The 52,125-nt window shown below is 73.2% G+C and carries 50 protein-coding genes; 35 read left to right on the top strand and 15 right to left on the bottom strand.

The genetic code is table 11. From position 1 onward, the window contains the following. Window positions 1–170 precede the first annotated feature (170 nt). The 8 genes from AB0D67_RS31325 (at window position 171) to AB0D67_RS31360 (ending at window position 7,640) form a co-directional block, all read left to right on the top strand. Window positions 171–1,340 carry a branched-chain amino acid ABC transporter substrate-binding protein gene (locus AB0D67_RS31325; protein WP_362944050.1) on the top strand — a complete coding sequence of 390 codons (1,170 nt, stop codon included), beginning with the start codon at window positions 171–173 and terminating at the stop codon, window positions 1,338–1,340. Continuing rightward, a complete protein-coding gene (locus AB0D67_RS31330; protein WP_362944052.1) occupies window positions 1,337–2,230 on the top strand; it encodes a branched-chain amino acid ABC transporter permease in 894 nt (297 codons plus the stop codon). The genes AB0D67_RS31325 and AB0D67_RS31330 overlap by 4 nt, the downstream gene beginning before the upstream one ends. Next, window positions 2,227–3,222 carry a branched-chain amino acid ABC transporter permease gene (locus AB0D67_RS31335; RefSeq protein WP_362944054.1) on the top strand — a complete coding sequence of 332 codons (996 nt, stop codon included), beginning with the start codon at window positions 2,227–2,229 and terminating at the stop codon, window positions 3,220–3,222. Before AB0D67_RS31330 ends, AB0D67_RS31335 begins: the two co-directional genes overlap by 4 nt. Further along, complete coding sequence (locus AB0D67_RS31340; protein ID WP_362944056.1) at window positions 3,219–3,989, top strand: ABC transporter ATP-binding protein; 771 nt, start codon at window positions 3,219–3,221, stop codon at window positions 3,987–3,989. Before AB0D67_RS31335 ends, AB0D67_RS31340 begins: the two co-directional genes overlap by 4 nt. Then, window positions 3,982–4,689: an ABC transporter ATP-binding protein gene (locus tag AB0D67_RS31345; RefSeq protein ID WP_362944058.1), complete on the top strand. Its 708-nt coding sequence runs from the start codon at window positions 3,982–3,984 to the stop codon at window positions 4,687–4,689. The genes AB0D67_RS31340 and AB0D67_RS31345 overlap by 8 nt, the downstream gene beginning before the upstream one ends. 151 nt (window positions 4,690–4,840) lie before the next feature. Beyond that, window positions 4,841–5,857: a proline racemase family protein gene (locus AB0D67_RS31350; RefSeq protein ID WP_362944060.1), complete on the top strand. Its 1,017-nt coding sequence runs from the start codon at window positions 4,841–4,843 to the stop codon at window positions 5,855–5,857. Further along, window positions 5,854–6,891, top strand: a complete 1,038-nt coding sequence (locus AB0D67_RS31355) for an ornithine cyclodeaminase family protein (RefSeq protein WP_362944062.1) — start codon at window positions 5,854–5,856, stop codon at window positions 6,889–6,891. Before AB0D67_RS31350 ends, AB0D67_RS31355 begins: the two co-directional genes overlap by 4 nt. Before the next feature lie 11 nt (window positions 6,892–6,902). Beyond that, window positions 6,903–7,640 (top strand): GntR family transcriptional regulator, encoded by a 738-nt coding sequence (locus tag AB0D67_RS31360; RefSeq protein WP_362944064.1) that lies wholly within the window; start codon window positions 6,903–6,905, stop codon window positions 7,638–7,640. Between the two features lie 81 nt (window positions 7,641–7,721). Here AB0D67_RS31360 and AB0D67_RS31365 read toward each other — a convergent pair whose 3' ends face one another. The 3 genes from AB0D67_RS31365 to AB0D67_RS31375 all read right to left on the bottom strand — a co-directional run bounded on the left by AB0D67_RS31365 (window position 7,722) and on the right by AB0D67_RS31375 (window position 10,710). Beyond that, window positions 7,722–8,636, bottom strand: coding sequence for an EamA family transporter (locus AB0D67_RS31365; RefSeq protein WP_362944066.1), 915 nt, complete (start codon window positions 8,634–8,636; stop codon window positions 7,722–7,724). A 264-nt stretch (window positions 8,637–8,900) separates the two neighbouring features. Next, a complete protein-coding gene (locus AB0D67_RS31370; RefSeq protein ID WP_362944140.1) occupies window positions 8,901–9,617 on the bottom strand; it encodes an ABC transporter permease in 717 nt (238 codons plus the stop codon). A gap of 184 nt (window positions 9,618–9,801) precedes the next feature. Continuing rightward, window positions 9,802–10,710 (bottom strand): ABC transporter ATP-binding protein, encoded by a 909-nt coding sequence (locus AB0D67_RS31375; RefSeq protein WP_362944068.1) that lies wholly within the window; start codon window positions 10,708–10,710, stop codon window positions 9,802–9,804. A 196-nt stretch (window positions 10,711–10,906) separates the two neighbouring features. Between AB0D67_RS31375 and AB0D67_RS31380 the strand changes: the two genes are divergently transcribed. The 17 genes from AB0D67_RS31380 (at window position 10,907) to AB0D67_RS31460 (ending at window position 26,884) form a co-directional block, all read left to right on the top strand. After that, window positions 10,907–11,719 carry a VOC family protein gene (locus AB0D67_RS31380; RefSeq protein WP_362944070.1) on the top strand — a complete coding sequence of 271 codons (813 nt, stop codon included), beginning with the start codon at window positions 10,907–10,909 and terminating at the stop codon, window positions 11,717–11,719. Between the two features lie 185 nt (window positions 11,720–11,904). Further along, the gene (locus AB0D67_RS31385) at window positions 11,905–13,251 is read left to right on the top strand and encodes a multidrug effflux MFS transporter (RefSeq protein WP_362944072.1); all 1,347 of its coding nucleotides are present in this window, start codon (window positions 11,905–11,907) and stop codon (window positions 13,249–13,251) included. A gap of 105 nt (window positions 13,252–13,356) precedes the next feature. Further along, the gene (locus tag AB0D67_RS31390) at window positions 13,357–14,133 is read left to right on the top strand and encodes a MarR family transcriptional regulator (RefSeq protein WP_362944142.1); all 777 of its coding nucleotides are present in this window, start codon (window positions 13,357–13,359) and stop codon (window positions 14,131–14,133) included. After that, window positions 14,130–15,542: a Fe-S cluster assembly protein SufB gene (gene sufB / locus AB0D67_RS31395; RefSeq protein ID WP_362944074.1), complete on the top strand. Its 1,413-nt coding sequence runs from the start codon at window positions 14,130–14,132 to the stop codon at window positions 15,540–15,542. The genes AB0D67_RS31390 and sufB overlap by 4 nt, the downstream gene beginning before the upstream one ends. Continuing rightward, entirely contained in the window at window positions 15,542–16,663 is a 1,122-nt protein-coding gene (gene sufD, locus AB0D67_RS31400) for a Fe-S cluster assembly protein SufD (protein WP_362944076.1), read from the top strand. Before sufB ends, sufD begins: the two co-directional genes overlap by 1 nt. Continuing rightward, entirely contained in the window at window positions 16,660–16,977 is a 318-nt protein-coding gene (locus AB0D67_RS31405) for a non-heme iron oxygenase ferredoxin subunit (protein WP_362944078.1), read from the top strand. Before sufD ends, AB0D67_RS31405 begins: the two co-directional genes overlap by 4 nt. 43 nt (window positions 16,978–17,020) lie before the next feature. After that, window positions 17,021–17,752 (top strand): Fe-S cluster assembly ATPase SufC, encoded by a 732-nt coding sequence (gene sufC, locus AB0D67_RS31410; protein WP_362944144.1) that lies wholly within the window; start codon window positions 17,021–17,023, stop codon window positions 17,750–17,752. After that, window positions 17,752–19,011: a cysteine desulfurase gene (locus AB0D67_RS31415; RefSeq protein ID WP_362944080.1), complete on the top strand. Its 1,260-nt coding sequence runs from the start codon at window positions 17,752–17,754 to the stop codon at window positions 19,009–19,011. Before sufC ends, AB0D67_RS31415 begins: the two co-directional genes overlap by 1 nt. A 19-nt stretch (window positions 19,012–19,030) precedes the next feature. Next, window positions 19,031–19,468 carry a Fe-S cluster assembly sulfur transfer protein SufU gene (gene sufU / locus AB0D67_RS31420; RefSeq protein ID WP_362944082.1) on the top strand — a complete coding sequence of 146 codons (438 nt, stop codon included), beginning with the start codon at window positions 19,031–19,033 and terminating at the stop codon, window positions 19,466–19,468. Then, entirely contained in the window at window positions 19,465–19,833 is a 369-nt protein-coding gene (locus AB0D67_RS31425) for a metal-sulfur cluster assembly factor (RefSeq protein ID WP_362944084.1), read from the top strand. The genes sufU and AB0D67_RS31425 overlap by 4 nt, the downstream gene beginning before the upstream one ends. A gap of 364 nt (window positions 19,834–20,197) precedes the next feature. Further along, the gene (locus tag AB0D67_RS31430) at window positions 20,198–21,769 is read left to right on the top strand and encodes a DEAD/DEAH box helicase (RefSeq protein ID WP_362944086.1); all 1,572 of its coding nucleotides are present in this window, start codon (window positions 20,198–20,200) and stop codon (window positions 21,767–21,769) included. 322 nt (window positions 21,770–22,091) lie between these two features. Next, a complete protein-coding gene (locus AB0D67_RS31435; RefSeq protein ID WP_012892448.1) occupies window positions 22,092–22,355 on the top strand; it encodes a phosphoribosyl-ATP diphosphatase in 264 nt (87 codons plus the stop codon). Between the two features lie 63 nt (window positions 22,356–22,418). Further along, window positions 22,419–23,264, top strand: a complete 846-nt coding sequence (gene hisG / locus AB0D67_RS31440) for an ATP phosphoribosyltransferase (protein ID WP_362944088.1) — start codon at window positions 22,419–22,421, stop codon at window positions 23,262–23,264. Between the two features lie 164 nt (window positions 23,265–23,428). Further along, the gene (locus tag AB0D67_RS31445; protein ID WP_362944090.1) at window positions 23,429–24,316 is read left to right on the top strand and encodes an ABC transporter ATP-binding protein; all 888 of its coding nucleotides are present in this window, start codon (window positions 23,429–23,431) and stop codon (window positions 24,314–24,316) included. Further along, on the top strand, window positions 24,313–25,047 hold the full coding sequence (locus AB0D67_RS31450) for an ABC transporter permease (RefSeq protein ID WP_362944092.1): 735 nt from the start codon (window positions 24,313–24,315) through the stop codon (window positions 25,045–25,047). Before AB0D67_RS31445 ends, AB0D67_RS31450 begins: the two co-directional genes overlap by 4 nt. 98 nt (window positions 25,048–25,145) lie before the next feature. Next, on the top strand, window positions 25,146–26,282 hold the full coding sequence (locus tag AB0D67_RS31455) for a sensor histidine kinase (RefSeq protein ID WP_362944094.1): 1,137 nt from the start codon (window positions 25,146–25,148) through the stop codon (window positions 26,280–26,282). Continuing rightward, entirely contained in the window at window positions 26,279–26,884 is a 606-nt protein-coding gene (locus AB0D67_RS31460) for a response regulator transcription factor (RefSeq protein WP_362944096.1), read from the top strand. The genes AB0D67_RS31455 and AB0D67_RS31460 overlap by 4 nt, the downstream gene beginning before the upstream one ends. An 83-nt stretch (window positions 26,885–26,967) precedes the next feature. Here the strand turns inward: AB0D67_RS31460 and AB0D67_RS31465 are convergent, their stop codons facing one another. Continuing rightward, entirely contained in the window at window positions 26,968–27,810 is an 843-nt protein-coding gene (locus AB0D67_RS31465; protein ID WP_362944098.1) for a siderophore-interacting protein, read from the bottom strand. Window positions 27,811–28,089: 279 nt separating this feature from the next. Beyond that, window positions 28,090–29,187 carry an EAL domain-containing protein gene (locus AB0D67_RS31470; RefSeq protein ID WP_362944100.1) on the bottom strand — a complete coding sequence of 366 codons (1,098 nt, stop codon included), beginning with the start codon at window positions 29,185–29,187 and terminating at the stop codon, window positions 28,090–28,092. A 211-nt stretch (window positions 29,188–29,398) separates the two neighbouring features. On the opposite strand from AB0D67_RS31470, the gene AB0D67_RS31475 reads away from it, so the two are divergent. The 5 genes from AB0D67_RS31475 to AB0D67_RS31495 all read left to right on the top strand — a co-directional run bounded on the left by AB0D67_RS31475 (window position 29,399) and on the right by AB0D67_RS31495 (window position 35,120). Beyond that, window positions 29,399–30,055: an acVLRF1 family peptidyl-tRNA hydrolase gene (locus AB0D67_RS31475; protein WP_362944102.1), complete on the top strand. Its 657-nt coding sequence runs from the start codon at window positions 29,399–29,401 to the stop codon at window positions 30,053–30,055. Between the two features lie 274 nt (window positions 30,056–30,329). After that, entirely contained in the window at window positions 30,330–31,925 is a 1,596-nt protein-coding gene (gene abc-f / locus AB0D67_RS31480; protein ID WP_362944104.1) for a ribosomal protection-like ABC-F family protein, read from the top strand. Window positions 31,926–32,039: 114 nt separating this feature from the next. Beyond that, complete coding sequence (locus AB0D67_RS31485) at window positions 32,040–32,255, top strand: helix-turn-helix domain-containing protein (RefSeq protein ID WP_030904785.1); 216 nt, start codon at window positions 32,040–32,042, stop codon at window positions 32,253–32,255. A gap of 132 nt (window positions 32,256–32,387) precedes the next feature. After that, on the top strand, window positions 32,388–33,197 hold the full coding sequence (locus tag AB0D67_RS31490) for an enoyl-CoA hydratase/isomerase family protein (protein WP_362944106.1): 810 nt from the start codon (window positions 32,388–32,390) through the stop codon (window positions 33,195–33,197). 51 nt (window positions 33,198–33,248) lie between these two features. Then, window positions 33,249–35,120 (top strand): ABC transporter ATP-binding protein, encoded by a 1,872-nt coding sequence (locus AB0D67_RS31495; protein ID WP_362944108.1) that lies wholly within the window; start codon window positions 33,249–33,251, stop codon window positions 35,118–35,120. A 100-nt stretch (window positions 35,121–35,220) separates the two neighbouring features. Here the strand turns inward: AB0D67_RS31495 and AB0D67_RS31500 are convergent, their stop codons facing one another. Then, window positions 35,221–36,102 (bottom strand): sulfotransferase, encoded by an 882-nt coding sequence (locus tag AB0D67_RS31500; protein WP_362944110.1) that lies wholly within the window; start codon window positions 36,100–36,102, stop codon window positions 35,221–35,223. A 30-nt stretch (window positions 36,103–36,132) separates the two neighbouring features. Here AB0D67_RS31500 and AB0D67_RS31505 point away from each other — a divergent pair, with 30 nt between their 5' ends. Both AB0D67_RS31505 and AB0D67_RS31510 read left to right on the top strand, forming a co-directional pair. Beyond that, a complete protein-coding gene (locus AB0D67_RS31505; RefSeq protein ID WP_362944112.1) occupies window positions 36,133–37,107 on the top strand; it encodes an LD-carboxypeptidase in 975 nt (324 codons plus the stop codon). Window positions 37,108–37,203: 96 nt separating this feature from the next. Next, window positions 37,204–38,115 (top strand): hypothetical protein, encoded by a 912-nt coding sequence (locus AB0D67_RS31510; protein ID WP_362944114.1) that lies wholly within the window; start codon window positions 37,204–37,206, stop codon window positions 38,113–38,115. A gap of 10 nt (window positions 38,116–38,125) precedes the next feature. On the opposite strand, the gene AB0D67_RS31515 is transcribed toward AB0D67_RS31510, so the two are convergent. The 4 genes from AB0D67_RS31515 to AB0D67_RS31530 all read right to left on the bottom strand — a co-directional run bounded on the left by AB0D67_RS31515 (window position 38,126) and on the right by AB0D67_RS31530 (window position 42,359). Then, a complete protein-coding gene (locus AB0D67_RS31515) occupies window positions 38,126–39,895 on the bottom strand; it encodes a glycoside hydrolase family 15 protein (protein ID WP_362944116.1) in 1,770 nt (589 codons plus the stop codon). A 19-nt stretch (window positions 39,896–39,914) separates the two neighbouring features. Then, window positions 39,915–40,619 (bottom strand): hypothetical protein, encoded by a 705-nt coding sequence (locus AB0D67_RS31520; RefSeq protein ID WP_362944117.1) that lies wholly within the window; start codon window positions 40,617–40,619, stop codon window positions 39,915–39,917. Between the two features lie 470 nt (window positions 40,620–41,089). Beyond that, a complete protein-coding gene (locus AB0D67_RS31525) occupies window positions 41,090–41,668 on the bottom strand; it encodes an IS607 family transposase (RefSeq protein WP_362944119.1) in 579 nt (192 codons plus the stop codon). Window positions 41,669–41,753: 85 nt separating this feature from the next. Then, window positions 41,754–42,359, bottom strand: a complete 606-nt coding sequence (locus AB0D67_RS31530) for a hypothetical protein (protein WP_362944121.1) — start codon at window positions 42,357–42,359, stop codon at window positions 41,754–41,756. A 77-nt stretch (window positions 42,360–42,436) separates the two neighbouring features. On the opposite strand from AB0D67_RS31530, the gene AB0D67_RS31535 reads away from it, so the two are divergent. Beyond that, entirely contained in the window at window positions 42,437–43,870 is a 1,434-nt protein-coding gene (locus tag AB0D67_RS31535) for a PLP-dependent aminotransferase family protein (RefSeq protein ID WP_362944124.1), read from the top strand. 28 nt (window positions 43,871–43,898) lie between these two features. On the opposite strand, the gene AB0D67_RS31540 is transcribed toward AB0D67_RS31535, so the two are convergent. Together AB0D67_RS31540 and AB0D67_RS31545 are read right to left on the bottom strand one after the other, a co-directional pair. Further along, window positions 43,899–44,519, bottom strand: coding sequence for a trimeric intracellular cation channel family protein (locus tag AB0D67_RS31540; RefSeq protein ID WP_362944126.1), 621 nt, complete (start codon window positions 44,517–44,519; stop codon window positions 43,899–43,901). A 40-nt stretch (window positions 44,520–44,559) separates the two neighbouring features. Beyond that, complete coding sequence (locus AB0D67_RS31545; RefSeq protein WP_362944128.1) at window positions 44,560–46,068, bottom strand: oligopeptide:H+ symporter; 1,509 nt, start codon at window positions 46,066–46,068, stop codon at window positions 44,560–44,562. Between the two features lie 271 nt (window positions 46,069–46,339). Between AB0D67_RS31545 and AB0D67_RS31550 the strand changes: the two genes are divergently transcribed. Continuing rightward, complete coding sequence (locus AB0D67_RS31550; RefSeq protein ID WP_362944130.1) at window positions 46,340–48,175, top strand: AMP-dependent synthetase/ligase; 1,836 nt, start codon at window positions 46,340–46,342, stop codon at window positions 48,173–48,175. A gap of 154 nt (window positions 48,176–48,329) precedes the next feature. Next, the gene (locus tag AB0D67_RS31555; protein WP_362944132.1) at window positions 48,330–49,145 is read left to right on the top strand and encodes a hypothetical protein; all 816 of its coding nucleotides are present in this window, start codon (window positions 48,330–48,332) and stop codon (window positions 49,143–49,145) included. Between the two features lie 128 nt (window positions 49,146–49,273). On the opposite strand, the gene AB0D67_RS31560 is transcribed toward AB0D67_RS31555, so the two are convergent. Genes AB0D67_RS31560 through AB0D67_RS31570 form a run of 3 tightly spaced genes read right to left on the bottom strand, consistent with a single transcriptional unit; the run spans window position 49,274 to window position 51,987 of the window. Beyond that, window positions 49,274–50,287 (bottom strand): NAD(P)/FAD-dependent oxidoreductase, encoded by a 1,014-nt coding sequence (locus AB0D67_RS31560; protein WP_362944134.1) that lies wholly within the window; start codon window positions 50,285–50,287, stop codon window positions 49,274–49,276. After that, on the bottom strand, window positions 50,284–50,841 hold the full coding sequence (locus AB0D67_RS31565) for an isoprenylcysteine carboxyl methyltransferase family protein (RefSeq protein ID WP_362944136.1): 558 nt from the start codon (window positions 50,839–50,841) through the stop codon (window positions 50,284–50,286). The genes AB0D67_RS31560 and AB0D67_RS31565 overlap by 4 nt, the downstream gene beginning before the upstream one ends. Window positions 50,842–50,847: 6 nt before the next feature. Continuing rightward, window positions 50,848–51,987, bottom strand: coding sequence for a 3-oxoacyl-[acyl-carrier-protein] synthase III C-terminal domain-containing protein (locus AB0D67_RS31570; RefSeq protein WP_362944138.1), 1,140 nt, complete (start codon window positions 51,985–51,987; stop codon window positions 50,848–50,850). Window positions 51,988–52,125 lie beyond the last annotated feature (138 nt).

Here is a 52,125-nt window from a genome sequence, read left to right on the forward strand (position 1 = left end):
CTCCCTGGCGATCCCCGAGGCCGGAGCGAACAAGACGCTCGCCTACGCCTTCCGGCACGCCGGTAGATGAAGGTTCGGGACGAGAAGGCTAACGGTCTTGTTTCGGTCCTTGACGGCTCAGGGCTCACCTATGTGCAATGTCACACATCACTAGCCGTGAGGAGCCGCACATGCGTGCCATCCCCCTTGCCCCCATCGCCTCGCTGGCCGCCGTGGCCCTGCTCGCCACCGGATGTGGCCAGGGGCTGCTCGGCGGCGGCGACGGAGGCGACACCGCCAAGACGAACGAGCCGATCGTCCTCGGAATGCTGATCCCCCAGTCGGGCAGCGAGGCCGCGATCGGCCCCTATATGAGCAACGCGGCCCAGCTCGCCGTGGACGAGATCAACGCCAAGGGCGGGGTCCTCGGCCGAAAGCTGGAGCTCAAGACCGCCGACGACGCCTGTGACGCCCAGTCCGCGGCGGCCGGAGCCAACAAGCTGGTCACCGAGGGGGTGGACGTCTCGGTCGGAGGATACTGCTCCGGCGCGACGCTGCCCACCCTTCCCATCTTCGGGAAGTCGAACATACCGATGATCATCCCGGCGGCCAACTCCCAGGAGCTGGTCGACCAGAAGCTCAAGCACGTCTTCCTCATCAACGGCACCGGCACCCAGCAGGCCGGCGCCGCCGAGAAGTGGATGACCAAGCAGGGCGCCAAGAGTGTCGCGCTGATGCACGACAACACCAGCTACTCCAAGGACATCGCGCTGCGCACCAAGACCCTGCTGGACGCCCCCGGCGGTCCCGACACCGCGCTCGTCGAGGCGGTGACCCCCAAGGAGAGCGACTACAGCGCCAACATCACCAACGTGCTGGCCAAGAAGCCCGACTTCGTCTACTGGACCGGCTACTTCCAGGAGGGCGGCCTGATCGCCCGCCAGCTCCGCCAGGCCGGGTACAAGGGCTCCATCATGGTCGGCGACGGCTCGGTCTCGCCCAAGCTCGTCGAGATCGCCGGGCCCGAGGCCGCCGAGGGCGTCTACGCCACCATGACCCAGACCCCCGACACCCTGGAGGGCGCCGAGGGCTGGATCGAGGCGTACAAGAAGAAGTTCGGCGCCGAGCCCGGCCCCTACTCCAATCAGGCCTACGACGCCGTACGGCTGGCCGCCGAGGCCGTCGGCAAGGCGGGCGGCACCGACGGCGCCAAGGTCATCTCGGCGCTGGAGGCGATCGACGGGTTCCAGATGTTCTCCGGCCCGCTGAAGTTCACCCCCGAGCACACCCTGTCCAACGGCGGCTTCCAGATCCTGGTCGTCAAGGACGGCAAGATCACCCTGCAGGACTCCCTGAAATGACGCAGCTCATCTGGAACGGGCTGTTCGTCGGCTCGTTCTACGCCCTGGTGGCGCTGGGCTACAGCATGGTCTACGGGATCATCAAACTGCTCAACTTCGCCCACGGCGACCTGTACATGCTCGGCGCGTTCGCCGGCTTCGCCATCCTCGGCGCGGTCGGCGGCGTGTCCTCCTCGATGGCGCTGCCGGTGCTGCTGGCCGTACTGGTGGTCACCATGGCCGTCACCGGCCTGGCCGGGGTGGCGCTGGAACGGATCGCCTACCGGCCCCTGCGCCGCGCCCCCCGCCTCTCCCTGCTGATCACCGCGGTCGGCGCGTCCTTCGCCCTGGAGTACGGCATGCGCGCCGCCGCCGGGGCCGACCCGCGGGTCTACCCGCTGCGGCTCGGCGGCACCTCGCTGGAGGTCGCCGGGGCCAGGCTGACGCTCGCGCAGCTCGTCCTGGTCGGGGTGGCCGTGGTCCTGATGATCGGGCTGAACCTGCTGGTCACCCGGACCCGCGAGGGCCGCGCCATGCGGGCCATCGCCCTGGACCCGGCCACCAGCTCGCTGATGGGCATCGACGTCAACGCCGTCATCTCCCGGACCTTCTTCATCGGCTCGGCCCTCGCCGGAGCCGCCGGGGTGATGGCGGGCGCCTACTACGGCAAGATCGACTTCCTGATGGGGTTCCTGATCGGGCTCAAGGCGTTCACCGCGGCCGTCATCGGCGGCATCGGCAACATCCCCGGCACGATGCTCGGCGGGCTGGTGCTCGGCCTGCTGGAGTCGTTCGGCACGTTCTGGCTGGGCGGCGAGTGGCGCGACGTCTTCGCCTTCGGGGTGCTGATCCTGTTCCTGACCGTGCGGCCCACCGGCCTGCTCGGCGAACGCGTGACGGAGCGAGTGTGACCCGCATCCCCGACGCCACCCCCGAAGACGTCAAGACCCCGGAGGTCCGCCGCCGCGGCGCCGGCAAGCCGCCCACCCGCGCCTCCCGGCTGCTGCAGAACCGCTGGGCCGGGCTGGCCGGCCTGCTCGTCGCGCTGCTCGCGCCGTTCATCGACGCCACGCCGTACGCGCTGTCGGTCATGACCAGCGCGGCCATCTTCGTGATGCTCGCCGCCGGGCTGAACATCGTGGTCGGCTACTGCGGTCTGCTCGACCTCGGTTACGTCGCGTTCTTCGCGGTCGGCGCCTACACCAGCGGCGTGCTGGCCACCCGCCTGGACCTGCCGCTGGTGGCCACCGTGCCGGCCGTCATCGTCGTGACGGTCGTCGCGGGCGTCGTCATCGGCGCGCCCACCCTGCGGCTGCGCAGCGACTACCTCGCCATCGTCACCCTCGGCTTCGGCGAGATCATCCGGATCACCGCCAACAACCTGGACGTCACCGGCGGCCCCTCGGGCATCTACGGCATCCCCGGCCTGACCGGGAGCCCGGTCGCGTTCTACTACCTGACCGTGGTCGTCGTCGCGCTGGCCGTCCTCGGCGCCGCCCGGCTGGGCCGCTCCCGCATCGGCCGGGCCTGGCGGTTCGTCCGCGAGGACGAGGACGCCGCCGAGGCCATGGGCGTGCACACCTACCGCGTCAAGCTCGCCGCCTACATCGCCGGCGCCGTCTGGGGCGGCCTGGCCGGGGTGCTGTTCGCCGCCCACCTGTCGGCGATCTCCCCGGGCAGCTTCACCTTCCTGCAGTCGGCCCTGGTGCTGATGGCCGTCGTCCTGGGCGGCATGGGCTCGATCCCCGGCGTCGTCATCGGCGCCATCGTGATCAGCATCCTGCCGGAGATCCTCCGCGACCTGGCCGACTACCGGTTCTTCCTGTTCGGAGTCCTGCTCATCGCCGTCATGCTGCTGCGCCCGCAGGGGCTGTGGCCCGCCCGGTCCAAGGAGGTCCCGTGACGACCCTGCTCAGCGTTTCGGACCTGCGCCTGGCCTTCGGCGGGCTGCTGGCCATCGACGGGCTGACGTTCTCGGTGAACGAGGCGGAGGTCGTCTCGGTCATCGGGCCCAACGGCGCCGGCAAGACCTCGGCGTTCAACTGCGTCACCGGCTTCTACCGCCCCACCGCCGGGGAGATCACCCTGCGCGGCCGGAGCCTGCGCGGCCTGCGGCCGTCGGCCGTCGCCGCGCTCGGCGTCGCCAGGACCTTCCAGAACCTGCGCCTGTTCGGCGAGCTGTCGGTCCTGGACAACGTGCGGGCCGGCGCCCACCTGTGGCTGCGGCAGAACGTCCTGGACGCGCTGCTGCACACCCCCCGCTACCGCCGCTCCGAACGCGAGTGCACCGAGCAGGCCCACCACTGGCTCGACTTCGTCGGCCTGCGCGGCGACCGGTACGGCGAGGCCCGCCACCTGCCCTACGGCGAGCAGCGCCGCGTCGAGATCGCCCGGGCGCTGGCCCGCCGCCCCGACCTGCTGCTGCTCGACGAGCCCGCCGCCGGCCTCAACCACGGCGAGAAGACCGAACTGCTCGACCTGATCCGCCGCATCCAGGCGCTGGGCGTGGCCATCGTCCTCATCGAGCACGACATGGGCCTGGTCATGGAGGTCTCCGAGCGCGTGGTCGTGCTCAACTTCGGCAAGGAGATCGCCGACGGCCGCCCGGAGGACGTGCGCCGCGACCCGGCCGTCATCGAGGCCTACCTCGGGAGCGACACCCATGCTTGAGATCAGCGGACTCGACGTCCACTACGGCGGCGTGCACGCCCTGCGCGGGCTGTCGCTCACCGTCGGGCAGGGCGAGATCGTCGCCCTGCTCGGCAACAACGGCGCCGGCAAGACCACCACCCTGGCGGCGGCCTCCGGGCTGGTACGGCCCAGCGGCGGCACGGTCGTCTTCGACGGCCACGACGTCACCGGCGCGAAGCCGCACCGCGTCACCGCCCTGGGACTGGTCCACGTCCCCGAGGGCCGCCGGGTCTTCAGCACCCTCACCGTCCACGAGAACCTCCAGATCGGCGGCTACCTCGTCCGTGACCAGGCCGAGGTGCGACGGCGGATCGACCGGGTCTACGGGCTGCTGCCCCGGCTGGCCGAGCGGCGCGCCCAGCAGGGCGGCACGCTGTCCGGCGGCGAGCAGCAGATGCTCGCCATCGGCCGGGCCCTGGTCACCGGGCCCAGGACGCTGCTGCTCGACGAGCCGTCCATGGGACTGGCCCCGCTGGTGGTGGCGTCGGTGATGGAGCTGATCGCCCAGATCAACGCCGAGGGCACCTCGGTGCTGCTCGTCGAGCAGAACGCCACCGCCGCGCTCGGCATCGCCCACCGCGGCTACGTGATCGAGAACGGCGAGCGCGTGCTGGAGGGGCCGGCCGCCGAACTGCGCGACGACCCCCGGGTGGTCGAGGCGTACCTGGGCGGCGTCTGACGGCACCGTGGGGCGTCCCACGGCGTCCCACGGCGCCGCAACGGCGCCGCACGGCGCCGCGTCCCGGAGCAGGACCTTCACGGGGCCGCCCCGGGGAGAAGACCCCACGGGGGCGGCCCCGCACCGGGCCGGAACGACAGAACGGGAGAACATGCGGATCCACACGGTGGACTACCACACCGGCGGCGAGCCGTTCCGGATCGTCACCGCCGGGACGCCGGACATCCCCGGCGGCACGGTCCTCGAACGCCGCGAGGCGGCGCGGGCCCCCGAGGTCGACGCCGTGCGGCGGCTGCTCTGCCACGAGCCGCGCGGCCACGCCGACATGTACGGCTGCTTCCTCGTCCCGCCGGACGACGACGGAGCCCACCTCGGCGTGCTGTTCTGGCACAAGGACGGCTACTCCACCGCCTGCGGGCACGGCACCATCGCACTCGGCGTCCACGCCGCCGAGACCGGCCTGGTCCCGACCGACCCGGACGGGGAGACCGACGTCGTGGCGGACGTCCCCTCCGGCCGGGTGACGGCCCGGGTGCGCCGCTCGGCGGGCCGCGTCGAGGCCGTCACCTTCCGCAACGTCCCCTCCTACGTGCTCGCCAGGGACGTCGCCCTCGGCCCGCTCGCCGCCGCGGCCGGCCCGGCCGCGTCCGTCCCCGGACTCCCCGGCCTGGCCGGGGTGACCGCCGACGTCGCCTACGGCGGGGCCATCTACGCCTCCGTCCCGGCCGCCGCGTTCGGTCTCAGCGTGGCCCCCGAACACCTGACCGCGCTGATCGCGCTCGGCCGGGCCGTCAAGGCCGCCCTGGCCGGCCACCCCGCCGCCCGCCACCCGCGGGACGAGAGGCTGTCGGGGATCTACGGCGTCATCTTCCACGACGAGGTGAGCCCCGGACACCAGCGCAACGTGACGGTCTTCGCCGACGGCGAGGTGGACCGCTCGCCCTGCGGCTCGGGCACCGCCGCCCGGCTGGCGCTGCTGCACGCCGACGGCTTCACCGGCACGCTCGTCCACGAGGGCGTCGTGGGGACCTCCTTCCGGGCGTGGGCGGCCGAGGAGACGGAGGAGGGCGTCGTCCCCGAGATCGAGGGCATGGCCTACCGCACCGGCGAGCACCGCTTCACCCTGGACCCGCGTGACCCGCTGGGCACCGGGTTCACGCTCCGATGAGCGCGCCCCCCTACCTGGACGGGCCGGCGCTGCGCGAGCTGGTGCCGATGGCCGCGGCCGTACGGGTCCTGGAGGAGGCGCTGCTCGCCGGGCTCGACCCCGAGGACGGCCCGCGGCGGCCCGTCGTGGAGGTCCCCGCCGGGCAGCTGCTGCTGATGCCCGCCGCCTGGGGCCGCTACGCCGGGATCAAGGTGGCCGGCGTCGCCCCGGGCAACCCCGCCCGCGGCCTGCCCCGGATCTGCGGCACCTACCTGCTGATGGACGGCGAGACCCTCGTCCCGCTGGCCCTGCTGGACGGAGCCGCCCTCACCGCGCTGCGCACCCCGGCCGTCTCGGCGCTGGCCGTACGGCACCTGGCCGCCGGGGACGCCGGGCACCTGACGGTGTTCGGCACCGGGCCGCAGGCGTGGGGGCACGTGGAGGCGCTGCGGACGGTCCGGCCGCTGCGGCGCGTGACCGTGGTCGCCCGGGATCCGGTCCGGGCGGGGGAGTTCGCCGCCCGCTGCGCCGCCGCGGGCCTGCGGGCCGACGCCGTGCCCGCCGCCGCGTACGCAGCCCCGTCCGGCGCGGCGTCCGGCGCGTACGGAGTCCCCGGCGGCGCGGTGACGGGCGCGGAGCCCGGAGCGGCGCACGTCGTGGCCGATCCCGGACAGGGCGGTCTCGTGGCCTGCTGTACCACCTCCAGGACCCCGTTGTTCGACGGTAGGATGATCCGCGACGGCGTGACCGTGATCGCGGTCGGCTCCCACGAGCCGGACGCCCGGGAGATCGACGACGATCTCGTCGCGCGGTCCACCGTGGTCGTCGAGGCGCGCCGCGCCGCCCTCGCCGAGGCGGGTGATCTGGTCATCCCGCTGCGGAACGGTACGATCACCTCCGGTCATCTCGCCGGGAACCTCGCGGACCTGGTCACCGGCGCCGTGTCCCCCGGCCCGGGGCCGCGGGTGTTCAAGAGCGTGGGCATGGCATGGGAGGACCTGGTGGTGGCGGGAGCCGCCTACGAGGCGTGGCTGCGGGCCCGGATGACGAGATGAGAGGCGCGGGGATGGCTCCTTCGGCGGACGACCGGCTCGACCTGCCTGCGGTGGGTGAGCGGCAGAGCCTGCGGGAGCAGGTGGCGCACGCCCTGCGGGCCGCCCTGATCACCGGTGAGATGCGGCCCGGCGTCGTGTACTCGGCGCCCGTGCTGGCCGCCCAGTTCGGCGTCTCGGCCACCCCGGTGCGCGAGGCGATGCTCGACCTCGCGAAGGAGGGTCTGGTCGAGGCGGTGCGCAACAAGGGCTTCCGGGTCACCGAGCTGTCCGACCGCGACCTGGACGAGCTCACCGAGATCCGCCTGCTCATCGAGGTGCCCACGGTGACCCGCCTGGCCGCCGGGAACGGCGCGGGCGGGGGCGCGGCCGACGGGGACGGCGCGGGAAGCGCGGGAGGCACGGTCGGCGCCGCGAGGTTCGATCCGCTGCGCCCGCTGGCCCAGCGGATCGTCGACGCGGCCGACCGCGGCGACCTGATCGCCTACGTCGACGCCGACATCCGCTTCCACCTGGAGCTGCTGGCGCTGGCCGGCAACGCGCACCTGGTGGACGTGGTGCGCGACCTGCGCGGCCGCGCCCGCCTGTACGGCCTGCCCGCCCTCAGCGCCCGGGGCGGCCTGGCCGGCTCCGCCCGCGAGCACCTCGACCTGCTCGACCTGCTGGCGGCCGGCGACCGGGAGGGCACCGAGCGGCTGATCCGCCGCCACATCGGCCACGTCCGCGGTATCTGGGCCGGCGGCGCCGAGTAACGTCCCGGGCCGCCCCGGCCGGAAGGCCGCGCGCCGTACGTCCGGGAGAGCCGGGGCCCTACGCCCCCGGCCGGGCGTGGGTCAGCGGGCGCCGCGGGTGGAACCCACGCTGGCGGCGACCACGCAGGCGATGGCGGCCCACTCGCGCGCGTCCAGCACCTCGCCCAGCACGAGCAGTCCGATCAGCGCCGCCGCGGCCGGCTCCAGGCTCATCAGGATGCCGAACACCTGCTTGGGCATCCGGCGCAGCGCCTCCAGCTCGATCGAGTAGGGGATGACCGACGACAGCAGGCCCACCCCGAGCCCGATCAGCAGCACCTCCGGCCGCAGCAGATCCGCGCCGCCCGTTCCGACGCCCAGCGGCGCGATCACCACGAACGCCACGATCATCGCGAAGGACAGGCCGGTCGTGCCGGGGAAGCGCCGGCCCACGGCCGCCGACAGCACGATGTAGCCGGCCCAGCAGAGCGCGGCCACCAGCGCGAAGGCGATTCCGGCCCAGCTCGTCCGGGCCGCCGAGCCCCACGGGGCCAGCAGCGCGATCCCCGACCCGGCCAGCACGACCCAGAGCAGGTCCAGGCGGCGGCGCGAGGCGGCCACCGCCACCCCGAGCGGCCCGAGGAACTCGATCGCCACCGCGATGCCCATGGGCAGCCGGGCCAGAGCCTCGTAGAAGGACAGGTTCATCACGCCCAGGATCACGCCGAACGCCACCCCGGCCGCGACGTCCCGCCGGGTCAGGCCCCGCAGCCGGGGCCGGGCGACCACGCCCAGGACCAGCGCGCTCATCGCGATGCGCAGGAACACCACCGCGCTCGGCGGCAGCTGCGCGAACAGGTCCTTGGCGAAACCCGCGCCGAGCTGCACCGACAGGATGGCCAGGATGACCAGCCCGGACGGAGGGATGGCGTCGGCGGCGGTCCGCAGCAGCGCTCCCGGCCCCGGCAACCCCCGCCGGTACGGCTCCGCCGGCCCGGGCAGCCCCTCGGCGGTCATGAGACTCCCCCTATGTCAGTGCCGTATCGACTTTCAGACCTTACTCGCCGGGCCCGGGGCGGGCGGACGCCGTCCGGGATGTGAGATCACCGGCGGGCGCCGGGAGACGGCGGGATACGGAACCCGCCTGCCGCCGCGGCCATCCCCGCGAGCCGTACGCCCAGGACGCCCAGGACGCCCAGGACGCCGGGGTCACGCGACGGCCGTTCCCGCGCGCCCGGACACCCGCACGGGCGTCGTCGGGCCGTTTCCGGCCGGAAGGGGTCATTCCCACCTGAAGGTGCGGGAGGCCAGGGCCAGCGAGGCCGCCGCCCAGACGGCGAGGATCGCGACGGCGCCCAGGGGGAGCGCCGCTCCGCCGGTCAGCACCGCGCGCAGCCCGCCGGTCAGCGCGGAGATCGGAAGCAGTCGCAGCACAGGCTCCACCGCCGCGGGGAAGGCCGCCAGCGGGAAGATCACCCCGCCGCAGCCCAGCAGGACGAGGTAGACCAGGTTGGCCCCGGCGAGCGTGGCCTCGGCGCGCAGGGTGCCGGCCATCAGCAGCCCGAGGCCGCTGAAGGCGGCGGTGCCGAGCAGGATCAGCGTCAGCGCGGCCAGGGGGGAGCCCGAGGGCCGCCAGCCCAGGGCCACCGCCACCGCGCCGATGACGACCACCTGGACGACCTCCACGGCGATCACCGCGAGCGTCTTGGCCAGCATCAGCCCGGTCCGGGACAGCGGGCTGGCGCCCAGCCTCTTGAGCACGCCGTACCGGCGTTCGAAGCCGGTCGCGATGGCCTGGCCGGTGAAGGCGGTGGACATCACCGCGAGCGCGATCACACCGGGGGCGATGAAGGCCACCCGGGAGCCGCGGCCGACGTTCACCAGCGACGTGGTGGAGAAGCCGACGAGCAGCAGCACAGGGATGATCAGGGTGAGCAGGAGCTGCTCGCCGTTGCGGAGGGTCGACTTGATCTCCGCACCCGCCTGCGCGAGCACCATCCGCGGCAGCGGGGCGGCGCCGGGCGCCGGGGTGAGGTCGAGGGTGGTCACTGCGCTCTCCGTGCTCTCTGCGCTCTCAGGGCTCTCAGGGCTCTCAGGGCTCGCTGTGTTCTCAGTGCCGGCTGTGCTCCCGGCGCTCCCGGCGCTCGCGCTCCGCCGGCGGGTCCGCCGCGGGATGTGGCGGTCATCGGAGCTCCCGGCCGGTCAGCTCCAGGAAGACGTCCTCCAGCGTGCGGCGCTCGATGCTGAGGTCGGCGGCCGTGACGCCCTCCGCGGCGCACCAGGTGGTCACGGTGGCCAGCAGTTCCGGGCCGACCTGCCCCTCGATGATGTAGTGCCCCGAGGGGGACTCCTTGGCCGTGCTGCCGGAGGGCAGCGCGGCCAGCAGCTCGTCCAGCGACAGGCCCGGCCGGGCGCGGAAGCGCAGCTGCCGCTCGGCGCCGGTGAGGCTGCTCGGGGTGCCCTCGGCGACGACCGCGCCGTGGTCGATGATCACGACGTGGTCGGAGAGCCTCTCGGCCTCGTCCATGTGGTGGGTGGTGAGCACCACCGACACGCCGGCGGCCCGCAGGTCGGCGACGAGGTCCCAGCAGGCGTGCCGGGCCTGCGGGTCCAGGCCCGCGGTCGGCTCGTCGAGGAAGACCAGCTCCGGGCGGCCGACGACGGCCGCGGCCAGCGAGACGCGCTGCTGCTGCCCGCCCGACAGCCTGCGGTACGGCGTGCGGGCGTGCTCGGTCATCCCGAGCCGCTCCAGCAGCGCCGCCGGGTCCAGGGGGTGGGCGTGGAAACGCGACATCAGGCGCAGCCACTCCCCGCAGCGCGCCGCCGGGGGGACGCCCCCGGCCTGGAGCATCACCCCGACCCGGGCGCGCAGCTCCGGCCGGGCGGGCGGGAGGCCCAGCACCCGGACGGTGCCGCCGTCGGGCCGCCGGAACCCCTCGCAGATCTCGATGGTCGAGGTCTTGCCCGCCCCGTTGGGGCCGAGGATGGCGGTGACCGCGCCGCGGCCCGCGGTGAGCGTGAGACCGTCGATCGCGGTGGTGCGGCCGTATCTCTTGACCAGATCGATGATCTCGACGGCTGGGGACTCCATGACCACGAGTTTAGGGACCGCCCCGGGTGCTCCCGCTGCCGGACCTGCGGTTGTTCCCGGCGTGGCGGCGAGCCGTCCCCGCGTCCGGTAAAGGCTTCGGGCGGATCCCGCCAAGGCTCCCGATCGGCCGCCCGGTCCGCCGAGGGCCGCGTGCCACTCTGTGCCTGTCCCGAATCACGACATGAGGAGGTTCGGCGTGTCCGAGCGGAGTGGCTGCAAATCAGGTGTCCCGTGCTGGGTGGAGCTGTCGAGCGCCGACGTCACCCTGTCGGTCCGGTTCTACCGCGAGGTCTTCGGCTGGGAGGCGGTGTTCGACCCGCGTCCGGAGTCGGGAGGGTACGGCCGGTTCACCCTCGGCGGCAGGGCCGTGGCCGGGGTCGGGCCGGGCGCGGGCGACGGCGTCCCCTCGGTCTGGAACACCTATGTGGCCACCGACGACGCGGGCGTCACGGCGCTGAAGGTCCGCGCCGCCGGGGGAGAGGTCGTCTGCGAGCCGGCGGAGGTCCTCGGCGAGGGCGTCGCCGCGGCCTTCCAGGACCCCTGGGGCGCCGTCTTCGCCGCCTGGCAGCCGGGCCTGCACCGGGGCGCGGAGGTGACCGGCGAGCCGGGCGCGTTCGCCTGGAGCGAGCTGGTCACCGCCGACCCCCGGGGCTGCGACCCCTTCTACGCGTCCGTCTTCGGCTGGAGCCGCGCTAACGGCGAGGCCTGCGGGACCGGTGGGACCGACGCGATCGGCGGGCCGGACGGCGACCGCGTCGAGTGGCGGGTGGACGGCCGTCCCGTCGCCGGGGCCTCGGCGGCCTGGGGGCCGCTCCCGCCCGGCGCGCCGCCGTACTGGCTGGCCTGCTTCGCCGTCGAGGACGTCGGCGAGGCCGTGGCGAGGATCGTCCACCTGGGCGGCTCGCTGGAGACGCCGCCCACGACGACGCCGGCGGGCAGGACGGCGGTCGTCGCCGACCCGCAGGCGGCCCTGTTCGCCGTGGTCGGCCCGCGGGAGGCGACCGGCTGACCCCGTGACCGGAGCGCCGGCCGCGACCGGCCGGCCCCGCGGTCGCGGCGCCGGCCGTACGGCGAGCGCTAACCTTTTTTCCTCATATTTCCGAAATTTGGGAATTCGGATGGCCTGATTGCGGTTCCAGACCCCTGGCCCTCAAGGGCCCATCGTGGCCCGTGAGGGAAAAGGGGTTGGAGTAGATGACCGCGGCAGCCGCCGAGTCAGAGAAGGCGTCCGTCGAGCCCGCGGAGGCCTCGTCCGCGCCCGGGGGGGTGCTCGCCGAGCCCGCGGAGGCGCCTGCCGCGTCCACCGGGCCCGTGGAGGCGGCGCCCGCCGGGCGGCGCAGGGGGACGCTGCTGCTCATCCTGGGCGCGCTGTCCGCGATCGGCCCGCTGTCGATCGACATGTACCTGCCGGCGCTGCCGGCCATCGCCGCCGAGATGGACGCCGGCCAGTCCCAGGTGCAGCTAAGCCTGACCGCCTGCCTGATCGGGGTCTCGGCGGGGCAGATCCTCGCCGGCCCGATCAGCGACGTGCGGGGACGGCGGAAGCCGCTGCTGATCGGCATCGCGGCCTACGCCGTCGCCTCCCTGCTGTGCGCGTTCTCGCCCGGCGTCTACGGCCTGATCGGGTTCCGGCTGCTGCAGGGCGTGGCGGGCGGCGCCGCGCTGGTGATCGTGCGGGCCGTCGTCCGCGACCTCTACCACGGCGCGGCCATCGCCCGCATCTTCGCCACCCTCATGCTGGTCAGCGGCCTCGCGCCGATCCTCGCCCCCATCGCGGGCGCCCAGTTGCTGGCCCACACCTCCTGGCGGGGCGTGTTCGTCTCGCTCTCCGTCGCGGGGCTGCTCCTGCTGGCGGCGGCCCTGTTCGGGGTGCGCGAGACGCTGCCGCCCGGCAGGCGCGAGGAGGGCGGGCTGCGGCACACCCTCGTCACCTTCTGGCACCTGCTGCGCGACCGGTCGTTCATGTCCAGCGCGCTGACCGGAGGGCTGGGCTTCGGCGCGATGTTCGCCTACATCTCCGCCTCGCCGTTCGTGGTCCAGGAGGTCTACGGCGCCTCCCCGCAGACGTACTCGCTGCTGTTCGCGCTGAACGCCTTCGGGCTGACCGTCGCCGCGCAGATCGGCGGGCGGCTGGCCGGGCGCAGGGTCACCCCCTCCCGGCTGATCGTGATCGGCCTGGTCCTCTTCGCCGCGGGCGCCGCGGTGCTGATGGCCACCGCCCTCGCCCACCTGCCGCTGCCGGTGCTGGCCGCCGGCCTGTTCGTCATGATGTGCGGGGGCGGGCTGGTGATGCCCGGCGCCGGTGCGCTCGCCCTGGCCGGGCAGCCGCAGCAGGTCGCCGGGAGCGCCTCGGCGCTGACCGGTGTGCTGCAGTTCGCGCTCGGCGCCGTCGCCGCGCCGCTGACCGGCCTGGCGGGCGGGGGAGCGCTGCCGATGGCCGCGGTGCTCGCCGTCTTCGCGCTGGCCGCCCTCGCCGCCTTCACCGTGCTGCGCCGCGGCGCCTCCTCCGTCGTTCCGGTGGATGTCGTCCCGGCGGATTAGGTAAGCCTTTCCTGCGTGATGAACAGCACGGGAGGGACCGCACGCCGCGGTTTGTCAGGCGGGAAGGAATTACGCCACACTGATGTTGTGAAATACGTGACCGAGATGCAGGACACCCCGGAGACCGCCGTCGCGCGGCACTCAGGCGTGTCCGCCGAGCGCAGCACGCGTGCGCGTGTCGCCCGGCTCATCCTGGAGCACGGACCCATCACCGCCGCCGCCCTCGGCGAACGGCTCGGGCTGACCCCCGCCGCCGTCCGCCGCCACCTGGACACCCTGCTGGCCGAGGGCATGATCGAGCCCCGTACGGCCAGGCCCAGGGGCCAGCGCGGACGCGGGCGGCCGGCGAAGCTCTTCGCCATCACCGACGCGGGACGCAGCGCCTTCGAGCACGCCTACGACGGGCTCGCCGGCAACGCCCTGCGTTTCATCGCCGACCGCATGGGATCGGACGCGGTGGCCGAGTTCGCCCGTTCGCAGGTGTCCGGCCTCGTCGGCCGCCTGCTGCCCAGGATGCGCGAGGTCCCCGCCGACCAGCGGGTGCGCGTCCTGGCCGAGGCCCTGTCGGACGACGGCTACGCCGCCTCCGCCAGCGGGGCCGGATCCGGGGGCGAGCAGCTGTGCCAGCACCACTGCCCCGTGGCTCACGTGGCGGCGGAGTTCCCCCAGCTGTGCGAGGCCGAGACGGAGGCGTTCGCGCGCATCCTCGGCACGCCGGTGCAGCGACTGGCGACCATCGCCCACGGCGACGGCATCTGCACCACGCACGTGAGCCCGCGCAGGACGCCCGGCCCGGACGCGCTCCGGCGGGCGACCGGGTCCGAGCGGCCCGCACCACGTCAAGACACATCCGACGATATGAGCAAGGAGACCGGAAGGTGACTGTCACCGACCGCCCGGAGCTGGATGGCCTCGGGAACTACAAGTTCGGCTGGGCCGACCCGGACACCGCCGGAGCCGGCGCCCGCCGTGGCCTGTCCGAAGAGGTCGTCCGCAACATCTCCGCGCTCAAGAACGAGCCGGAGTGGATGCTGGACCTGCGCCTGAAGGGCCTGCGCCTGTTCGGCAAGAAGCCGCTGCCCACCTGGGGCTCCGACCTCACCGGCATCGACTTCGACAACATCAAGTACTTCGTCCGCTCCACCGAGAAGCAGGCCACCTCCTGGGACGAGCTGCCCGAGGACATCAAGTCCACCTACGACAAGCTCGGCATCCCCGAGGCCGAGAAGCAGCGCCTCATCGCCGGCGTCGCCGCCCAGTACGAGTCCGAGGTCGTCTATCACAAGATCCGTGAGGACCTCGAGGAGAAGGGCGTCATCTTCGTCGACACCGACACGGGCCTGCGCGAGCACGAGGAGCTCTTCAAGGAGTACTTCGGCACCGTCATCCCGGTGGGCGACAACAAGTTCGCCGCGCTCAACACCTCCGTGTGGTCGGGCGGCTCGTTCATCTACGTGCCGCCGAACGTCACGGTCGAGATCCCGCTGCAGGCCTACTTCCGGATCAACACCGAGAACATGGGCCAGTTCGAGCGGACCCTGATCATCGTGGACGAGAACTCCTACGTCCACTACGTCGAGGGCTGCACCGCGCCCATCTACTCCTCCGACTCGCTGCACAGCGCGGTCGTCGAGATCGTCGTGAAGAAGGGCGCCCGCTGCCGCTACACGACCATCCAGAACTGGTCGAACAACGTCTACAACCTGGTCACCAAGCGCGCCGTCGCCTATGAGGGCGCGACCATGGAGTGGATCGACGGCAACATCGGCTCCAAGGTCACCATGAAGTACCCGGCGGTGTACCTCATGGGCGAGCACGCCAAGGGCGAGACCCTCAGCGTCGCCTTCGCCGGTGAGGGCCAGCACCAGGACGCCGGCTCCAAGATGGTGCACCTGGCGCCGAACACCAGCTCCACCGTGATCTCCAAGTCCGTCGCCCGCGGCGGCGGCCGCGCCTCCTACCGCGGCCTGGTGCAGATCGAGGAGGGCGCGCACGGCAGCGCCAGCACGGTCAAGTGCGACGCCCTGCTGGTCGACCAGATCAGCCGGTCCGACACCTACCCGTACGTCGACGTGCGCGAGGACGACGTGTCCATGGGCCACGAGGCCACCGTCTCCAAGGTCTCCGAGGACCAGCTCTTCTACCTGATGAGCCGCGGCCTGAACGAGGACGAGGCGATGGCGATGATCGTGCGCGGCTTCGTCGAGCCGATCGCGCGCGAGCTGCCCATGGAGTACGCCCTGGAGCTGAACCGCCTGATCGAGCTGCAGATGGAAGGGGCCGTCGGCTGATGGGTCTCGAGACGAAGCCCCTGTCGACCCTCCACGAGAGGTCCTCCTACGACGTCGAGGACTTCCCGGTCCCCACGGGCCGCGAGGAGGAGTGGCGCTTCACCCCGCTGTCGCGCCTGAAGGGCCTGCACACCGGCGCCGCCGCCTCCGGCGGGGGCGTCGTGGTCGCCGTGGAGGCGGCCCCCGAGGTCACCGTCGAGACCGTGGGCCGCGACGACCCGCGGCTCGGCCGGGCCTACGTCCCCGGCGACCGCGTCAGCGCCCAGGCCTACGGCGCCTTCGAGAAGGCGACCGTGATCACGGTCCCGCGCGAGGCCGTCGCCTCCGTCCCGACCGTGGTCACCGTCACCGGGTCCGGCGACGGGCCCGCCTACGGCCACACCCTCGTCAACCTGGAGCCCATGGCCGAGGCCGTCATCGTCCTCGACCACCGGGGCAGCGCGGTCTACGCCGACAACGTCGAGTTCGCCGTCGGCGAGGGCGCCACCCTCAAGGTCGTCAGCCTCCAGGACTGGGCCGACGACGCGGTGCACGTCTCGCACCACCACGCCCGGCTCGGCAAGGACGCCACGTTCAGGAGCTTCGTGGTCACCCTCGGCGGCGACGTCGTACGGCTGTCGCCCTCGGTCTCCTACACCGGCCCCGGCGGCGACGCCGACCTGACCGGCCTGTACTTCGTGGACGCCGGCCAGCACCTGGAGCACCGCCTGCTCGTCGACCACTCCCAGCCCAACTGCCGCAGCAACGTCGTCTACAAGGGCGCGCTGCAGGGCGACGGCGCCCACGCCGTGTGGATCGGCGACGTCATCATCCGGGTCGAGGCCGAGGGCACCGACACCTACGAGCTCAACCGCAACCTGCTGCTCACCGACGGCGCCCGCGCCGACTCCGTGCCCAACCTGGAGATCCTCACCGGCGAGGTCGCCGGGGCGGGCCACGCCAGCGCCTCGGGCCGGCTCGACGACGAGCAGATCTTCTACCTCCAGGCCCGCGGCATCCCCTTCGAGGAGGCCCGCCGCCTGGTCATCCGCGGATTCTTCGCCCAGCTCCTGGAGAAGATCGAGCTGGAGGAGCTCCGCGCGCGCGTTCTCGCCAAGGTCGAGGCGGAGCTGGAGAAGTGACGTTCGAAAGGGTCTGCAAGCTCGGCGACGTCCCCGACGGCGGAGTGATCGCCGTCGAGGTGGGGGGCACCCCGGTGGCCCTCGTGCGCAAGGGGCCCGAGGTCTTCGCGCTGCACGACGTGTGCTCCCACGCCGAGGTCGCCCTCAGCGAGGGCGACGTCTACGACGAGACGCTGGAGTGCTGGCTGCACGGGTCGTGCTTCGACCTGCGCACCGGCAAGCCCACCGGGCCTCCCGCCACCAGGCCCGTCCCTGTCTACCAAGTGAAGATCGACGGCGACGACGTCCTCGTCTCGCTCTCGAAGGAGTCATAAAGTGTCTGATTCGACCCGGGTCCCCGCGGGCTCCACGCTCGAGATCCGCGACCTGAAGGTCTCCGTCGCGGACAAGGAGATCCTGCGCGGCGTCAACCTGACCGTGCGGGCCGGCGAGACCCACGCCATCATGGGCCCCAACGGCTCCGGCAAGTCCACGCTCGCCTACGCGATCGCCGGCCACCCGAAGTACACCATCACCGGCGGCCAGGTCCTGCTCGACGGGGCCGACCTGCTGGAGATGTCGGTCGACGAGCGCGCCCGCGCCGGCCTGTTCCTCGCCATGCAGTACCCGGTCGAGGTCCCCGGCGTCAGCGTCTCCAACTTCCTGCGCTCGGCGGTCACCGCCGCCCGCGGCGAGGCCCCGAAGCTCCGCCAGTTCTCCAAGGACCTCAAGGGCGGCATGGACGCCCTGTCGATCGACGCGGCCTTCGCCCAGCGCAACGTGAACGAGGGCTTCTCCGGAGGCGAGAAGAAGCGCCACGAGATCCTCCAGCTGGAGCTGCTCAAGCCGAAGATCGCCGTCCTCGACGAGACCGACTCCGGCCTCGACGTCGACGCCCTGCGCGTGGTCTCCGAGGGCATCAACCGCTTCCGCGCCGGCGGCGACACCGGCGTGCTGCTCATCACGCACTACACCCGCATCCTGCGCTACGTGAAGCCGGACTTCGTCCACGTCTTCGCGGCCGGCCGGATCGTGGAGCAGGGCGGCCCCGAGCTCGCCGAGAAGCTGGAGGCCGAGGGCTACGAGGCCTACACGAAGGCAACGGCCTGATGACGACCGGCTTTGACGTGGAGAGGATCAGGAAGGACTTCCCGGTCCTCTCCCGCGAGCTGCCCGGCGGCCGGCCGCTGGTCTACCTCGACTCGGCCAACTCCGCGCAGAAGCCGACCCGGGTGGTCGAGGCGATGCGCGAGCACATGGCCATGCACTACAGCAACGTCGGCCGGGCCATGCACGCGCTGGGCGCGGAGTCCACCGAGGCGTACGAGACCGCCCGCGACAAGGTCGCCGCGTTCGTCGGCGCGCCGAGCCGCGAGGAGATCGTCTTCACCAAGAACGCCTCCGAGGCGCTCAACCTGGTGGCCTACTCCTTCGGCAACCGCACCAACGACGACCCCCGGTTCCGGATGGGTCCCGGCGACGAGATCGTCATCTCCGAGATGGAGCACCACTCCAACATCGTGCCGTGGCAGATGCTCGCCCAGCGCACCGGCGCCACGCTGCGCTGGTTCGGGGTCACCGACGACGGCCGCCTCGACCTCTCGGGCCTGGAGGAGCTGGTCAACGAGCGGACGAAGATCGTCTCGATCGCACACCAGTCGAACGTCCTCGGCACCGTCAACCCCGTCGAGCGGGTCCTCGCCCGGGTCCGCCAGGTCGGCGCGCTGATGATGCTGGACGCCTCGCAGTCGGTCCCCCACCAGCCGGTGGACGTCGCCGCGCTCGGCGTCGACTTCCTCGCCTTCACCGGGCACAAGGTCGTCGGCCCCTCCGGCGTCGGCGTGCTGTGGGGCCGAGGCGAGCTGCTGGACGCCATGCCCCCGTTCCTCGGCGGCGGCGAGATGATCGAGGCGGTCTGGATGGACCGCTCGACCTACGCGCCCGCGCCGCACAAGTTCGAGGCCGGCACTCCGCCGATCGTCGAGGCCATCGGCCTCGGCGTCGCCGTCGACTACCTGTCGGAGATCGGCATGGACGCGGTGGCCCGGCACGAGCGGGAGCTCACCGCCCACGCGCTGGAGGCGCTGGCGGAGGTCCCGGGGCTGAAGGTCATCGGACCGCGCGACCTCGACATGCGCGGCGGCACGGTCTCCTTCACCCTGGAGGGGATTCACCCGCACGATGTGGGGCAGATCCTGGACGACGACTTCGGTGTGGCCGTGCGGGTCGGACACCACTGCGCCCGCCCGCTGCACCTGAGGTTCGGGATCCCCGCCACCACGCGGGCGTCCTTCTACCTCTACACCACACCGGCCGAGATCGACGCCCTGGTCCGCGGCCTCCACCACGTGCGGAAGGTGTTCGCCTAGCAATGCCGGAGCAGTTGAGATGATCGCCGAGTCGATGTACCAGGAGCTGATCCTGGAGCACTACAAGCACCCCCAGGGCCGGGGGCTGCGCGAGCCGTACGACGCCGAGGTCCACCACGTGAACCCGACGTGCGGTGACGAGATCACCATGCGGGTGAGGCTCGGCGACGGCGGCAAGATCGAGGACGTCTCCTACGACGGCCAGGGCTGCTCCATCAGCCAGGCCGCGGCCTCGGTGCTGTACGAGCTGACCGAGGGCTCCACCGTGGACGAGACGCTCGCCGTGGTGGAGGAGTTCACCCGGCTCATGCAGAGCAGGGGGCAGGTCGAGGGCGACGAGGAGGTGCTGGGCGACGCCGTGGCGTTCGCCGGCGTCTCCAAGTACCCCGCCCGCGTCAAGTGCGCCCTGCTGGCCTGGATGGCCTACAAGGACGCGGTCATGAGGAGTTCTGAGTGAGCAAGCCTGTGGAGACGCCCACCTCGGCGTCGTATGACGGAGAGACCACCCTTGACGAGGTCATGGAGGCGCTCAAGGACGTCGTCGACCCCGAGCTCGGCATCAACGTCGTCGACCTCGGCCTCATCTACGGGGTCAACCTCGACGTCGGCGAGGCCGGCGCCGCGCCGATCGCCACCATCGACATGACGCTGACCAGCGCGGCCTGCCCGCTGACCGACGTCATCGAGGACCAGGCCCACTCGGCCCTGGACGGCATGGTCTCGGACGTGAAGATCAACTGGGTCTGGCTCCCGCCGTGGGGCCCGGACAAGATCACCGACGAGGGGCGCGAGCAGCTGCGCATGCTCGGCTTCAACGTCTGACCGTCCCGCCGGCCGTGGCGCGCACCCAGCCGGTGCGCGCCGCGGCCGGATTATGTGAGAGGATGCCCGATACCGGGGAACAAAACCCCGGTGCGGAGCGTTGACTCCGTCGTCGGACAAGCGCCCGCCTCCCGCGGAGCGCCCCGAGTTCGGCCTGGCACTGCGAACGCCAGGCATGCTTGATCGCGGTTCGACTGCGTGCGGGTGATAACACCCGCCTCCGTGCGGTGCGCCTCGACTTGCACCGCACCATCGCCCTTCATGGGCGTCGCTCGAGCGCGGCCCACGCCGCGCGCTCAGGCTCGTCCTTTCGCAGAAGTGACGTGCCCCGTACTTCTATCGAAAGGCACGAATCTTCGTGACCATGCTCGACGCTGCCCTGCCCGAGATCACCGAGATCACCGAATCCGCCGCGGTTCCCGCGGGCGTCTCCGAGTTCACCCTCCTGGGTCTGCCGAAGCCGCTGGTGACCGGTCTCTCCCGCCAGGGCATCGAGGCCCCCTTCCCGATCCAGCGGGCCACCATCCCCGACATCCTCGCCGGCAGCGACGTCCTCGGCCGCGGCCAGACCGGCTCCGGCAAGACGCTCGCCTTCGGCCTGCCCACGATGGCCCGCGTCGCCGGGACCAAGGCACGTCCGGGCCACCCCCTCGCCGTCATCCTGGTGCCGACCCGCGAGCTGGCCATGCAGGTGACCGACGCGCTGGAGCCGCTCGGCCGCGGCCTGTCGCTGCGGATGAAGACCGTCGTCGGCGGCATGTCCATGGGCCGCCAGATCGAGGCGCTGCGCCGCGGCGTCGAGATCGTCGTCGCCACGCCGGGCCGGCTGACCGACCTGATCCAGCAGGGCGAGTGCGTCCTGGACGAGGTCCGGGTGACCGTCCTGGACGAGGCCGACCACATGTGCGACCTGGGCTTCTTCCCGGTGGTCAGCGCGATCCTGCAGCAGACCCCGGCCAATGGCCAGCGCCTGCTGTTCTCCGCCACCCTCGACGGCGACGTGGACAAGCTGGTCCGCCGCTTCCTCACCGCCCCGGTCACGCACTCCCTGGCCCCGGCCTCCTCGCCGGTGGACACCATGGAGCACCACCTCCTGGAGGTCCACCGCGACGACAAGTTCGCGGTGACCGCCGCGATCGCCAACCGCGAGGGCCGCACCATCGTCTTCGCGCGCACCCAGCACGGCGTCGACCGGCTGTGCAAGCAGCTCGCCCAGGTCGGCGTCCGCGCCGGCGGCCTGCACGGCGGCAAGCGCCAGAACCAGCGCACCCGCATCCTGGCCGAGTTCAAGGAAGGCACGATCGACGTCCTGGTCTGCACCGACGTCGCCGCCCGCGGCATCCACGTCGACAACATCAGCCTCGTGCTGCACGTCGATCCGCCCCAGGACCACAAGAGCTACCTGCACCGCGGCGGCCGTACGGCCCGCGCGGGGGAGAAGGGCACCGTCATGACGCTGGTGCTCCCCAGCGAGCGCCGCTCCACCGACGCGATGGCCCGCCGCGCGGGCGTCAAGCCGTTCCGCCTGCGGGCGACCCCGGGCCACCCGCGCCTCTCGGAGATCGCCGGAGCGCGCACGCCCAGCGGCGAGGCGGTCCCGGTCTGGGAGCCCGCCGCTCCCGCGACCAAGCAGCGCGAGCGCCGCGGCGGCGGCGGTGGCTTCGGCGGCGGTCGCGGTCCGCGCCGGTTCCGCGAGCGGCCCGCCCGCGGCGAGGACGGCCAGCGCTCCCGTGAGCACGGCGCGGGCGAGCCCCGCGGGAACGTCTCGGAGCTGCGCGGCCAGTACCGCTCCGAGCGCCGCTCCGACGGCCACCCCGACTCGAGGCCCGGCGCCCGCCGCGGCGGGCGTTCCGGCGGGGAGCGCGAGTCGGTCCGCGGCGAGTTCCGCTCCGGAGGCCGCCCCGAAGGGCGCGGCAACCGCCACCACGGCCGCTGAGGGCCGCCGGCGCGCGTGCCGGCCTGACTGACCGACCGTGAGGGCCGGTACGGCGATGCCGTGCCGGCCCTCACGCGTCCGCACGGGTGGACGTGCCGGCCGGGTCCGCCGCTCAGGACCGGTGCGGCCCTTCCACGGACGCCCGGGTCGGCCCGCCGGATGGACGGTCCGGCGGGCCGATCCAGGACGAAGCATCCCGGATGCGTCCGCCCGGCGCGGGCCGCCGTCCCCGTACCCGTCCCGAAGTGCGAACACCCACCCCGCACGTCCCGGGGTCCGGCTACCCTTGACGGGTACATCCGACGACTTTCCGAGAGAGACCATGAAGACCTTCGAAGAGCTGTACGCCGAGCTGTCCGACAAGGCGCGCACCCGGCCCGAGGGGTCGGGGACCGTGGCCGCGCTGGACGCCGGGGTCCATGCCATCGGCAAGAAGGTCGTCGAGGAGGCCGCCGAGAGCTGGATGGCCGCCGAGCACGAGTCGAACGAGCGCGCCGCGGAGGAGATCTCCCAGCTCCTCTACCACGTGCAGGTCCTCATGATCGCCAAAGGGATCGGGCTGGACGAGGTCTACAAGCATCTGTGAGCCGGTCCGCCCGGCTCCGGATCCCGTGACACCTCTCCCGCCCGTGTAAGGAACTTCCACGCCATGCTGCGTCTCGCCGTCCCCAACAAGGGAGCCCTCACCGAGGGCGCCCAGACCATGCTCAAGGAAGCCGGCTACCGCCCGCGCAAGGACAGCAAGGAACTGGTGGTCGTCGACCCCGACAACTCCTGCGAGCTGTTCTTCCTGCGGCCCAAGGACATCGCCGTCTACGTCGGAGAGGGCACCCTCGACGCCGGGATCACCGGCCGCGACATGCTCCGCGACTCCGGCGCGCAGGTCGAGGAGGTCCTGCCCCTCGGCTTCGGCGGCTCCACCTTCCGCTTCGCCTCCGTCCCCGGCCGCTTCTCCGGCGTCGCCGACCTCAAGGGCAGGCGCGTCGCCACCGCCTACGCCGGCCTGCTGGAGGCCTACCTCGCCGAGCAGGGCGTGGACGCCCGGGTGATCAAGCTGGACGGCGCGGTCGAGACCGCCGTCCGGCTGGGCGTGGCCGACGCCGTGGCCGACGTCGTCGAGACCGGCACCACGCTGCGCAACATGGGCCTGGAGGTGTTCGGCGAGCCGATCGCCCGCTCCGAGGCGGTGCTGATCAGGCGGGTCGGCGCCCCCGAGACCCAGGGGATGCAGCAGATCCTGCGCCGCCTGCGCGGCGTGCTGGTGGCCCGCGACTACGTGATGATGGACTACGACATCCGCGTCGAGCGGATCGAGGAGGCCATCGCCCTCACCCCCGGCATGGAGGGGCCCACGGTCTCCCCGCTGCACCGGGAGGGCTGGGTGGCGGTCCGCGCCATGGTGCCGCGCAAGGGGCACCAGCAGGTGATGGACCGGCTCTGGGAGATCGGCGCCAAGGCCATCCTGGTCACCGCCATCTTCGCCTGCCGTCTCTGATCCGTCCTCTCCGGCCGCGCGCCGTCTCTCGCCGGTCCAGCCGCCCGCCGTACGGCCCGCGGCGGGCGGCCGTACGGCCGGCGGGGCGGATCTGACAAATGTCACCGCCGATCCCGGACGACGGGCACTGAGCCCCGCGTCCGGGCGTGCCTAGCGTTGCACCCATGAACGCCATCTCCTTCGCCGACGTGAGCAGACGCTACGGCGACGTGCTCGCCGTCGACGGCCTGGACCTGACCGTCGAGGCCGGCCGGACCGTCGCCCTGCTCGGCCCCAACGGGGCCGGCAAGTCCACCTCGATCAACATGCTGCTCGGGCTGCTGCGCCCCACCCGGGGCCGCATCGAGGTCTTCGGCCACTCCCCGGACGAGGCCGTCGCCAGGGGAGAGGTCGGCGCCATGCTGCAGAGCGGCGAGCTCATCCCCGAGCTCACCGTCCGGGAGCTGGTCGCCTTCGTGCGGCGGCTCTACCCCTCCCCGCTCGGCCTGGACGAGATCCTGGAGATGGCCGACCTCACCGCCCTGGCCGGGCGCCGGGCCGTCAAGCTGTCCGGGGGGCAGGCGCAGCGGGTCAGGTTCGCCCTGGCCGTCGCCGGGGCGCCCAGACTGCTGGTGCTGGACGAGCCCACCGCGGCCATGGACGTGGAGTCGCGGCTGCGGTTCTGGGAGGCCATGCGCTCCTACGCCGCGGGCGGCCGGACCGTCCTGTTCGCCACCCACTACCTGCACGAGGCCGACGAGAACTCCGACCGGGTGATCGTGGTCACGGGGGGACGCGTCGTGGCCGACGGCACCGCTGCCGAGATCAAGGCCGGGGCGGGCGGCCACACCGTCCGCTTCACCCTCGGCGGCCAGGCGGCGGCCGGACTGGAGGCCCTGCCGGGCGTCTCCGACGTGGAGATCTCCGCCGGCACCGCCACGCTCCGCACCGCCGACCCGGACGCCACCGTCGCGGCCCTCTACCGCGGCACCACGCTGGAGATCCGCGACCTGCGGATCGACGGCGCCGACCTCGAAGACGCCTTCCTCTCCCTCGTCCAGGAGTCACGATGACGGACTACGTCAGGCTCGAAGCCCTGCGGATGCTGCGCAACAAGCGCTACGTCATCTTCGTCGTGGTCTTCCCCGTCGTCTTCTACCTCATCTTCTCCAGCGTCTACGGCGACCAGGCCGACGCCGGGGGGCTGAGCGGCAGGGCGTACTTCCTGGTCTCGATGAGCGCCTACGGCGGCCTCGCCGCCTCCCTGATGAGCACCGCCGTGCCGTGGGCGCAGGAACGCGGGAGCGGCTGGCTGCGCCAGCTCCAGATCACCCCGCTGGCCGGCTGGAAGATCATCACGACCAAGCTGATCGCCTCCATGCTGCTGGTTCTGCCCGCGATCCTGCTCGTCAGCGCCGCCGCCATGCTGTTCCAGGGCGTCTCGATGCCTCCCGGGCGGTGGCTCGGCCTACTGGCGGCGATGTGGCTCGGCGTGGCGCCGTTCACGGCGCTGGGCCTGGCCATCGGTTCGCTGCTGCCCCCCGACACCGCGCAGCCCGTGTCGATGATGGGGATGTTCGCGCTGGCGCTCTTCGGCGGTCTGTGGATCCCGCTGGAGGTCATGCCCGAGGGGATGCGCGGCGTCGCCCGGCTGCTGCCGTCCGCCGACTACGTCGGCGTGGGACACGGCATCGTCGCCGGGGACGGCCTGCCGCCGGGTGACCTCCTGGCCCTCGCCGGCTGGGCGGTGGTCCTGGGCGTGATCGCGGTGCTCGCCTACCGGCGGGCCGTCGCGCGCGCCTGAGATCCCCGAGCGGCGCGCGCCTGAGATCCCCGAGCGGCGCGCGCCTGAGATCCCCGAGCGGCGCGCGCCTGAGATCTCCCGATGGGAGGATTCCCGACGTGAAGACCCTCTCCGCGCGGCTCCTCCGCGAGGTGGACGGCGACCGCGTCAGGCTGCTGGCCAAGCTGTCCACCGGCCTGGTCTACATGTGCTTCCCGATCCTGGAGATCGTCACCGGGGAGCTGACCGGCGCGAGGGCCGCGTGGGGCGTCCTCGGGCTGGTGGCCTTCACGGCCTGCTACGTCGCCGCAGTGCTGCTCGTGCGGACGTTCGGCGAGCCCGACCGCTCCACCTACTGGCTGCTGGGCGCCGCCACGGTCCTGGCCGTCGCGCTGTCGGCGGCCCTCGGCGGCAGCTGGACGGCCCTGCCGATCTTCGCCGTCGTGCTGCACGCCGGCATGCTGCGCCCGCGCCAGTCGATGGCCTGCATCGCCGCGATGTGCCTCGTCGTCACGCTGGTCGGCCTGCTGGAGGAGCACGACCTCGGCCTGACCCTCCTGTTCCTGCTGCAGGCCGTCACCCTCGGCGCGCTGTTCCGGGGCATGCGCTCCACCCGGCTGCTGGTCGCCCAGCTGCGCCGGGCGCAGGAGGAGATGGCCCGGCTGGCGGCGGGAGAGGAACGGCTGCGCATCTCCCGCGACCTGCACGACCTGCTCGGCCACAGCCTGTCGCTCATCGTGCTGAAGAGCGAGCTGGCCGGGCGGCTGGCGGAGGAGGGCTCGGAGCGGGCGCTGCCGGAGATCCGCGACGTCGAGGCGGTGGCCAGGAAGGCGCTGGTCGAGGTGCGCGAGGCCGTCGCCGGTTACCGCAGGCGCGGCCTGCCGGAGGAGCTGGACGGCGCCCGCGCGGCCCTGGAGGCCGCCGGGACGCACGTGACGGTCCGCCTGGCGGGCACGCCCCTGCCGGAGGAACTGGACGGCCTGCTCGGCTGGGCGGTGCGGGAGGGCGTCACCAACGTCATACGGCACGCCCGGGCGGGCCGGTGCGAGATCGGCGTGACCTCCGACGGCGGCGCCACCGTGCTGGAGATCGCCGACGACGGGCGCGGGGCGGGGCCGTACGAGCCGGGCAGCGGGCTGCGCGGCCTGGCCGAGCGGGTGGAGGCGGCCGGCGGCGTGGTCAGCGCCGGGCCGCGGAGGAACGGGTTCGTCCTGCGGGTCACGGTCCCCGCGGCGGCGGGGGAGGCGCGGGCGTGATCAGGGTGCTGCTGGCGGAGGACCAGGCGATGGTCCGGGGCGCGCTGGTGTCCCTGCTCGGGCTGGAGCCCGACATCGAGGTGGTGGGGGAGGCCGCCTCCGGCCCGGAGGCGGTCGCCGTGGCGCGCGAGGTCCGCCCGGACGTCGCGCTGCTCGACATCGAGATGCCCGGCGGCGACGGCATCACGGCCGCGGCGATGATCCGCGAGGAGGTGCCGGACTGCAGGGTCGTGATCCTGACGACCTTCGGCCGCCCCGGCTACCTGCGCCGGGCGATGGAGGCCGGGGCGGTGGCGTTCCTGGTCAAGGACAGCCCGGCGCGCGAGCTGGCCGCCGCCGTACGGCGGGTGCGCCGCGGCGAGCGGGTCATCGACCCGGACCTGGCCGCGGCGGCGCTGAGCGCCGGCCCGAACCCGCTGTCGCCCCGTGAGCGCGACGTCCTGGCCGCCGCCGCCGACGGCTCCACCGTCGGCGACATCGCCGGGCGCCTGCACCTGTCGGAGGGCACGGTCCGCAACTACCTGTCCTCGGCCATCCACAAGACCCACGCCCGCAACCGCATCGAGGCGGTCCGGCGCGCCCGGTCGCAGGGCTGGCTCTGACCTCGTCACGGGGCCGCCCCCGGCTCCGCTCCGGGCGGCCTGTGCCCGGGCCCGGCGGGCTCCCGGCCCCGTGACGCCGCGCCTCAGGCCGACAGCAGCGCGGACTCCTCCTCCTCGATCCGCCGGTTCCACTCCTTCTTCGTGGCGCGCCAGGACTCGTCGTCGCGGCCCGTGCGCCAGTAGCCGGAGATGGACAGCCGCGACAGCGGCAGGCCGCGCTCGGCCCGCAGGTGACGGCGCAGGTCCCGGACGAACCCCGCCTCGCCGTGCACGAAGACGTGCGGCTCGCCCTCGGGGAAGGCGAACGCCCGCACGGCGGCGACCAGCGCCTCGCCGACCGGCGCGTCGCCGCGGTGCAGCCACACGATCTCCGTGTCCGCCGGGTGGTTCAGCGGCTGCTCCTCCTCGGGGCCGGCCACCTCCAGGAACACGTGGGCGCGGGCGGCGGCGGGGAGGCGCTCCAGCGAGGCGGCGATGGCCGGCAGGGCGCTCTCGTCGCCCGCCATCAGGTGCCAGCCGGCCTCGGGGTCGGGCGCGTAGCCCCCGCCGGGGCCCAGGAAGTGGATCTCGTCGCCGGGCCGTACCCGGGCCGCCCAGGGGCCGGCCAGGCCGCTGTCGCCGTGGTGGACGAAGTCCAGCGTCAGCTCGCGCGCCGCGGGGTCCCACGCCCGGACCGTGTAGGTCCGCGTGGTGGGCCACTGCTCACGGGGCAGGTCGCGCTGGACGGCGGCCAGGTCGAACGGCTCGGGGTAGGTCACCCCGGCCGGGGGGAACAGCAGTTTCACGTAGTGGTCGGTGAACTCGCCCGCCTCGAACCCGGCCAGGCCGTCGCCGCCGAGCACCACCCGGATCATGTGCGGGGTGAGCCGCTCCACCCGCACCACCTCGCCGCGGGTCGTCCTGCGCGCCGGTCTGCCCTCTGCCATGATCACTCCGATAGGGAAGGTTAGGTTCGCCTAATTCGTAGGATACGGGCATTTGCCGGGCTTGCTCCCGCGGGGGGCGCGCCACGGGGCCGGGAGCGCTCCGGCGCCCGCGGGCGTTCCGTCCGCCCGTCCTCGGGCGGCCCGTCCGCGCCTTCCCCCGGCGCGCTCGCACGCGGAGCGCGAACTATGAATCTACGATGTAAAGAAGCCAGGTCCGGACAGTGATCCGCGGGAACGGCCGACCACCGGCGAACCGGGGGAACGGCGGTGACGAGAGGGTCAGCGCGTCTCGGCCGTGACGTGACGGATGAGGTCCGAGACGCGGACGATCCCGATGCAGCGGCCCATCTCGTCGATGACCACCAGGTCGTCGTAGACCCGCGCCGGATCATGCCCGGCGGCCCGCATGGCGGTGACGGCAGGGGTGGATCTGGGAACGGTGCGAGCCGGGTCGGCCAGGCGGGCGGCGGGCCTGCGGGCGTGCAGCGCGTGCCCGAAGCGGCCGGCGACGGCCAGCAGGAAGCGTCCCCGGTCGAGACTCGACCGGGGACGCTGGTACTCGTCCACCAGCACCACGCTGGTGATCGACGGCTCTCCGCCGAAGGCCGCGGTCACCTCCTCGGCGGTGGCCTCGCAGGGCAGGGTCACCGCCGGGAGCAGGAACTCCTGGACGCGGGGGCCGAGGGGGGCCGCGGCCAGCTCCCGCTCGGCGACGGGCAGCGGCACGTGCACCCGCCCGGAAGGACCGGGGACCAGCAGCGGCCCCTGCGCCAGCCGTACCCCCCAGGAGCGCACCGCGGCGAGCTGGCTCTCCCGGGTCACGGCGGGGGCGAGCATGTGGACGCCGAGCCTGCGCGCGAGGCCCGAGAGGGACTCCGCGAGCGTGGCGCGCCGCCGGTCCCGCGGCACCTCGGCCATCAGCGCGGGGGAGAGCACCGCCAGGTACGGCGCGGCGTCGGCGAGCAGGTCCAGCGGGACGTGGCCGGTGCCGAGCTCGCCGATCGCCGTCAGGTAGCCGACGGCACGTATCCCCTCCAGCCCGGTGAGGAGGGTCCGGCGCTCGATCGGGGCGAAGTCGCCCTGCACCAGCAGGATCACCTCCGGGGGGCGACGCCCGCTGACGCGCAGGGCCTCGTGCAGCGGCGCCAGCGCGGCCGATCCGCCGATCACCACCGTCGACGGCAGGGGGAGCAGCAGCGGCATGCGGGTTCCGGCTCCGGTGACGTGCGGAATCGCCCGCAGCACCGAGGAGAGGTTCTCACCCCGGACCGCGGGCTGGAGGGCGATGACGCCCCCGGTGGCGAGATCGACGACGGGCGCGGGGGCCGCGGCGGCGGGCCCGGAAGCCGGCGAGAAGGGGGGCGTTCCACTCGGCACGTTCCGAGGATGGGGCCTCCCCGGTGCGCTTCTGAAGCGGACACGGGGATGTTCACCGAGTCTTCTCCGGGGGTTGCGCTGAGCGGCCGGTCACCGTGGCGGAAACGTCACGTGGCGGGCCGGACGCCGCCGTGGACATGCCGCCCGTGGCGGAGACGTCCCCCGCCCGGCGGGGTCCGGAGCGGCGACGGGGCCGGTAGGGTCGGTTCCCGTGACATCACGACCGGCCGGGGGCGGGGCCCGCTGGGTGTCGGTGGGGCCGGAGCGGCTCGGCCGCTGGATCGACGGCTTCGCCGCCCGGCACGGCCCGCTGGAGACGACGGCGGGTGACGGGACCGTACGGCTGGCGGCCGCCGACGGCGCGGTGGCCGAGTGCCACGTGCCGTTCCCGCCGCTGACGCCCGACGGAGGCGGCCCGCTGGCACGGCTGATCACCCACGCCCGTGCCGAGCGCCGCGTCGGCGTGCTGCTGGTACGACTCGGCGGCCACGCGGCCGGGGTCTTCCAGGGTGAGACGCTCCTGGCGTCCAAGGTGGGCTCTCGGCTCGTGCACGGGCGCAGCGCGGCGGGCGGCTGGTCCCAGCAGCGGTTCGCCCGGCGCAGGGACAAGCAGGTGGGCGAGGCCCACGCGGCGGCGGCCGAGGTCGCGCTGCGGGTCCTGGCCCCGCGCCTGGCCGAGCTGGAGGCGGTGGTCCTGGGCGGCGACCGGCGCGCGGTGGACGCGCTGCGGGCCGACCGCAGGCTGGAGGGGGTCTTCGCGCTGGAGACCGGGCCCTTCCTGACGGTCCCCGATCCCCGGCTGGCCGTGCTCCGGACCGCCCCGGGCCTGTTCCGCGCGGTCCGCATCCGGCTGGCCGATCCGACCTGACCGGCCCCGCAGGGCCGTACCGGGGGCGCGGCCGGCCGTACCGGTGGCCCGGCCGTACCGCACCCGTGGCACGGCCGGTCCGGCGCGACCTGGGGAGAGCCCTCGTACGCGCGCCGTACACTGATCGGTATGCGCACTTCCGATTGACGCCGCCCCGCGAGGCGAGACGGCCGGGCCGGGGGCCTGAGGAGCACACGACGGCCGGTTCGGCGGTACTTCGGCGGTACTGGCAGTACGGTGAGCCGTCCCATCCCATTCTGGAGTGTTTTCCACCATGATCGTGGCTTCTGACATCGAGCTGCGCGCCGGGGCCCGGCTGCTCATCGAGGGCGCGTCGTTCCGGGTCAACCCGGGTGACAAGATCGGGCTCGTCGGCCGCAACGGCGCGGGCAAGACCACCCTGACGAAGGTGCTGGCGGGGGAGGCGCTGCCGGCGTCGGGCACGGTGACCACCACCGGCGCGGTCGGCTACCTCCCGCAGGACCCCCGTACCGGCGACCTGGAGGTGCTGGCCCGCGACCGCATCCTGTCGGCCCGCGGGCTGGACGAGGTGCTGCGCGAGCTGCGCGCGGCCGAGGGCGGCATGTCCTCGGCGGACGACCGGACCCGCGACCGGGCGGTGCGGGCCTACGGGCGGCTGGAGGACCGGCTGCACGTCCTGGGGGGATACGCCGCCGAGTCGGAGGCGGCCTCGATCGCATCCAGCCTCGGGCTGCCGGACCGGGTGCTCGGGCAGCCGCTGTCCACCCTCTCGGGAGGTCAGCGCAGGCGGGTGGAGCTGGCGCGGATCCTGTTCAGCGGGGCGGAGACTCTCCTGCTTGACGAGCCGACAAACCACCTCGATGCCGACTCAATCGGGTGGCTTCGTGATTTTTTACGATCCCATCAGGGCGGTTTGATCATTATCAGCCACGACGTGGGGCTTCTTGAAGCGACGGTAAACCGGGTCCTGCACCTCGACGCCAACCGCTCGGTGGTCGACACCTACAACGTCGGCTGGAAGGCCTACCTGACCCAGCGGGAGACCGACGAGAAGCGCAGGAGGCGCGAGCGCGCCAACGCCGAGAAGCAGGCCGCGGCCCTGATGTCGCAGGCCGACCGGATGCGCGCCAAGGCCACCAAGGCCAAGGCGGCCCAGGACATGCAGCGCCGTGCCGAGCGCCTGCTGTCGGGCCTGGAGGCCGAGCGGCAGGGCGACAAGGTCGCCCGGCTGCGCTTCCCGCAGCCCGCGCCCTGCGGGCGCACGCCGATCACCGCCGAGGACCTGTCGAAGTCCTACGGCTCTCTGGAGGTCTTCACCGGCGTCGACGCCGCCGTCGACCGGGGCAGCAGGGTCGTCATCCTCGGCCTGAACGGCGCCGGCAAGACCACCCTGCTGCGCATCCTGGGCGGCCTGGAGCAGCCGGACACCGGCGCCGTCAAGCCCGGCCACGGCCTCAAGCTGGGCTACTACGCCCAGGAGCACGAGACCATCGACCCGGACCGGACGGTGCTGGAGAACATGCGCTCGGCCAGCGAGCTGGCCGACGTCGAGCTGCGCAAGGTCCTGGGGTCGTTCCTGTTCACCGGGGACGACGTGGACAAGCCGGCCGGGGTGCTGTCGGGCGGGGAGAAGACCCGGCTGGCCCTGGCCACCCTGGTGCTGTCCGCGGCCAACGTGCTGCTGCTCGACGAGCCCACGAACAACCTCGATCCCGCCAGCCGTGAGCAGGTCCTCACTGCACTAAAGTCCTATTCTGGGGCGATTGTGCTCGTCACGCATGATGAGGGTGCAGTCGAGGCTCTACGACCCGATAGGGTGATCTTGCTACCTGACGGAGTCGAAGATGCTTGGAGTGATGAATTTTCCGATCTTGTGGCACTTGCCTGATCTTAATTTGAGCGGGTACGGATCTTTTCCCATGGAGTAGGTAGCCGATCGCGCTGAAATGACTGATCATGGCGTGAGTAACGCTGCGGAAGTCTGGCACTACAGGAGGTACTCGTGGCCGAGACTCTCAAGAAAGGCACCCGGGTCACCGGGGCCGACCGTGAAAAGCTGGCCTCCGACCTGAAGAAGCGCTACAGCGCGGGTGAGAGCATCCGCGCCCTGGCCGCTTCGACCGGTCGGTCGTACGGCTTCATCCACCGCATCCTGAGCGAGTCCGGTGTGACTCTGCGAGGGCGCGGCGGCGCCACCCGGGGTAAGTCGAAGCGCTGACACCGCCTCGGAACGCGCGACCGCAGCCGCTCGTCCCCCACGCTGAGACGTCCCGCTCGGGCCTGTAGAACCTCGTTCTGGAGAATCGATAGGCTCGGGCGAGACGGAAGACGGCAGCTGGGAGAGCGAGCCATGACGGAAGCGGTGTTCGCGGGAAGCGCGGAGGGGCCCTCCCCGGAGGAGGCCGGTCTGCGTTACGAGGTGGACGGCGAGATCGCGACGATCACGCTGGACCGGCCGGACAAGCGGAACGCTCAGACGTTCGCGACCTGGTCGGCGCTGGCCCGGATCGGTGACAGCCTGCCGCAGCAGGTGAGGGTCGTCGTGGTCAGGGGCGAGGGACCGTCCTTCTCGGCAGGGATCGACCTGCGGATGTTCACCCCGCAAGGGGTGCCGGGCCAGGGATCGTTCGCGTCCTCGGCGGCGCTCGACGACTCGGTCTTCGAACAGCGGATAGCCCAGGCGCAACGGGGGTTCCTGTGGCTGCGCCGCCCCGGCGTCGTCTCGATCGCGGCCGTCCAGGGATACGCGATCGGCGCCGGATTCCAGCTCGCCCTCGCCTGTGACCTGCGCGTCCTCGCCGACGACGCCAAGCTGTGCATGAAGGAGCCCGCCCTCGGGCTGGTGCCCGACCTGACCGGCACCAAGCCGCTGGTCGACATCGTGGGCCTGCCCAGGGCCCTGGAGATCTGCCTCACCGCCCGCACCGTGGGAGCCGAGGAGGCCGTCCGGCTGGGCCTGGCCGAACTCGTGGTCGCCCCGGACGAGCTGGCCGGCGCCGTACGCGACCTGGCCGCCGCGCTGCTGGCGGTGGACCGCGACGCCGCGACGGCCACCAAGCGCCTCCTCCAGGGCGCCGCGGGCCGTACGCTGGAGGAGCAGGCCGCCGCCGAACGGCGCGAACAGGTCGCCCGGGTCAAGGCGCTGTTCGCCGGAAGCTGACGCCGGAATGGAAGGAACCCGGCCGGTGCTCCTCCCGGTGGAGGAGGCCACATGGCGATGATGGGCGGGGGGTTCGGCCCCCAGGCGATGCGCTCGCTGCGGCGCGACAGTTCGGTGACCAAGGAGCGTCTCGCACCGGGCACGGTCAGGCGTATAGCGCGCTACGCGCGGCCGTTCGCCCGGCAGATCACGGCGTTCCTGGTGCTGGTCGTGGCGGGCTCGGTCATCGTGATCGCCAACCCGCTGCTGATGAAGGCGATCATCGACGACGGCATCGCCCAGAAGCGGCCCGGCGTGGTGCTCGCCCTCTCCGGGGTGATCGCGGCCCTGGCGCTCGCCGACGCGGCGCTCACCCTCGGCCAGCGCTGGTTCTCCTCCCGGGTCGGCGAGGGACTGATCTACAACCTGCGCACCGAGGTCTTCGACCACGTGCAGCGGATGCCGGTGGCGTTCTTCATGCGCGCCCAGACCGGCGCCCTGGTCTCCCGGCTGAACACCGACGTGATCGGCGCCCAGCGGGCGCTGACCAGCACCCTGTCGTCGGTGGTGTCCAACGTGGTCATGCTGGTGCTGGTGCTCGGCGCGATGCTGGCGCTGTCGTGGCAGATCACCCTGGTCGCCCTGGTGCTGCTGCCTGTCTTCCTCTTCCCGGCCCGCTGGGTGGGCCGCAAGATGTCCGGCCTCACCCGTGAGCAGATGCAGCTCGACGCCGAGATGAGCTCGCTGATGACCGAGCGGTTCAACGTCGCCGGCGCCATGGTCGCCAAGCTGTACGGCCGCCCCGACGAGGAGGCCGCCGACTTCGGCAGCCGGGCCGGGCGGGTGCGCGACGTCGGCGTCACCGTCGGCATGTACGGCACGTTCTTCCGCGTCGCGCTCGGCCTGGTCGCGGCCCTGGCCACCGCGCTGGTGTACGGCGGGGGCGGCCTGCTGGCCATCGACGGCGCCTTCGAGCTCGGCACCCTGGTGGCGCTCGCGGCCCTGCTGATGCGCCTGTACGGCCCGCTGACGAGCCTGTCCAACGTGCACGTGGACGTGATGACCGCGCTGGTGAGCTTCGACCGGGTCTTCGAGGTGCTCGACCTGAGGCCCATGGTCGCCGAGCGGCCCGGCGCCCGGCCCGTCCCGGAGGGCCCCGCCTCGATCGAGTTCGACGGCGTCCGGTTCACCTACCCAGCGGCCTCGGAGGTGTCGCTGGCCTCGCTGGAGTCGGTGGCACGCCCCGACCCCGGGCCCGGCCAGGAGGTGCTGCGGGACGTCTCCTTCACCGCCCGGCCGGGTCAGATGATCGCGCTGGTCGGCCCGTCGGGCGCCGGCAAGACCACCATCACCGGCCTGGTCTCGCGGCTGTACGACGTGAACGAGGGGGCCGTGCGCATCAACGGCCTGGACGTGCGCGACGCCACCTTCGAGTCGCTGCGCGACACCGTGGGCGTGGTGATGCAGGATGCCCACCTCTTCCACGACACCATCGGGGCCAACCTCGCCTACGCCAGGCCCGGGGCCGGCGACGAGGAGATCTGGGAGGCCCTGCGCGCCGCGCAGATCGCCGACCTGGTCGAGGCGCTGCCCGAGGGCCTGGAGACCGTGGTGGGCGACCGGGGCTACCGCCTGTCCGGCGGGGAGAAGCAGCGCCTGGCCCTGGCCCGGCTGCTGCTCAAGGCGCCCCGGGTCGTCGTCCTCGACGAGGCCACCGCCCACCTCGACTCCGAGTCCGAGGCCGCGGTCCAGCGGGCGCTGAAGACCGCGCTGGACGGCCGGACCTCCCTGGTCATCGCGCACCGGCTGTCCACCGTCCGCGAGGCCGACCAGATCCTGGTGATCGTCGACGGGCAGGTGGTGGAGCGGGGCCGCCACGAGGAGCTGCTGGCCGTCGGCACCGTCTACGCCGAGCTCTACCGCACCCAGTTCAGCGGCGACTGACCTCCCCGCGCGGCCCGACGGCGGGCCGCGCGGGGACCATCGGCTGCCCGGGGACCTGAGGGAACCCGCGGATCCGGGCCGGACCGGGCCGGCGGCGCACTCACCGGTAGCCCAGGCGGGTGAGCTCGGTGCGGGCCACCTTCTCCACCAGGGCGGCGTCCTCGCCGTGCAGCCTGCTCCGCCACACGCCCGCCCTGGGGGCGTGCCCGCCGTACAGGGCGACCTTGGACACCCGGGCCTGGAGGAAGGCCGACAGCTCCTCCACGGTCCGGGCGGGGGAGGAGGCCAGATCCTCGTAGCGGAGGGTCAGCAGCTGCCCGCGCGGCAGGTCGCGGTGGAGCGCGGCCGACAGCCGGACCGCGCTGCGCCAGCGCAGCGCGCACTTGCCCGCGGTGGGCATCTCCTTCCAGCGGTCGCGGTGCTCGGCGGCCTTGACGCCGAGGAACGGGTTGGGGAACTCGGTCTCCTCGCTCAGCATGGCCGGCTTGAACCACGCCAGCGCCGCCGGGTCGGCCAGCATGTCGGCCACCACGTCCCGGCCGTCCCTGATCAGCTGGACGAACCGGGCGTCGGGGAACGCCTGGAGCAGCACCTGGGCGCTGTAGATCAGGTCGGGGCTGGCGTCGCCGAACCGCGCCACCGCGCCCGGCGCCGCGCACGGCCCGGCGCCGGTCACGCCGCCCGCCTCCCGGCAGGCGGCCGGGCACTCGCCGCAGGCGCCGGGGAGGATCTGCCAGGACTCGGCCAGGGCGTCGCGCAGCACCCGGGTGGCCCCCATGCCCCGGCCCGCGATGGACGGGCGCCGGGCGAAGGCGTACACCACGTGGGCGACCGGGGCGCGGCCGATGGTGACGTGGAAACCGGGGGAGCGTTTCAGGGCGCGGGCCAGCAGGTCCGAGCCGGAGTGCGGGGCGGCGAGCACGAACACCGGCTGACGGACCTTGATGCCGTTGACCACGAGGATGTGGGGCGGAGGTCGCATATGTGTGCCCAGTGTGGCACCGTTTCCAGCGTGAACGAACCGGCCCTGCCCACACCATCCCTCACGGACGGCGCGGCCGTCCGGCCCGCCGTCGTCCCGCCCCGGCTGCGCCCCGGCGACACCGTCGCGGTGGTCTGCCCGTGCGGCCCGCCCGACCCGGCGCAGCTGCGGCGCGGCGCGGGCGTGCTGGAGGAGCTGGGGCTGAAGGTCGTCATGGGCGAGCACGTCCTCGACCGCGACCGCTATCTCGCCGGCTCCGACGCCGGCCGGGCCGCCGACCTGCAGCGGGCCTGGTGCGACCCGGCGGTCGCCGCGGTGTTCTGCGGCCGGGGCGGCTACGGGGCCTCGCGGATCCTGCACCTGCTCGACTGGGAGGCCATGCGGGCCGCCGGGCCCAAGACCCTCGTCGGCTCCAGCGACGTCACCGCGCTGCACCAGGCGTTCTCCGTCGAGCTGGGCGTGGCCTCGCTGTTCGGCCCGATGGCCGCCTGCGACGTGCTCAGCGGCCCCGCCGGCTCCGAGCCCCGAACCCTGGAACACCTCGCCGCCGCGCTGTTCGGCGAGCCCGGGCCGATCACCGGAGACCGGGTCATCGTCCCCGGACGGGCCGTCGCACCGGTGACGGGCGGTAACCTCAGCCTGCTGGCCGCTTTGTGCGGCACGCCGCACCAGATGCGGGCCCGGGACCGGATCGTCCTGCTGGAGGACATCGCCGAGGAGCCCTACCGCGTCGACCGGATGCTCACCCAGCTCCTGCGTTCGGGCTCCCTGGACGGCGCGGCCGGGTTCGCCCTGGGATCCTGGGTGGGCTGCGGCGACCCCTACCCGACGCTCGTCGAGCGGCTCGCGCCGCTCGGGGCGCCGGTGGTCGCCGGGCTTCCCGTGGGCCATGGGACACCACAGTTCAGTGTGCAGTTGGGGGCACTTGGTGCTATTGATGCAGAATCGTGCTCTCTGACGGGCTCACTCACCGATCCCGGGAAGGCACCCTGGGTGCAGACCTAGGGGGACGGGAGAGGGGAAAAGTGCGTGAGGCTGTTCCGGCGGCACCGTGATCGGCGGGTTGCGCCCTCGGCGAACCCGGTGGACTCGGCGAAAACGGTGAACGCGGCGAGATCGGCCCCGCCTGGGCCGGCCCGCCCGGTCGAGGAGGTCGATCTCGACTCCCTGCTCGCCCTCGTCGCTGACACCCTCGGCTACGGCTGCTCCTTCGAACCCGGCGGCGCCACGCTGACCCTGTCGGGCCCCCGCACGATCGAGGTACGGCTGGCGGGCCTGCGCGCCGAGGCGCGCCGCCGGTCGCGGGAGGACTGGCCGGTGCTGGTGTCCGGGCACCTCTCCCACGTGCTGGCCACGGCGGACGAGCCGTTCGACGCCTGCGACCTGGCCCAGGCCGGCCCGCTGCTGGGCACCCGCGTCCGCTTCGACGACGGCCTGGACGACGGCCTCGTGGTCGGCCGCCACCTGGCCGCCGACCTGGTGGAGGTGCTGACCATCGGGCACGGCGCGGCCGAGCGGCCGGTCCGCCCGGAGGAGGCCGGCTGCTGGCCGGTCACCGCGGCCCAGGCGCTGGAGCTGGCCGCGGCCGACGTCCGCGGCGGACGGCCCGCGGTGAACGAGGCCGACCTCGGCGGCGTCGCGGTCCTGAACCTGGACGGCGCGGGCGCCGCCTCCTGCCTGCGCCGCCTGGACGAGCACCTGCCGCTCCCGGCCGACGGCGCGCTGGTCGCGCTGACCGGGCCGGCCACCGTGGTCGTCCACCCGGTCGAGGGCCTCGGCGTGGTCCGCGCGATCGAGCGGCTGAGGCTGTTCGCCCAGCGGGAGTTCGAGCGGCGCGCCGGCGCCCTCAGCCCGCACGTCTACTGGTGGCACGGCGGCGGGCTCGCCCTGGTCCGGGCCGACCTGGTCGCCCAGGACGGGCAGGTCCGCCTGGTGGTGGCCCCGCCGCCGGAGTTCGCCCGCGTCATCGCCGCCCTGGCCGTCCGGCCCGACGCCGACACCCCCGAGCGCTGACCCGCACCGGTCAGTCGTCCCCGGCGAGCGCGCGGGCGGCGTGGATCAGCGGCACGTGGCTGAACGCCTGCGGGAAGTTCCCCACCTGACGGCCGTGACGGGGGTCGTACTCCTCGGCGAGCAGGCCCACGTCGTTGCGCAGCGCCAGCAGGCGCTCGAACAGCTCCACGGCCTCGTCCCTGCGGCCGATCATCGCCAGCGCCTCGGCCAGCCAGAAACTGCACGCCAGGAACGCGCCCTCGCCGCCGGGCAGGCCGTCGAGGTTGCCGTCCTCCGACACCGGGTAGCGCATCACGAAACCGTCGGTCATCAGCTCCCGCTGGATCGCCTCGACCGTGCCGACGACCCGCGGGTCGCCCGGCGGCAGGAACCCGACCATCGGGATCATCAGCAGTGCGGCGTCCAGCTCGCGCGAGCCGTACGACTGGGTGAAGGTGTTGCGGGCCGCGTCGAACGCCTTGTCGCAGACCTCGGAGTGGATCTGCTCGCGCAGCGCCTTCCACCGCTCCACCGGCCCCGGCCGGCCGAAGTCCTCCGCCTGCCTGATGGCCCGGTCGACCGCGACCCAGCACATGACCTTGGAGTGGGTGAAGTGCCGCCGCGGGCCGCGGACCTCCCACAGGCCCTCGTCGGGCTCGTCCCAGTGGGCCTCCACGTAGTCCATCAGCTCCAGCTGGATGGTCCAGGCCCGGTCGTCGGGCTCCATGCCCGAGGTGCGCGACAGGTGCAGGGAGTTCATCACCTCCCCGTAGACGTCGAGCTGGAGCTGGGTGACCGCGCCGTTGCCGATCCGGACCGGACGGGAGCCCTCGTAGCCCGGCAGCCAGTCGAGCTCCAGCTCGGTCAGCCGCCGCTCCCCGGAGACGCTGTACATGATCTGCAGGTCCTGGGCGCGGCCGGCGATGGCCCGCAGCAGCCAGGCGCGCCAGGCGCGGGCCTCGCCGAGATAGCCGGCGCCGATGAGCGCGTCCAGCGTCATGGTGGCGTCGCGCAGCCAGCAGAAGCGGTAGTCCCAGTTGCGGACGCCGCCGATGTCCTCGGGCAGGGAGGTGGTGGGGGCGGCGACGATTCCGCCGGTGGGCTCGTAGGTGAGGGCCTTGAGCGTGATGAGGGAGCGGACCACGGCCTCGCGCCAGGGCCCCTGGTAGGCGCACTGCTCGACCCACTCCTCCCACAGCCCCTCCGTCTCGGTGAGCTGCTCGAGCGGATCGATCTCCACGGGCCGGGGCTGGTGGGAGGGGTGCCAGGTGAACACGAACGGCACCCGCTCGCCCGCCGAGACGGAGAACTTCGCGCGGTGGGCGTAGTCGCCGCCGTGCAGCGGGACGGGGGAGTGCAGCCAGATCGAGTCGGGGCCGCCGACGGCGTGCAGCAGTCCGTCGGTGCGGCGCACCCAGGGCACGATGCGGCCGTAGTCGAAGCGGACGCGGACCTCGGTGGACATCTCGACGGTCCCCGACACGCCCTCCACGATCCTGACCAGGTCGGGGTTGGCGTGCCTGGCGGGCATGAAGTCGATCACCCGGACCGTGCCGGTGGGGGTGTCCCACTCGCTCTCCAGGACCAGCGTCTCGCCCCGGTAACGCCGCCGGGTGGCGGGCGGCCGCCCGGGGCCGGACGGGCCCAGCCACCACTGCCCGTTGTACTTGTCGCCGAGCAGCGCCGCGAAGCACGCCGGGGAGTCGAAACGTGGCAGACAGAGCCAGTCGATGGAGCCGTCCCGCCCGACCAGGGCGGCCGACTGCATGTCGCCGATGAGCGCGTAGTCCTCGATCCGCATGGCTCCGACGCTACCGTTCCTAGGCAGTGTCCAGGAGCGGCATCTGGTGCCGGCTTCCGGAACTGCGCGCATCCCGAACGGTGTTGGATGCGCTGGTCTCCCGCGTTCGCTGAGTCCTCGTCCGGCGACGTGCATCGTGTGCAGGTTCCGTGACGAGTGGGCGGGTTCCCTCACGCTCTCGGTCACCCGGTCGGGCCTGGGCGGTCCGATGCCCGCGACGATCACTCTGGTCGTCGCGGGGCGGTGCCGCGCGTCGCCGGATCGGGTGTCCGAGGGCGCGTCGCCCGATCGCGATGCCGGCGGCATCGTGTCGGGACATCTTTCGTTTGCCGCTGGTGAGGGGCTTGCGCCAGTGCTCATCGCGCCACATCGAGGTATACGCCGGATCCACTGCGACGATGGCGAGGTCCCGCTCGGCAGCCATCGAGACCAGCCGGGCCTTGAGCCTGCCGGTCGGGATTCCAGAGATGATCTGCCGGAATCGCTTCTTGCGGCCATGCTTCTCGCGGGTCTTCTCGGCGGCGAAGGCCAGGTTCTCGATACCGATCGCCGTGACACCGCATCGCTTGGCCCAGTGCAGCAACCGGCTGATGGCGTGCCGCACCTGGGCGTCACGGTGCTCTGCGGCGCCGGACAGGTCGTAGCAGAAGCGTTTCGGGTCGCCGATGGGGTTGCCGTGCGCATCAAGGCGGTAGGCGGCGAAGTGATCGGCGTTGGTGTCCACCCCGACCATGCCGGCGGCGCGGGCCGTCTCCAGGGCAACGGTCCGCCCTTGGAGCGGTATCCGCCGGGCGCCTGCTTGGTGCCCTTTTCCCCGATCGGCCGGGACAGGCGGTGCATCAGGATGCGGACACCGGCCTCCAGGACCTGGATGTGAGCGAGCCGGCAGCGCCGGGAAAGCGCCCACTGATCGTGGGTGGCCTTGGTGATGCTGCCCGCCCAGCGGGACGACGATTCGGCCGTCAGGCCCTGCTTGCGGGCCGCCCAGGTGCCCGAGCTGTGATCTGCGCCATCGATGCGGCGGGCCTTGAGATCCAGCGACGCCAAGCGGCCGAGATGCTCGCCGACCAGCCGCAACACCGTGTCGTCCTCGGGCGTCAGATGCTTGAGACGGTCGCGTATCGCCACACCGGCCGGGCCGGGCGCGACGAACGGCGCGTCGATGGCACGTCGATGGCACGCAACCGCTTGCGCTCACTCATCGGCAGCCGCCGCTTCCAGCGCTTTACGGGCCCGCCTCTTCGCCGACCGGCGACCGTACAGGCGCTCGCACAACGACGTCAGCACCTCTGCCATGTCCCGCACCAGATCGTCGTCGACCTCGCCGTCATCCAGCACGACCAGGCGACGACCCGTGGCGGACAAGGCGGCTTCGATCAACTCGACGTTCATCCGGCCGAGGCGGTCCTTGTGCTCGACCACCACGGTGGTCACCTTCGGGTCGGCCAGCAGGCGCTCGGCCTTCGAGCGGCGGCCGTTCACGCCCGAGGCGATCTCGGATTCGATGCGCACGATCCTGTGCCCGGCCTTCGTGGCCCACGCCGACAGACGTGCCGTCTGCCGGTCCAGGTCGGCCTTGTGATCGTGGGACGAGACTCGGGCATACAGGCCCACGCCACCGGTCACCGGTGGGGAGGTGTTCGCGTCGATGTTCACCAGGATCGTGCGCGGTCCCACGCGTTCCGCAGGGACCGGCAGCATGCCCTCACGGAACCAGCGGTACGCGGTACGCGGGGCGATCCCCTGTGCGCGCGCCCATTCCGTCAGATTCATACGCGAGATCATACGTCACTCATGGCACCCGAAGGACACTCATGGACACTTATTCGAGAGCAGGTTGAACCCCGGCCGCGGCGGATCAGCCGCGCGGCCGCATGAACGGCATGAAGAACTGCGTCAGGGGCCCGATGGCCAGGGCGAACACCACGGTGCCGACGCCCACGACGCCGCCGAGCAGCCAGCCCGCGGCCAGCACCGTGATCTCGACGAGGGTGCGGGCCACCCGGATGCTCAGGCCGAGCCGGTTCAGGCCGGTCATCAGCCCGTCGCGCGGGCCGGGGCCGAGGCCGGCGCCGATGTACAGGCCGGTCGCCGCGGCGGTGACGATGACTCCGGCCAGCAGGCAGGCCCAGCGTGCGGCCAGCGGGCCGGGCGAGGGGACCAGCCACATGACCGCGTCGGCGAACACGCCGACGAGGATGACGTTGCTGATGGTGCCGATCCCGGGCTTCTGCCGCAGCGGGATCCACAGCAGCATGACCGCGGCGCCCACGATGATGATCCACATGCCGACCGAGAGGCCCATGTGGACGGCCAGGCCCTGGTGGAAGACGTCCCAAGGGCTTCCGCCGAGGCTCGACTCGATCTGCAGGGCGATGCCGGCGCCGTACAGCGCGAGCCCCGCGTACAGACGCAGGAGGCGGTTCGGCAGGGAGCCCAGGGATGAGATGGATGCTTCACTCATAATGGCCTTCATTCTTCAAGGCCACTGATCCACGGCAAAAGGGCCAATCACCGATAAATGGCCTTACAGTGGCATGTGTGAACCGGTATCTGAGCGGCCCGCAGCTGGCCCGTCTGGTGGCGCTCGACCCCGGCGTCCGGCCGTACTACCGGGCGCTGGCCGAGACGGTGCGGTCGCTGATCCTCGACGGGCGGCTCCCCGTGCGGGTCCGCCTCCCGGCCGAGCGCCACCTCGCCCAGGAGCTGGGCGTCAGCCGCACCACCGTGACCGCGGCCTACGACCGCCTGCGCGAGCAGGGCTATCTGGACAGCAGGCAGGGCGCGGGAAGCTGGACGGCGCTGCCGCGCCCCTCCGAGATGGGCGCCGACAACCCCTGGATCGCCTCCGGGGACGACGGCCTGCTGCCGCTGCACGCCGCCGCGCCGCCGGCCACCCCGCTGCTGCACGAGGCCGTCGCGGCCGCCGCCGAGCGCTACCCGTGCCGCACGCTCGGCACGGGCTACGAGCCCCCCGGGATCACCCCGCTGCGCGAGGCGGTCGCGGCCCGCTACACCCACCGGGGGCTGGCCACCCGGCCCGAGCAGATCCTCGTCACCACCGGCGCCCAGCAGGCGATCCACCTGGTGATGACGATGCTGCTGGCACCGGGTGACCCGTTGCTGCTGGAGTCGCCGATCTACCCGCACGCGATCGACGCCGCCAGGGCGCGCGGCGCGCGGATCGTCCCGGTCGGCGTCCCCGACGACGGCTGGCACCTCGACCTGCTCACCTCCGCGCTGCGCCAGTCGGCCGCCCGCCTGGCCTACGTGATCCCCGACTTCCAGAACCCGACCGGCCACCTGATGGACGACACCGTCCGGGCCGGCCTGGTCGGCGCGGCCAGGAGGCACGACACCGTCCTCATCGTGGACGAGACCTGGGCCGAGCTGGCCATCGACGAGGTGCCCCGTACGGCCCCGCTGGCCGCCTTCGACACCGACGGGCGGGTGATCAGCATCGGGTCGGCGTCCAAGCTGTGGTGGGGCGGCCTGCGGATCGGGTGGGTCCGCGCGACCGCCGCCATGGTGCGGCGCCTGGCCGTGCTGCGCGCCGCCGTGGACATCGCCAGCCCGGTGTTCGAGCAGCTCGTGGTGACCGAGCTGTTCGGCCGGATCGAGGAGGCCAGGGCCGACCGCCGCCGTACCCTCGGCGCCTCCCGCGCGGCCCTGGTCGCCGCGCTGGCCGAGCACCTGCCCGACCTGACCTTCACCGTGCCCGCAGGCGGCGGCGCGCTGTGGGCGCGGCTGCCCGGCCCGTCGGCCGTCGCGCTCGCCGACGCGGCGGCCTGCCACGGCGTGCGGCTCGCTCCGGGCCCCTGGTTCGGGATGGACGGCGCGCTGGAGGGCCGGCTGCGCCTGCCGTTCACCCAGCCGCCCGCGGTCCTCACCGAGGCGATGGCGCGCATCGCCGAGGCCAGGGTCAGGGGCCCGTACGGCGCCCGCCCCGCCGAGCCGCTCACCCCGGTCCTCTGAGCCGCCCCGAACCGGATCGGGCGCGGGATCAGGGGCCCTGGTCGGAGGCCACGCCCCGGGCCAGCGGCGCGCGCAGCCGCAGCTTCATGGCGGCGATGCGCAGCCCGAAGGCCAGCACCGCCGCGGCCAGCGTGGCCGGCCAGCCGTGCAGGTCGAGGGTGTAGAGCGCGGCCATGACCGCGGAGCCGAGCATGGCCGGCACCGCGTACAGCTGGCGGTCGTACAGCAGGAGGGGGATCTGCCCGGCCAGCACGTCGCGCAGGATGCCGCCGCCGACCGCGGTGGTGACGCCGAGCAGGGCGCCGTGCAGCGGGCTGAGGCCGTAGTTCATCGCCTTCTCGGTGCCGACCGCGCAGAACAGGCCCAGCCCCGCCGCGTCGAGCACGTCCACCGCGGGCATGACCCGCTCCACCTGGGGATGCCAGAAGAACACGATCGCCGCGGCCACGGCCGGCACGACCACGTAGCCGGTGCTGGAGAAGGCCGCGGGCCGCACGTTGAGGATCAGGTCGCGCAGGATCCCGCCGCCGAGGGCGGTCATCTCCGCCAGCACGGTCATGCCGACCACGTCCAGCCGCCGCCGGACGCCGACCAGCGCCCCGGAGAGCGCGAAGACGAAGATCCCGATGAGATCGAGGGCGTGAATCACCGTCTAATCATCCCATGACCGGATATATGTGGTCACCGTTTCAGGCGGACGGCGACCCGGCCGCCGCCCCCTCCCCGTGATGCTCCCGCATCAGCCGGTTGAGCCGGGGGACGAACACGAACATCAGCGCCCCGGCGGCGAGCGCGATCAGCGCCAGCGTGAGGAAGTACATGGGCTCCGACACGTAGTCGCGCAGCCGCGCGGTCTGCCCGCCCACCGCGTCGCCCACCGCGATGGCGATGAACCACACCCCCAGCATCTGGCCTTTGAACGCCGCGGGGGCCAGCCTGCTGGTGATCGACAGGCCGATCGGGCTCAGCGCCAGCTCGCCGAAGACCTGCACGAGGTAGACCAGCACCAGCCACCACACCGAGATCCTGCCCTGCTCGGCCAGCTTGGCGGCCAGCGCCATGACCACGAAGCTCAGCCCGTTCATGAACAGGGCGATGGCGAACTTGTGCGGGGTGGTCACCCGGTTGCCCAGCCTGACCCAGAGCGCCGCGAAGACGGGGACGAGGAGCGCGATGAACAGCGGGTTGAACGCCTGGGTGGTCGCCGCGGTGATCCTGACGCCGAACAGCGACAGGTCGGTGCGGTCCTGGGCGAAGAACAGCAGCACGGTCGGGGCGAGGTCGTAGAGCATCCAGAAGATCGCCGCGGCGGTGAACAGCCAGACGTACGCCTTCATCCCCGAGCGCTCGTCCTCGGTCAGGTTGTGGCTGCCGAGCAGGATGTAGGCGAAGTAGCCCACCGGCACGGCGATGATGAGCAGGGTCACCACCAGTGAGAACGCGCCCAGGCTGAACGTGCCGGAGACCGCCCAGAGCGCCAGCGCGCCGGCCGCCGCGGCGACGGCGCCCCCGGCCACGGCGGTGAAGCGCCGCCGCTCGCGCGGGGTCAGCCGGTGGCCGGGCGCGTCGCCCGCGCCCCGCAGGTGGCGGCGGCCCGCCGCGTACTGCGCGAGCCCCAGCGCCATGCCGACGGCCGCCGCGCTGAAGCCCAGGTGCCAGCGGTCGCCGGAGGCCAGCCAGCCCACGATGAGCGGCGCGGCGAAGGCGCCGATGTTGATGCCGAGGTAGAAGATCGAGAAGCCGGCGTCCCGCCGCGCGTCGTCGTCCTCCGGGTACAGCTTGCCGACCATCGCGGAGATGTTCGGCTTCAGCAGCCCGGTGCCGGTGATGATGAGCAGCAGGCCCAGGGCGACGAACACGCCCCCGCTCACCGGGATCGCCATGCTGATGTGGCCGCACATGATGATGAAGCCGCCCCACAGCACCGCCCGGCGGGCCCCCAGGATCCGGTCGGCGATCCAGCCCCCGGGCAGCGCCACGAGGTAGATCAGCGCGCCGTAGACGCCGACGAGCGCCGTGGCGGTCTGCTGCGACAGCCCCAGGCCCCCGGCGACGGGGGAGGCGGCCATGAAGGTGGCCAGGATGGCGCGCAGGCCGTACCAGCTGAAGCGTTCCCACATCTCGGTGCCGAACAGCGTGGCCAGGCCACGTGGATGCCCGAAGAAGGTCTTCTCCTCGGTGCGGGTCTCCGCGGACATGTGAGCCCCCCGGCCTCGTCGCGTGATGACACTCCACCCTACGTAGCGGAGGGGGGTGGCCCGACCCGGCGGGGGGTGCCTGTTTCGAGGCGTTCGCGCAGGTCATAGCGGTTTCCGCCTCCGTGGGCGGGGCTGGCGGCGCCGTCCGCCCCGGGCCGGGGTGCTTCTCGCTTTTGGGCCTTGTCCCAGGTCCGTGGCGTGTGGTGCGATGCATCCCAACCGGGCGGGCGAACACGTCGCGAACACGTTGCGAACACGGTGCGGAGGCGTCATGGCGGGTGTCCTCGAAGAGCGCGCGGAGATCGAGCGGGAGATCGGCGGCCGTACGGTCTGCGACCTGCTGCGGGAGGCGGCCGAGCACCATCCCGACGCCCCCGCCTACTCCGACCCGGACGGCGACGGCTGGGTCACCCTCACCTACGGCGACGCCCGCCGCCGCGTCCTGGAGATCGCCGCCGGCCTCGCCGCCCTGGGACTGCGGCCCGGTGAGGCGGTCGCGCTGATGATGGTCAACCGCAGCGAGCACGTCCTGGCCGACCTGGGCACGGTGCACGCGGGGGGCGTCTCCTGCTCGGTCTACGCGACCTTCACCCCCGAGCAGGTCGCCTTCGTCGCCGACGACGTCGGCGCCAGGATCGCGGTGCTGGGCGGCCCCGAGGAACTGGCCCGGTGGGAGCCGGTGCTGGACCGCCTCCCCGCCCTGGAGAAGGTCATCGTGCTCCAGGACGCCCCGGCGGGGAGGAGGTTCCTCTCCTGGGACGACTTCCTGGCCCTGGGCCGCGAGCGGCTCGCCGCCGACCCGGGCGCCGTCGAGACCCGCTGCGAGGCGGCCCGGCCGGACGACGTCCTGACCGTGCTCTACACCTCCGGGACCACCGGGAACCCCAAGGGCGTGCCGCTGACCCACGCCAACGTGCTGTTCGAGGTGGCGGCGACCACCCGGATGGCCGACCTGCCGCAGCGGGGCACGCAGATCTCCTACCTCACCTACGCGCACATCGCCGAGCGGGTCCTCAGCCTCTACCTGCCGCTGCTGAAGATCTCCCACACCCACTTCTGCACCGACATGACCCGTCTCGGCACGGTCCTCGGCCAGGTGTCGCCGGTGCTGTTCTTCGGCGTGCCGCGCGTGTGGGAGAAGATGATGGCCCGCCTGCAGGCGCTGCTGGTCTCCCAGCCGGAGGAGCGGCAGCGCGACGTGCGCGAGGCCATGGCCGCCGGGCTCGCCTACCTGGAGGCCGGGCAGTACGGCGGCAAGCCCTCGCCCGAGGTGCGGGCCGCCTACGAGCGGGCCGACGCCGGGCTGCTGTCGGTGATCCGCTCCATGATCGGCCTCGGCGGCGCCGCCTGGCTGGGCAGCGCCGCCGCGCCGATGCCGCTGGAGGTCCAGCGCTTCTTCGCCGGCCTCGGCATGTGCGTGCTGGACGTGTACGGCATGACCGAGACGACGGGCGCCTTCACCGCCAACGCCCCGGACCGCTACAAACTCGGCACGGTCGGCCAGGCCGGGCCGGGCGTGGAGGTCCGCATCGCCGAGGACGGGGAGATCCTCACCCGCAGCCCCGCCAACACCCGCGGCTACCTGAACCGCCCCGAGGCGACCGCCGAGCTCATCGACGAGGACGGCTGGCTGCACACCGGCGACATCGGCACGATCGACGACGACGGCTTCGTCCGCATCGTGGACCGCAAGAAGGAGCTCATCATCACCGCCGGCGGCGAGAACATCTCCCCGGCCAACATCGAGAACCACCTCAAGGAGCACCCCCTGATCGGCCAGGCCCTCGCCTACGGCGACGGCAGGCCGTACCCGGTGGCGATCCTCACCCTCGACGGCGAGGTCGCCCCCGGCTGGGCGCACAGCCGTGGCATCCCCCCCACCGACCTCGCCGGCCTGGCCGGGCATCCCGAGGTCCTGGCGGAGGTCGGGGCCGCCGTCGCCGCCGCCAACGAGCGCCTGGCCCGCGTCCAGCAGGTCAAGCGCTGGCGGCTGCTGCCGGCCGAGTGGACCGCCGAGACCGAGGAGCTGACCCCCAGCCTCAAGCTCAAGCGCCGGGTCGTGCACGCCAAGTACGCCGAGGTCATCGACGAGCTGTACCGCGACTGACGGGCACGGCGGGCGCGGCGGGCACGGCGGGCGCGGCGGGGACGGCACCCGCCACCGGCCGGAGCGTCGCGATCTCCGCCGGGAGCCGTCGTTTTGCCAACCGGGCGTGTGTCGCCTGCCCGGTCGTTACCGGGCGTTTCCTAACGTCCTGGGCATGGCAATGAGACTCCTTCTGCCGCTCCTGGCGTCGGGGGCCGCCCTGTCCGCGCAGGCGGGGCCCGCCACCGCCGCGGAGGAGCCGGTGATCCGTTCCGTGACACTGCGCCCCGGCACCCCCGTGGTCGGCCCGACCGGCTCCCTGCGCCTGGTGATCGACGTGGTCGCCCGCGGGGCCGCCGGGCCGGACGCGGTGGCCGTCCGGGTCGAGCCCGGAACCCCGCCCGCCGGCGGCCCGGTGCTCCGGCCCGAACCCCTGCCGCCCACCCTCCAGCAGTGGGGGACGCCGATCCCGGCCCACGCCGTCTTCTCGCGTCCCGCCGCCTCCCGGGCGCCCGCCGTACGGAGGACCGGCGGCGGATGGGAGACGTGGCGGTTCCTGCCCGACAAGCAGCTCAACCGCTGGTACCCCACCGGGCCCTGGATGGTCATCGCCACCGCCAGGGGCGCCGGCGGCGCCTCGGCCACCGGATACGCCCGCTTCGAAGTGAAGCGCGCCACCCGGTTCAGCTCGATCGAGGCGGCCCGGGAGGGCCGGGACGTGAGGGTCACGGGCGTGCTGAACCGGGTCGATCCGCAGGGCTACCTCGACTACGCCCCGTTCCCCGGCCAGCCCGTCGAGATCCTGCACCGCGAGGACGGGCGGGAGGGCTGGGCGACGGCGGCCACGGCCGTCACCGACCGGCAGGGACGCTTCACCCGCCGGGTGCCGGGAGCAGCCCGCGGGGGAGGCGGCGACTGGCGGATCCGGTACGCCGGGACGTCCGGACACGCCTCCCGGCTGAGCGTCATCCACCCGACCGGCGGCCGGTGACTCCCGGAACCCCCGCGGGGCACGGGCGCGCGCCGGGCTCCGCGGCGGGCACGGGTACGGCCCGCCGCGCCGGGCGCGGCACCGGTCCGGGCACGGGTACGGCCGTCCGCGCCGGACGCGGCGCCGGCTCAGGCCAGGGCGTGCACGACCGCGCCGAACAGGGCCGGCAGCCGCTGCGCCGCCGGGACCACCAGCCGCGGCACCGCCCGGTGCCGGCGGGCCGACACCAGCGCCCCGGTGAGCAGCCGGTGCCGCCGCGACAGCCGCAGCCAGGCGCCCTCGTAGGCCTGCGGGACGCCGGCCCGCAGGCAGTCCACCAGCACCCGCGCCGACGCCAGCGCCAGGGAAACTCCCTCGCCGGTCAGCGCGTCGACGTACCCGGCGGCGTCGCCGACGAGCAGCACCCGGCCGGCGACGCGGGCCCGGACCCGCTGACGCAGCGGACCGGCGCCGCGCACCGGGGTCACGGCCCGGCCGTCCAGCCGCTCCAGCAGCGCGGGGAAGTCCGCCAGGTGCTCGGCGTACCCGCGCCGCCGCGAGCTCAGCACGGCCACCCCGACGAGTTCGTCGCCCACCGGCGTCACGTACGCCTCGCCGTCGGCGGCCCAGTGGACCTCCACGAAGTCGCTCCAGGGGGTGACGCGGTAGTGCCGCCGCAGGCCGTACCGGCGCGGCCGGGGATCGGGCAGGCCCAGCCCCAGCATGGCCCGCACGGGGGAGTGCAGGCCGTCGGCGGCCACCAGCCAGCGGGCGCGCAGCCCGGCGGCCGCGACCCCCTCGCCGTCCTGCCGGACCTCCTCCACCCTGCCGGGCAGGACCTTCACCCCCAGCTCGGCGGCGCGCGCCGACAGCGCGGCGTGCAGCTCCGTGCGCCGCGCCCCCAGCCCGGGTCCGTCGCGGAACGCCGCCTGCGCCCGGTGCCGCCCGTCGAGATAGCTGATGCCGCGCAGCGCCCGGCCCGGCGGCCGCACGCCCAGCGCCCCCAGCGCGGCGACGCCGCTCGGCATCAGCCCCTCGCCGCACGCCTTGTCCACGGGCGCGATGCGGGGCTCGACCACGACCGCCTCCATGCCCGCCAGCGTCGCGTGGATCGCGGTGGCCAGGCCGGCCGGCCCGCCGCCGGCGACCAGCACGTCGATCACGCCGGGGCCCGCCCGGGCACCGGCGGAGCCGCCGTGGCCAGGGCGGCGTCCTCACACCGGATCCGCACCACCATCAGCGCGGCGTTGAGCACGGTGAAGACGGCCGCGGTGACCCAGGCGCCGTGCACCAGCGGCAGCGCCGCGCCCTCGGCCGCCACCGCCACGTAGTTGGGGTGGCGCAGCCACGACAGCCGGTACGGGCCCCGCTCCACCAGCGGCAGGCCCGGCACCACGATCACCTGGGTGTTCCAGCGCGGGCCCAGCGCCGCGATGCACCACCAGCGCAGCGCCTGGGCGGCGACCACCACGGCCAGCATCGGCCAGCCCAGCGCCGGGACGAACGGCCGGTCCGCCAGCCCGGCCTCCAGCAGGCACCCGGCGAGCAGCCCGGTGTGCAGGGCGACCATCCACGGGTAGTGACCCTGCCCGTACACCACCCCGCCCCGCTCCAGGCTCCAGCGGGCGTTGCGGCGGGCGACCACCAGCTCGGCGAGCCGTTCGACTCCGACGAGCAGGACGAGCAGCAGGTACCACATCGAGAGATCCCAGGTCATCGGTCCCTACCAGCGCAGAAGGACGAGTTCCGAGCAGAAGCCGGGGCCCATCGCGATGAGCAGCCCCGGGGTGCCCGGCGGTGGCCGCAGGGCGATGGTGTCACGCAGCACGTGCAGCACCGAGGACGACGACAGGTTGCCCACCTCGGCCAGCGAACGCCAGGTGACGTCCAGCGCGCCGGCGGGCAGCTCCAGCGCCTCGGAGACGGCCTCCAGCACCTTCGGGCCCCCGGGGTGGCACACCCACGCCGTCACGTCGGAGGCGGTGAGGCCGTGGTCGGCCAGGAAGCCGTGCACGTCGTCGGCGAGGTAGGCGCGCACCACGTCGGGCACGCCCGGGTCGAGCAGCACCTTGAAGCCGCTGTCGCGGACGTCCCAGCCCATCACGTGCCCCGAGTCGGGATACAGGTGGCTGCGGGTCGCCACCACCCGCGGGCCCGCCCCGCCGTCCATCTCGCCGTCCGCTCCGCGGCCCGCCGGGGCCGCCCCCCGACCGCCCCCGGCGCCGTCTCCCGCCGCCGCGCCGTCTCCGGCGGCCCGCCCGTCGCCGCAGGCCACCACCGCCGCCGCGCCGTCGCCGAACAGCGCGCCGGCGACCATGTTGGCCGGAGACGCGTCGTCGCGCTGCAGGGTCAGCGAGCACAGCTCCACCGACAGCAGCACGGCCACGTGGTCGGGCCAGCCGCGCAGGTAGTCGTGCACCCGGGCGATCCCGGCGGCCCCCGCCACGCAGCCGAGCCCGAACACGGGCACCCGCTTGACGTCGGGGCGCAGCCCCAGGCGGCCGGCCAGCCGGGCGTCCACCGAGGGGGCGGCGACACCGGTCACCGAGGTGAACATGATCATGTCGACGTCGCGGGGTTCGAGCCCCGCCGCGTCCAGCGCCGCGCCGACGGCCTCGGCGCCCAGATCCACGGCGGTCTCGACGAACACGTCGTTGGCCGCGCCGAACCCGTCGAGCTTGGCGTACCCGTCGAGGGGGAGGGCCAGGTGCCGTGAGCGGACCCGGGCGCTTCCGTGCAGCCGGTCCAGCAGCCGCCGGCCGGTGCCTTCGAGCCCGCACATCCGCGCGACGGCGTCGGTGATCTCGGCCTGGGAGTAGCGGTTCGGTGGCAGCGCGCCGCGCACGGCGGCGATTCGCGTCATGTGGCAGGTACCCCCCGCACGGAGGAAAGCGGTCACCGGCTTCCTTGCCCACCTACGTCTGTGACATGCCTCACCCGCCCTAGTACTCCAGCATCACTTTGTGATCTCTGGTGTGTAGCGTGTCGTCCTTGTGATGGA

Origin of the sequence: Streptosporangium sp. NPDC048047, assembly GCF_040653115.1 — a bacterium.
GTDB lineage: Bacteria > Actinomycetota > Actinomycetes > Streptosporangiales > Streptosporangiaceae > Streptosporangium.

Excerpts from the sequence above, each read along its gene's own strand:
- AB0D67_RS31435 (WP_012892448.1), top strand. The coding sequence starts at position 22,092 with ATGAAGACCTTCGAAGAGCTGTACGCCGAGCTGTCCGACAAGGCGCGC.
- AB0D67_RS31355 (WP_362944062.1), top strand. The coding sequence starts at position 5,854 with ATGAGCGCGCCCCCCTACCTGGACGGGCCGGCGCTGCGCGAGCTGGTG.
- AB0D67_RS31345 (WP_362944058.1), top strand. The coding sequence starts at position 3,982 with ATGCTTGAGATCAGCGGACTCGACGTCCACTACGGCGGCGTGCACGCC.
- AB0D67_RS31430 (WP_362944086.1), top strand. The coding sequence starts at position 20,198 with ATGCTCGACGCTGCCCTGCCCGAGATCACCGAGATCACCGAATCCGCC.
- AB0D67_RS31490 (WP_362944106.1), top strand. The coding sequence starts at position 32,388 with ATGACGGAAGCGGTGTTCGCGGGAAGCGCGGAGGGGCCCTCCCCGGAG.
- AB0D67_RS31465 (WP_362944098.1), bottom strand. The coding sequence starts at position 27,810 with ATGGCAGAGGGCAGACCGGCGCGCAGGACGACCCGCGGCGAGGTGGTG.
- AB0D67_RS31555 (WP_362944132.1), top strand. The coding sequence starts at position 48,330 with ATGGCAATGAGACTCCTTCTGCCGCTCCTGGCGTCGGGGGCCGCCCTG.
- AB0D67_RS31545 (WP_362944128.1), bottom strand. The coding sequence starts at position 46,068 with ATGTCCGCGGAGACCCGCACCGAGGAGAAGACCTTCTTCGGGCATCCA.
- AB0D67_RS31370 (WP_362944140.1), bottom strand. The coding sequence starts at position 9,617 with ATGGTGCTCGCGCAGGCGGGTGCGGAGATCAAGTCGACCCTCCGCAAC.
- AB0D67_RS31360 (WP_362944064.1), top strand. The coding sequence starts at position 6,903 with ATGGCTCCTTCGGCGGACGACCGGCTCGACCTGCCTGCGGTGGGTGAG.
- AB0D67_RS31325 (WP_362944050.1), top strand. The coding sequence starts at position 171 with ATGCGTGCCATCCCCCTTGCCCCCATCGCCTCGCTGGCCGCCGTGGCC.
- AB0D67_RS31530 (WP_362944121.1), bottom strand. The coding sequence starts at position 42,359 with ATGAGTGAAGCATCCATCTCATCCCTGGGCTCCCTGCCGAACCGCCTC.
- hisG (WP_362944088.1), top strand. The coding sequence starts at position 22,419 with ATGCTGCGTCTCGCCGTCCCCAACAAGGGAGCCCTCACCGAGGGCGCC.
- AB0D67_RS31525 (WP_362944119.1), bottom strand. The coding sequence starts at position 41,668 with ATGAATCTGACGGAATGGGCGCGCGCACAGGGGATCGCCCCGCGTACC.
- AB0D67_RS31450 (WP_362944092.1), top strand. The coding sequence starts at position 24,313 with ATGACGGACTACGTCAGGCTCGAAGCCCTGCGGATGCTGCGCAACAAG.
- AB0D67_RS31415 (WP_362944080.1), top strand. The coding sequence starts at position 17,752 with ATGACGACCGGCTTTGACGTGGAGAGGATCAGGAAGGACTTCCCGGTC.
- abc-f (WP_362944104.1), top strand. The coding sequence starts at position 30,330 with ATGATCGTGGCTTCTGACATCGAGCTGCGCGCCGGGGCCCGGCTGCTC.
- AB0D67_RS31385 (WP_362944072.1), top strand. The coding sequence starts at position 11,905 with ATGACCGCGGCAGCCGCCGAGTCAGAGAAGGCGTCCGTCGAGCCCGCG.
- sufD (WP_362944076.1), top strand. The coding sequence starts at position 15,542 with ATGGGTCTCGAGACGAAGCCCCTGTCGACCCTCCACGAGAGGTCCTCC.
- AB0D67_RS31495 (WP_362944108.1), top strand. The coding sequence starts at position 33,249 with ATGGCGATGATGGGCGGGGGGTTCGGCCCCCAGGCGATGCGCTCGCTG.
- AB0D67_RS31365 (WP_362944066.1), bottom strand. The coding sequence starts at position 8,636 with ATGACCGCCGAGGGGCTGCCCGGGCCGGCGGAGCCGTACCGGCGGGGG.
- AB0D67_RS31330 (WP_362944052.1), top strand. The coding sequence starts at position 1,337 with ATGACGCAGCTCATCTGGAACGGGCTGTTCGTCGGCTCGTTCTACGCC.
- AB0D67_RS31375 (WP_362944068.1), bottom strand. The coding sequence starts at position 10,710 with ATGGAGTCCCCAGCCGTCGAGATCATCGATCTGGTCAAGAGATACGGC.
- AB0D67_RS31350 (WP_362944060.1), top strand. The coding sequence starts at position 4,841 with ATGCGGATCCACACGGTGGACTACCACACCGGCGGCGAGCCGTTCCGG.
- AB0D67_RS31550 (WP_362944130.1), top strand. The coding sequence starts at position 46,340 with ATGGCGGGTGTCCTCGAAGAGCGCGCGGAGATCGAGCGGGAGATCGGC.
- AB0D67_RS31500 (WP_362944110.1), bottom strand. The coding sequence starts at position 36,102 with ATGCGACCTCCGCCCCACATCCTCGTGGTCAACGGCATCAAGGTCCGT.
- sufU (WP_362944082.1), top strand. The coding sequence starts at position 19,031 with ATGATCGCCGAGTCGATGTACCAGGAGCTGATCCTGGAGCACTACAAG.
- AB0D67_RS31565 (WP_362944136.1), bottom strand. The coding sequence starts at position 50,841 with ATGACCTGGGATCTCTCGATGTGGTACCTGCTGCTCGTCCTGCTCGTC.
- AB0D67_RS31515 (WP_362944116.1), bottom strand. The coding sequence starts at position 39,895 with ATGCGGATCGAGGACTACGCGCTCATCGGCGACATGCAGTCGGCCGCC.
- AB0D67_RS31390 (WP_362944142.1), top strand. The coding sequence starts at position 13,357 with ATGCAGGACACCCCGGAGACCGCCGTCGCGCGGCACTCAGGCGTGTCC.
- AB0D67_RS31570 (WP_362944138.1), bottom strand. The coding sequence starts at position 51,987 with ATGACGCGAATCGCCGCCGTGCGCGGCGCGCTGCCACCGAACCGCTAC.
- AB0D67_RS31445 (WP_362944090.1), top strand. The coding sequence starts at position 23,429 with ATGAACGCCATCTCCTTCGCCGACGTGAGCAGACGCTACGGCGACGTG.